Source organism: Corynebacterium sp. Marseille-Q4381 (assembly GCF_036881695.1).
Classification (GTDB): Bacteria; Actinomycetota; Actinomycetes; order Mycobacteriales; family Mycobacteriaceae; genus Corynebacterium.
In genome coordinates, this window is sequence record NZ_JBAJNR010000003.1 from 114,995 (window position 1) to 170,979 (window position 55,985).

Here is a 55,985-nt window from a genome sequence, read left to right on the forward strand (position 1 = left end):
CTCTTTCGCAGGCGCGAGCGTGGTGCCGCACACCGGGCAGGCTTGAGGGAAGACGAACTCGCGCTCGGTGCCGTCGCGCAGATCCGCAACCGGGCCCACGACCTCCGGGATGATCTCGCCGGCTTTGCGCACCACCACCGTGTCGCCGATGAGCACGCCCTTGCGCTTGACCTCGTGCTGGTTGTGCAGCGTGGCCATGGACACCGTCGAGCCCGAGACGAACACCGGCTCAAGCACGGCGAACGGGGTTGCGCGGCCAGTGCGGCCGATGGAGACGGCGATGTCTTTGAGCTTGGTGGTCACCTCCTCCGGCGGGTACTTGTAGGCGATCGCCCAGCGGGGCGCGCGCGAGGTCGCGCCGAGTGCGCGCTGCGCGTCGATGGGGTCGACCTTGACCACAAGGCCGTCCATCTCATGGATGGCGTCGTGGCGGTGATCCGCCCAGTACGCGACGTCTTTCTGCACCTCCGCGGCCGTTACCGCCCGCTTGGTGTACTCGGAGACCGGCAGACCCCACGCCGCCAGCTGCTCGTACGCCTCGTGCTGGGTCTTCGGCGCAAAACCCTCGCGCGCGCCGATGCCGTGGCAGATCATGCGGAGCTTGCGCTTTTTGACGTCCTCCGGGTTCTTCTGGCGCAGCCCGCCCGCGGCGGCGTTGCGGGGGTTAGCGAACGGCTTGCCGCCTTCGGCGATGCGCAGCTCGTTGAGCTCGGGGAAATCCTCGGGTCGGATGAACACCTCGCCGCGGATTTCCACCAGCGCGGGCGCCTCGCCCTCAAGCTCGTGCGGGATGTCCTCGATCACCTTGGCGTTGTCGGTGATGTCCTCGCCCACGCGGCCGTCGCCGCGCGTCGCAGCCCGGGTGAGTTTCCCGTTCTCGTACACCAGGTCGATCGACAGGCCGTCGATCTTCAGCTCGGTCAGGTACGGCCCCGGGGTCTTGTCCAGCCACTCCTGCATCTCGTCGGGCGAGAACACGTTGTCGAGGCTCATCATCCGCTCGAGGTGGGTGACGTCGGCGAAGACGGTGGAAGCAACCGGCGCACCGACCTGCTTCGTCGGCGACTCCGGCACCGCAAACTCCGGGTGCGCTTCCTCGAACGCTTCAAGGCGGCGGTACAACGTGTCGAACTCAGCGTCCGAGATGACGGGCTGCCCGTTGTAGTACAGGTCGCGGTGGTGGCGGACCTCCTCAGCGAGCTCGTCCCACTGGCGGTGGAGGTCCTGCTGCTCGGGCGCGTTGTCAGTCATAGCGCCCCAGTCTAGGCTCCCCTACTTCTCGTAGAGCGCGAAGACGCGGGAGGTAATGCTCGGCGCGCCCTTAATGTTCGCGGGGCCGACCACAACGACGGCGCCGGTGGCGGGCACCTGGTCCAGGTTGGTCATGACTTCGACCTGGTAGATGTCCTGCTCGAGGATGTAAAGCTCGCCGTAGAGGAAACCCTCGCGCGCGGCCGTCACACCGGCGTCGGTGTCGAGCGTCTCGTGGCCGATGGCGGCCACACCGCGCTGCTCCACGAGGAACTTCAGCGCGTCGAGAGACCAGCCTGGAGTGTGCTGAACGCCGTCGTCGTCCAGGTTGCGGAACGCCGCCGGGTCCTCCCAGCGGGCGTGCCAGTTGCTCGAGAACGCCACGAAGCTGCCCGCGGGAATCTCGCCGTGCTCGGCCTCAAACGCTTCGATCGCCTCGACGGTGACCTCATAGTCAGGGTCCGCCGCGACCTCGTCCTCGAGGTGGAGGACGAAAAGCGGCAGGATCAGTTCGTCGGCGCCGATGGCGTCGACAAGCCGCTTGCCCTCGGCGAAGTGGCCCGGCGCGTCGATGTGTGTGCCGTACGGCGTGGCAAGGGTGTACTCCTTCGCCCAGAAGCGGTCCTGCTCGATGGTGTTCACGGTGCGCTCGCGCATCGGCTCGAACGCCGGGAAACGCGGGATGTCCTCGTGCACCTGGTGGGTCAGGTCGACGCGGGTGGCGGCGAGCACTCGGCTTTGGAAATCGTTCACGTTGGAATTGGTCATACCCTTGAATATCGGACATCCCGCGCGCTGACAGCAACCGTTGTATTCACCGCGCCCGGCCGTGTTGGGGCGCTCGTTAGAATGATCCGCATGGCTACCCCAGCAGGCTTCGACGCGTCCCGGATGCTCTCCTTCGACCTGGAAACCACCTCGGCGAACCCGCAGGAGGCGCGCATCGTGACCTCTGCGCTGGTGCGTATCGACGGGCGCGAGGTCACCGCGAACGAAACACTCGCGGACCCCGGCGTGGAAATCCCTGCGGAGGCGGCGAAGGTGCACGGGATCAGCACCGAGAAGGCGCGGGCGGAGGGCCGCCCGCACGACGAGGTGCTGCGCGAGACGGTTGAGACGATCAAGCGGGGCTGGGAGGACGGGCTGACGCTCGTCGTGTTCAACGCCCCCTACGATCTCACGGTGCTGCGAACCCTCACCGGCGATTTCACTGTGACAGGACCGGTGTACGACCCGCTTTTGATCGACCGGACGAAAGACCGCTTCCGCAAAGGCTCGCGCCGCTTGAGCGACATGTGCCAGTTCTACGGAGTGCGCATCGACAACGCGCACGAGGCGACCTCCGACGCCATGGCTGCCGCGCGCATTGCGTGGAAGCAGGTGCGCCAGTGGCCGGAGCTGACGGAGATGGATGCGGGCGCGCTCATGGAGTACCAGGCGGTGCAGCACTACATGCTGCAGGAGGAGCGCCGCGAATACCTGACCAAACAGGGCAAGGACGCGTCGCGCTGCTCGACGAGCTGGCCGATGATCGGTTAGCGCAGCGCGGCAGCCATCTCCCGCGCCGTACGGAAGTTGCGCGCGGTTTCGAGCAGCGTCTCGCCGGCGTCCGCGTAGGTGTCGATGGTGGCGGTGCCGGGGTCGATCTGCAGCTCGTCGAAAAGTTGGAGTACCTCGCGCGGCGGGGTGACCGGGATGGCGAGGCGCGCCCCGCGGTCGAGCAATCCTGCGAGGGCGTCCTTGTTCTCTTTGAGGCTTGTGGTTTGCCACGGTGCGTCGATAAGCAGCGGCGCGTTGAGCAGGAACTCCCCGTAACCCGCGTAGGCCTCCTCTGGCTCTGGCACCGCCGCGATGCGCTCGTACTCCGCCGCGCCCGCCAACGCGCCCTTCACGACGTCGGCGAGCAGCGGCTCGTCGAGTTGGAGGACGGTTGGGGCAATTCGCTTTTCGACGTCCCCCCGATGCTCCCCAACCGCCCCCTCGAGCGCATCCTGCAGATCGCGCACCGCGCCTTGGTCGGTGATCATGCGGTGGCCGTTCGGCATCTCGATCGCGGCGGCGAGCGTCCACGGCCCCACCAGCTGGACCTTCACGCGATCGACCTTGCCCGCCCACAACTCCTCGAGGACGTCCAAGTCGCGCGCCATGTTGTCTTGCAGTCCGCGTTTGCGCGCAGCCACCCGCCACCCGCGCGGGCCCCGGTCAACCGGGATGTCCAGAAGCGCCGCCGTGCGGCCGATGGCGTCGAAGCCGATCCCGCGGGCGGGCAACTGCGGGATGTGCGGCAGCGGCAACTCAGAGAGCACCACGTCGGCGGCCTTCACCAGGTCGGTGCCCGGCATCGGGCCGAGTCCAAAAACGAGGGGGGTATCCACGCCGGTCATGCTACGCGGTGGCGCAGATGGTGCCCGAGCCGAGCACAACGTCGCCGCGGCCGTCCGGATCCGGCAGGTAGAGCACGGCAGCCTGGCCGCGGGCCACGCCCTCCAGCGGTTCGTGGAGGGTGAGCGTCATGCGGTCGCCCTCGATCTCGGCGCGGCATGCCACGACCCCGCCGTGCGCGCGAATCTGCACGTTGGCCTCGAACTCGCCGGTCATCTTCGGGTGGAGCACCTTGAGGCGGTCAGCAGAAATCTCGTGGACCTTCAACGCTTCGCGCGGTCCCACAGTCACGGTGCCGGTCTGGGCGTCGACGTCGGTGACGTAACGCGGCTTGCCGTCGGCGGCGGGTACGCGGATGTTGAGGCCCTTGCGCTGGCCAATCGTGTACTGGAACGCGCCGTCGTGCGCTTTCAGCTCGTTACCCTCGGTGTCTTTGATCATCCCCGGGCGCATGCCGATGGAGCGGCCGAGGAAGGCCTGCGTATTGCCGTCAGGGATGAAGCAGATGTCGTAGGAATCCGGCTTGCTGGCGGTGGAAAACCCGTGCCGCGCAGCTTCCTCCCGGATCTGCGGCTTCTCCGTGTCGCCGACCGGGAAGATGCAGCGGTCTAGCTCGTCGCGGGTGAGCACACCGAGGACGTACGACTGGTCCTTCAGCGGGTCGGCGCTGCGGCGCAGGTTGCCGTCATCGTCGATGATGGCGTAGTGACCGGTTGCGATCGCGTCGAAACCGAGCGTCACCGCGCGGTCCAACAGCGCCGCAAACTTGATCTTTTCGTTGCAGCGCAGGCAGGGGTTGGGGGTCTCGCCGTGCTCGTACGACCACACGAAATCGTCGATGACTTCTTCCTTGAACTTGTCGGAGAAGTCCCACACATAAAACGGGATACCCAGTTTGTCGCAGACTCGGCGCGCGTCCGCCGAATCTTCCAGCGAGCAGCACCCGCGGGCGGACTCGCGGGTCTGCTGCGCGTCCTTGCTCAGCGCGAGGTGGACGCCGACGACGTCGTGTCCGGCCTCAACCAGGCGCGCGGCGGCGACGGAGGAGTCGACTCCCCCGCTCATGGCCGCTAGTACTCGCATGTCGCGGCAGTGTAGTCCCGTGAAGGCGAAAGGTGAAACGTCCGGCTGCACCGCAGCTGCTGACCGCAGCGAATCAACTGGCCTTCAAGGCTCTCCCCCCTAGACGGATACCCTCCTGGGGTATTATCGTAAGAAGCAACCTCGCTCCAATGAGGAGTGTTGATTTTCGGTGCCGCGACCCCGCCGCGGCCAAACCGATCAGAAACAGGAACTGGACCGGAAGAAAGGAACCCACTGTGAGCGACAAGCACACCCACTCCAGCGCCGGAACCGGTGAGCACGCCGGCCACCACGCCCACGCACAACGTCACGAGAGCAGTACCCACGAGGCCCATGCCGGTCACGGCAATGGCGGGCACACCGGCCACGGAGGACACGGAGGCCACGGAGACCACGGCCACACAGGTCATAGTGATCACGTCGGCCAGTTTCGCCGCCTCTTTTGGATCATGCTGCTTCTCGCGGTCCCGGTTGTCGGGTTCAACGCCACATTCGCCCACCTCATCGGTTACCAGCTGCCAGACGCAGAATGGGCCCGGTGGGTCTCACCGCTTCTCGGTACCGTGGTGTACTTCTGGGGAGGCTGGCCGTTCCTCACGGGCGCTGTCTCGGAGATCCGTTCCCGCAAACCTGGCATGATGCTGCTGATCTCACTGGCAATCACGGTCGCGTTCATCGCCTCCTGGGGTGCGTCGCTGCGCTTCCTAGATAGCGAGCTGGATTTCTGGTGGGAATTGGCGCTACTGGTGGTCATCATGCTGTTGGGGCACTGGATTGAAATGCGCTCCCTCGCCCAGACCACCTCGGCTCTGGACTCGCTCGCCGCACTTCTGCCCGACGAGGCCGAAAAGATCGACGGCGACGAAGTTGTAAAGGTCACCCCGGCGGATCTTGAGGTCGGCGATGTCGTAATCGTTCGGCCTGGAGCTTCCGTACCTGCCGACGGCACAATCGTCGACGGCAGCGCCAGCATGGACGAATCGATGGTCACTGGCGAGTCGAAAACGGTGCGCCGCGGTGAAGGCGAGCACGTGGTCGCTGGCACCATCGCGACAGACTCGGGCCTGCGCATCAAGGTCACAGCCACGGGTGGCGACACCGCGTTGGCCGGCATTCAAAAGCTCGTCACCGATGCGCAAGAATCGTCATCGCGGGCGCAGCGCCTCGCAGACAAGGCCGCCGCGTGGTTGTTCTGGTTCACCCTCGGCGCCGCCATTCTGACCGCCGTGGTCTGGACCGTCGTCGGCATGCCAAACGACGCCGTGGTGCGCACCATTACGGTGCTCGTCATCGCCTGCCCTCACGCCCTAGGCCTCGCAATCCCGCTGGTCGTCTCGATTGCGACTGAGCGCGCCGCCCGCGGCGGGGTGCTGATCAAGGATCGGCTCGCACTCGAATCCATGCGCACCGTCGACGCAGTACTGTTCGACAAGACCGGCACTCTCACCAAGGGCGAACCCACCGTCACCGCGATCGACACCGCCGGCGGGCGTGATAAAGAAGACGTGCTTGCCCTTGCGGCGGCCGCCGAGGCAGACAGCGAGCACCCGCTCGCACGCGCCATCACCGGGGCTGCTCAGGCCCGTGGCGTAGCCGTCCCGCAGGCAATCGACTTTTCTTCGTCCCCAGCAGTGGGCGTGAAGGCAACTGTTGACGGTGAGGTAATCGAGGTCGGCGGCCCCTACCTGCTTGAGCAGCATTCCGCCGAAGAGCTCCCCATTGCAGACGAGTGGCGAAAGGAGGGCGCGATCATTCTCCACGTCCTCGCCGACGGCGAAGTGATCGGAGCACTCCGGCTTGCCGACGAGATCCGTCCCGAGTCCCGCGACGCCGTCGACGCACTGCACTCTGCGGGCGCCCAGGTCGTCATGATCACCGGCGATGCGCAGGCCGTCGCGGACACCGTCGCCAAGGACCTGGGCATTGACCGGGTCTTCGCGGGTGTGCGTCCCGAGCACAAGGCCGCGAAAGTCAAGGAACTGCAAGGCGAGGGCCACAAGGTCGCCATGGTCGGCGACGGCGTCAACGACGCCCCCGCGCTGGCCCAGGCCGATGTCGGCATCGCGATCGGTGCCGGCACAGACGTGGCGATCGGCTCGGCGGGCGTCGTCCTGGCAAGCTCCGACCCGCGATCGGTGCTTTCGGTCATCGAGCTCTCCCGTGCGACCTACCGGAAGATGAAGCAGAACCTGTGGTGGGCGGCCGGCTACAACCTGCTGTCCGTTCCGCTGGCTGCCGGTATCCTCGCCCCAATCGGGTTCGTGATGCCGATGAGCGTCGGCGCAATCCTGATGTCGGCCTCGACCGTCGTCGTCGCCCTCAATGCGCAGCTGCTCCGCCGCCTCGACCTCACCCCACAGAGCAGCACCGACCGTATGCTCAACCGATCCAAGTGACCCGACACCGCTCACACCACTCAGGAGGCCCATGATGAACGACCACGGCTACATCAGCGAGAAAGACCGTTACCTCGCTCGGCTCAAACGTATCGAGGGGCAGACCCGCGGTATTCACCGCATGATCGACGAAAACGCCTACTGCATTGACATCCTCACCCAGATCAGTGCGGTTAACGCGGCGCTGAAGGGCGTAGCACTGGGTTTGCTGGATGATCATTTGAGGCACTGCGTTGCCGGTGCGATCAGCGATGGACAAGACGCTGACGCCAAAATCAAAGAGGCGTCCGACGCTATTGCGCGACTAGTGAAATCCTAGGGGCACCTGTCGCAGCAATTCGGATTCCCCCCCTTCTGCGCCCGGAAACACGAGGAGCGACTGGGCGGCCTCTGCGGCCTACCCTGCGCAGTGCCGACGCCCGCCTCGAGTACCCTCACCAGCCATGGTCGCAAAAAGCGAGTTTTACGAGATCGACACCGGCGTCGCCGAGGTGCTGCGCGAGCCCGACGGTTCCATGGTGCTGCTCGTCAACGGCGTGCCCAGCTCACACATCGTGCCCGACGATCCGACGCGGTTGGACTTCGAGTACATGCGGTGGATCGCCGACTTTCTGGATGAAGCCTACCCCGATGAGGCGAAAGCGAAGTCGCGGTTGACGCACCTCGGGGGCGCGGCGTGCACGCTGCCGCGGTATTTCGCCCACCAGTGGCCCGGGTCGAGAAGCACCGTGGTGGAGATCGACTCGGAGCTGGCGATGCTTGCGCGCGAGCTGTTTCACGTGCCGCGCGCACCGGCTGTGAAGATCCGGGTTGGCGACGCCCGCGAGGTCGCCGACGGCTTCAAGCCAGCCACGCGCGACGTGATGATCCGGGACGTGTTCTCGTCGGCGACGACTCCGCGCAGTCTGACGACGGTGGAGTTTTATGGACGGGTGAGGGCGTCGTTAAGCGAGCTCGGCTTGTATGTGGCGAACTGCGGCGCGCACGCGGACCTGAAGGAGGCAAAAGAAGAGCTCGCGGGGATGTGCGAGGTGTGGCCACACGTCGCAGCGATCGCGGACCCGCCGATGCTGAAAGGCCGCCGTTACGGCAACATCGTGCTCATCGGTTCGAACCGGCCCCTTGAGGCGAGCCCGGAGCTGACCCGCAACCTACTCATGGGGGCGGTGCCGGCGCAGTTCAAGGACGAGGCGTGGTGCCGCGCGCTTGCGACCACACCGCGCTACGACGCGTAGCGCGAGGCGTTGTCGAGGAGGATCAACAGGTCGCCTACTTGGTACTTGCCGCCGAGCATCTTCGCAAGATCCTGCAGGGGTAGCTGGTCGTTGTCCGCCAGCTGCTGGACTAAGTTGGCGATGTTGCGCGCGTCGTTGATGTTGAACCCGGCGCGGTCAGCCGCCTTGGTCAGCTCAGCCACGCCGAGCGCACCGCCAGCCAGCGCCAAGATAGCCAGGACAAGCTTGGTGTTGTCCTGCTCAAGCACCTTCAGCTCGCCGGACTCGGGGACTTGGAAGGTTTCGAGCACGCCGCCGCCCGCGCTCAGGTTGCCCGCGGTGAACTGGTTGAACTGGCCCATGGTGCCGTTGTAGAGGTTCATGTCCACTGGGGTGGCGATGCCGGGGATGCGCCCGGATTCGCTGCGCTGCCAGAACGTGAGCTTGTCCCATCCGCCGACGGGGCGTGGCGGCTGGTTCTGGTACGCGGCCAGCCACAGCGGGTAGTCCGTGAACGCGTTGGTGTTGTTCATGTGCTCGTACCAGAAGTAGCGGTAGGTGTAGAGCATCGGGCGCTTGCCGGTGAGGCGCTCAGTCTCGGTGAGAAAGATCTTGGTCCACGCCGCGAGTTGAAGCGGGGTTTTGCCCTCGGCGACCTCGAGGTCCAGCACGGGCGGCAGGGTCAACGCCGGGCCATTGTTGACCACCGACGCGAAGTAGCGGGCTTGGGTCAGCGGGTCCTCGGCGGGGCGAGCGTAGTGGTAGGCGCCGACGCTCATGCCGGCGTTCGCGGCCTCGCGCGCGTCTTCGTCGTAGAAGACGTTCTTCCAGCCCTCGCCCTCACTGGCTTTAATGAAGGCGAACTGCTGCAGACCGGGCCCCGACACCGTCTTCCAGTCGATGGTGCGGCCGCCCGGTCGTTGGTGGCCAGCGACGTCGACGCCGGAGACGAGCCCGGGCAGCGGCAACGCGTCCGCCGGCGCCGCGGGGGCGGCAACGGTCAGTGTGAGCGCGAGCGCTGGTGCCACCAAGGCGGCCAGGACTGAACGGGGCCTGCGGAAGACATGCATGGCGAAAACTCTAACTCACGCGCACCCCACCAACACCGCCTGACACGCCAGCCCCCGCCGCCACATTGATTCACATGCGTCACATGGCGCCGGCGGCGCGGGCTTTCTCCACAACCTCCGGGAGCACGGCGAGGAATGCGCGCACGTCGTCGTCGGTGGTTGTGCGGCCGAGGGTGACGCGCAGCGCCCCCATCGCCTCGTGGTCGGTGTACCCCATCACCTCCAGAACGTGGCTGATGCGCACCACACCGCTGGCGCAGGCCGAGCCGGCTGAGGCCTCGAAGCCCTGCTGGTCGAGCAGCATGACCATCGCGTCGGCGTTCGCGCCGGGGAACATGAAGTGGGCGTGGCCGTCCAGCGCGGGCTGCTGGGTGGTGACGATGACGTCGTCGATGGCGGCGCGCACACCGTGAACGAGGTTGCTTCTCAGCGCGCTCACACGAGCGTTCACCTTCTCCATCTCAGCGACGGCCTCTGCAAGCGCTGCAGCGGTCGCCGCGGCGGCCGCTACGTCCACTGTGCCGGAGCGGATGCCCCGCTCTTGGCCGCCGCCGACGATGAGCGGCTGCGGTGCCGGGGAGCGCTTGGCCAACAGCAGGCCGGCACCGCGGGGGCCGCCGAACTTGTGGGCGCTGGCAGCCAGCGTGGTAGCGCCGAGCGCGTGGAAGTCGACCGGGATCTTGCCCACCACCTGCACGGCGTCGACGTGGAAGGGTGTGCCGGCGGCCGCGGCGCGCTGCGCGGCCTCTTTCACCGGCTGCACCGCACCCGTCTCGTTGTTCGCCCACATCAGCGAGGCAACCGCGGCAGGGGCGTCGAGCGGGGTCAATTCCTGGACGTGCCCGTCACGCCCGACCTCGAGCCAATCGACCTCGGCGCCGTCCTGGTGAACAAGTGCGTTCACCGCCTCGGTCACCGCCGGGTGCTCGACGGTGGAAGTCACAACGCGGGCAGGACGCCCAGCAGCAACGGAGGCGCGGAAGAGCCCGCGCACAGCGATGTTGTCTGCCTCGGTGCCCGATCCAGTGAACACCACCTCGACCGGGTCCGCGCCCAGAAGCGCTGCGATCTGCTCCCGGGCCTCCTGCAGCACGGCGTTGGCGCGGCGGCCGGAGGAGTACTGGCTGCCAGGATTTACTGCGGCCGCATGCTCGGCCCAGGCATCCACAGCGCACTGGCGCATCGGGGTGGTGGCGGCGTGATCAAGGTAGGTCATAGCCCCCTATTCTAACGCTTGGCGGGGGCCGCAAATGTGGGCGACGGCGGCGTCGCCGATGCGCGCGATGACCACCGTCATCGGGAGCGTGCCCTTCAGCTTCAGCTTGGCGCGTAGCTGGTCGGGGTCGACGTTGACGCCGCGCACGAGGATCTCCGCGCTGCCCGCGCCGCGCGCCGTAAGCGCTGCCTTCAACTTCTTCAGCGGCACTGCCTCGTAGAACTCGAACCCGGTGTAGCCCTGTGGGATCGTCGCCCCCGTGCAAAACGCGATGTGCTCGTCGAGCATGGTCAGGCCGTGGCGCGTCGCCCAGTGGTTCACCAGCCCGGCGCGCACCACCGCCCCGTCGGGTTCGACGATGAAGCGCCCGGGCGGGCCCGCCGGCGCGGTGTCGGGCTCGTCGGAGGTAGCGCGTTCTTGAAAACTGTCGCGAAGCACCACCGCCTCGCGGCCGCGCCCGAAGCCCGGGGTGTACAGGCACGCCTCTTTCACCCCGCCGTCGACGGAGACGACGCTGACGAGGCCGTCCCACCCTGAGTAGTCGATGCCCGGCGCGCATTTGACGGCCAGTTCTCGGCCGCGGTGAGCTGCGACAAGGTCTGGCAGCGGTGGCAAAAGCTTTGCGGGGTCGGTGATGCGGCGCCCGCCTGAGCGCCGGGCCGGGTCGGCGACCACTGCGCCGACCGCCGAGGAGGTGACCGGGGTTAAGGCGTCGGCCTGGGTCAGCCACGCGCCGGGGCCCAAGTTGTGGCGCGCCATGGCGAGGCGGGGCATGTCTATGTCGGAGCCCAGCCACTGCAGGCCGAGAGTCGAAAACGCAGGCGCCTCGGACCCGATGGAGCAGGTGACGTCGTGGACGAGGTCGACCCCGGCAGCGGCGATGCGGTGAGCGCGCACATCGGCGACAGCGCGGGGCGTGGCTTGTTGGGCGGCGTCGGCGTCGGTAAGCCAATGCTCGGGGAACTTGCCCGCGCTCGCGCGCCGCGCGACAACGAGCACGCTGACCGCGCGGGCATAGTCGCCAAACTCGCGCTCGAGCACCGCGCGGTCGGCGAACACCGTTTTCTTAGCAAGCGCCAGCGAAGGTGAGACCGCGGCGATGCGCTCGGCGTTCGCCGCGAGAAACTCCACCTCGGCGAGGGTGTAGCTCACTGTGGCCTCCCGATGCGCTCTTTCGGGCGGCGGTGGAAGAACTCTTCTAGCCGCTCGTCGTCGACTGGGTCGCCGTAGATGGGCACGATCGCGCGCCCCTCGGCTGCACGAAGCGCCTCATCCACGGTGTCGAAGCGGGACAGCTCCACCAGGTGCAGCCAGGTTGCGGGGGCGAAGCGCACAAGACCAGCGCGCCACCCGTCGATCAACAGGCCGGGCGGGAACCAGTTCGCGTCGTCGGCCTCGCCCGTGTCGCCGTCGGGCTCCTGCCCAGTTGGCGTGGCAGCTAGGAAGGAAAAGGTGTCGAACCAGTTGCCGCGCTCAGACTGCCCCACCCAGCGCGAGTAGGGCTTGAGCAGATCGGCGCACACCAGCAAGTCGTTGTCTTGGAGTACGTCGGTCAAGGACAACTGGTGGGATTCGAGGGCGAGGCGGTGGGAGTGGAACACGGAGGCGTCGTCAAGCAGCGTGCCCTTTTGATCCACCGCGAGGAAGATGCCCGACTCCTCAAACAACTCCCTGACGGCGGCGAACAGCAAGGCGTGCGCCTTGTACTTGGTCAGCCCGAGCTGGCGGGCGAGCGAGATCGCAGAGCGGCCGGTCCACAAGTCGCCGTCGTCCCAGGAACGGCCCGGGAAGTCGCGCGTGTCCACGCCGCCACCGGGGAACACCGTCACTCCGGGGTAGTTGAGCATGCTCAGCACGCGCTCCTGCATCCACACCTCGAGACCGTTCGTGCCGTCGCGCATGAGCACCACGGTCGCGGCGAGCCTGGCGCCGCTGAAGCCTGTGGTCTCGGAGACGTCGATGGCGTCGCCGGCGTCCGCCGATACGGCGCCTGTCGTGCGCGACTTCACCTCACCCCTCCTCACCTGCTGCTACTTGGCCCGGTGGGCTCCCCCGCGCTTCTTCCGCGCGCGGCGCGCGAAGTAGCGGCCGTCGTCGTAGGTGACCTCGATGGGCTGGTGGTAGGCCTTGGTGACGTTCTCGGAAGTCAACACGTCCTCAATCAGGCCCTGCGCGACCACCTCGCCCTCATCCAGCAGCATGGCGTGGGTGAAGCCGTACGGGATCTCCTCTAAGTGGTGGGTGATCATAACAATCGCCGGCGCGTCCGGGTCGAGCGCCAACTCGCCCAGGTAGGTGATCAGGTCCTCGCGGCCGCCGAGGTCCATGCCGGCAGCTGGCTCATCCAGAATCAGCAGCTCAGGGTTGGTCATCACGGCGCGGGCGACCATGACGCGCTTGCGCTCGCCGTCGGACAATGTCGCCCACGTCCGGTCGATCAGGTGCATCGCGCCGACTTGCTCAAGCACGTCGATGGCCTGCTCGTAGTCCATCTCGTCGTACTCCTCGCGCCAGCGCCCCATGATGGCGTAACCGGCGGAGACCACCAGGTCGCCCACCTTCTCAGATCCCGGCACGCGCTGGGCCAGCGCAGACGAGGTCAGCCCGATTGCGGAGCGCAGGTCGCGCATGTCGGTCTTGCCCACCTGCTCCCCCAGCACAAACGCGGTGCCGGAGGTGGGGAACTCCTGCGCTGCGGCCATGCGGATCAGCGTGGTCTTGCCGGCGCCGTTGGGGCCGACGATCACCCAGCGCTCGTCGAGCTCCACCTGCCAGTTCACAGGGCCCACGAGCGTGTTGCCGCCGCGGACGAAGGAGACGTCGCGGAAATCAATGAGCAGGTCTGGGTCTGTCATCTCGTTCACCTTTCCCATTGTGGACTATTTCGCGCGCCAAGTGGGGCGCGACGTGACCAACGCGCTACGAATTCACCATGTCGCAAGCACGGGCCTTGGCTACGCTGGGCATGAACGTGGGACACCTATCCCCCACACCCGCCACACCTTTTCAAGCGCGAGAGGACGCAGAATCAATGGTTGCACGCTTCGGCATCGACGACGTCAGGCCCCAAGTCTCCGGGCGCACACTGCCCGCGAAGGCCGTGGTGGGTGAGGTCGTGCCCGTCTCCGCCCTGGTGTGGCGGGAGGGCCACGACGCCATCGGCGCAACACTGACCCTTTCCTCCCCTTCCGGCGAGGAGATCCTGGTGCCGATGCAGCAGGAGGTCTACCGCCCCGATTACGTCCACGCCATTTTCGCGCCCGAGGAGCAGGGCCTGTGGCGCTTCCGCGTCGACGCGTGGAGCGACGTCATGGCCACCTGGCGCAACGCCGTGTCGAAAAAGCTCGCCGCAGGCCAGACGGAAGCTGAGATGGCCAACGACATCGCGCACGGCATCCAGCTGTTCACCGAGGCCGCGCAGCAGGTCCCGGCGACCCACAGGCAGCAGGTGGAGCGCGCTGGAGCACTGCTTGCCGACGCCGCGCTGCCCCTGCCCACCCGCATCGACGCCTGCCTTGACCCCGTAGTCACCGACATCCTCACCCACCACCCGCTGCGCGAGCTCATTTCGCACGGACCGATCTGCGACATTCTCGTCGAGCGCCGCGCCGCGCTGGTGAACTCCTGGTACGAACTGTTCCCCCGCTCCACCGGCGGCGTGGACGACAACGGCGAGCCGGTCCACGGCACGTGGGCGACGACCGCGAAGGCGCTCGACCGCGTCGCGGCCATGGGATTCGACACCGTCTACTTCCCCCCGATCCACCCCATCGGCGAGGTGAACCGCAAGGGGCGCAACAACACCCTGACGCCGGAGGCCACCGACGTGGGCTCGCCGTGGGCGATCGGCTCTTCCGCCGGCGGCCACGACGCGTTCCACCCCTCGCTCGGCGGTGAGGACGAGTTCCTCGACATGATGGACCACGCCGACGAGCTCGGCCTTGAGATCGCGCTCGACTTCGCACTCCAGGCCGCCCCCGACCACCCTTGGGCAGCCGCGCACCCGGATTTCTTCACCGTGCTCGCCGACGGCACCATCGCCTACGCCGAGAACCCGCCGAAGAAGTACCAGGACATCTACCCGATCAACTTCGACAACACCCCGGACGCCGTCTACGACGAGATCTACCGCGTGATCATGTACTGGGTGGATCTGGGCATCACCACGTTCCGCGTGGATAACCCGCACACCAAACCGGTCAACTTCTGGCACTGGCTAATTTCCAAGGTCCACGAGACCGACCCGGACGTGATCTTCCTCGCCGAGGCGTTCACCCGCCCGCCGCGCATGTACGGCCTGTCTAAGGCCGGCTTCAGCCAGTCCTACACCCACTTCACCTGGAAGACCACGAAGGAGGAGCTCACCGATTTTGCGCAGCTGCTTGTCGACGTCGCCGATATCTCCCGCCCCAACCTCTTCGTCAACACCCCGGACATCCTGCACGAGTTTCTTCAGAAGGGCGGCCCCGCGGCGTTCGCGCTGCGCGCGGCGCTCGCCGCGACGCTGAGCCCCTTGTGGGGCGTCTACTCCGGCTACGAGCTCTACGAGCACGAGCCGGTGGCAGAGGGCAGCGAGGAGTACCTCGATTCCGAGAAGTACCAGCTGCGCCCGCGCGACTTCGATGCCGCGCTTGCCCGCGGAGAGTCGCTGGAGCCGTATCTGACGCTGCTCAACCGCATCCGCCGCGAAAACCCGGCGCTGCAGCAGCTGCGCAACATCCACTTCCACGACATTGGCAACGACAAGCTCATCGCCTACTCCAAGGTCGACGCTGTGACCGGCAACGCCGTGCTCGTGGTGGTGAACCTGGACCCGTACTACACCCAGGACGGCATGCTGCACCTAAACGTCGCCGAACTGGGGTTGAACCCGGGCGAGTCGTTCGAGGTGCACGATCTTGTCACCGGCGAGCGTTACACCTGGGGCGCGGACAACTACGTCCGCCTCGCCCCGCAGGTCAACGTCGCGCACATTTTTCAGCTTCCGGATGTCTCCCCGGAGCGTCGTCAAGCACTTGCTTTCCGGCGCATCTCCGATCACGACTACCGCCCATAGAACCTAAAGGACCCGACATTTCCATGACTTCGCCAGATCCCTCTTACCTGATCCCGGAGGCCGACCGGGCCCGCTTGACCCAATGCAAGCACCACGCGCCGCACGATTTCTACGGCTGGCACCCGGCCGCCGGCGGCTCCGTGGTCCGCACCCGCCAGCTGGGCGCGGAAAGCGTTGCCCTGCTCGTACACGGCGACGAGGTAGCGATGCAGCCGATCGGCGACGACATCTGGGTCGCAGGCCTCGACGACGACGCAGCCTCTGATTACCGCCTGAAGATCACCTACCCGGGCGCGGAGCCGCACGTGGTCGCCGACCCGTACAACTTCCTGCCCACGCTTGGCGAGTTCGACCTCCACCTGATCTCCGAGGGCCGCCACGAGCGCCTCTGGGAGGTCTTAGGCGCCAACGAGCACAAGTACACCACTGCGCTCGGCGAGGTCGCCGGCACCTCCTTCGCAGTCTGGGCACCAAACGCGCAGGGCGTTGCCGTCGTCGGCGAGTTCTGCGGGTGGAACCCGAACCAGTACCCGATGCGCTCCCTCGGCGCCTCCGGCGTGTGGGAGATCTTCATCCCGGGCCTTGGCGCCGGCACCCAGTACAAGTTTGCCGTCCAAACCGCTTCCGGCGAGCGCGTGGACAAGGCCGACCCGCTGGCCAAACAGACCCTGTGCCCGCCGGAGACCGTCTCCGTGGTCGCCGGCGCCTCGACGTACGAGTGGGGCGACGAGGACTGGATGCGCGAGCGGGTTGGCATCGACGCGGCGAACGCGCCGATGAGCGTCTACGAGTGCCACATCGGCTCGTGGAAGGAGGGCTCCAACTACGCCACGATGCGCGAAGAGCTGGTCCCCTACCTGGTGGAAAACGGGTTCACCCACGTGGAGTTCCTCCCGGTTGCCGAGCACCCCTTCGGCGGGTCCTGGGGCTACCAGATCTCCGGCTACTACGCACCGACCGCGCGCTGGGGCACCCCAGACGATTTCCGGGCGCTGGTCGATGCCCTCCACGCCAGCGGCATCGGCGTGATCGTCGACTGGGTGCCGGCCCACTTCCCCAAAGACGCGTGGGCGCTGGCTCGTTTCGACGGCACCGCGCTCTACGAGCACCCCGATTGGCGCCGCGGCGAGCAGAAGGACTGGGGCACCTACGTCTTCGACTTCGGCCGCAACGAGGTGCGCAACTTCCTCGTCGCCAACGCGCTGTACTGGTTCGAGGAGTTCCACTTGGACGGCCTGCGCGTCGACGCGGTGGCCTCCATGCTCTACCTCGACTACTCCCGCGAGCCCGGTGAGTGGCTGCCCAACCAGTACGGTGGGCGCGAGCACTGGGATGCCGTCCAGTTCCTCCAGGAGATGAACGCCACCGTCCAGCGCACCCACCCCGGTGTGGTCACGATCGCTGAGGAGTCCACCGCGTGGCCGGGCGTGACCGCCCAGACCGAAGCCGACGGCCTCGGGTTCAACCTAAAGTGGAACATGGGCTGGATGAACGACACGCTGGAGTACTTCTCCCTCGACCCGATCCACCGCTCCTACCACCACAACGAGATCACGTTCTCGCTGGTGTACGCGTTCAGCGAAAAGTACGTGCTGCCGTTTAGCCACGACGAGGTCGTGCACGGCAAGGGATCGCTCTGGGAGCGCATGCCCGGCAACGACTGGAACAAGGCGGCAGGCCTTCGCGCCCTCTACGGCTACATGTTCTCCCACCCAGGCAAGCAGCTGATGTTCATGGGGTGCGAGTGGGGCCAGACCACCGAGTGGGACGAGGCGCACTCGATCAACTGGGACAACGTCGGCGAGGGTTGGGGCCACGAGTACCACCACGGCATCCGCCGCCTCGTGCGCGACCTGAATTTCGTCTACCGCGACACCGCGGCGCTGTACTCCCAAGACAACTCGCCGATGGGCTTCCAGTGGCTGAAGGGCGACGACGCGGAGCACAACCTGCTCGCCTACGTCCGCTGGGGCGCGGACGCCACGCCGCTTTTGGCAGTGGTCAACCTCTCCGGCGCCACCTTGCAGGATTATCGCCTCGGTGCGCCCGAGGCCGGCGAATGGGAGCTGGTCATCAACACCGACCAGGCCATCTATGGCGGCGCCGGCAACGAGATCGCGCAGTCGGTTGCCACGGAATCGACAGCGTGGGACAACTTCGAGCAGTCCCTCTCACTGACGGTGCCGGCACTTAGCGTGCAGTGGTACCAGCTGCGCCGCTAAAACAGCGCGCTGGCGAGCTGGGTCCGCGCGGCGATCACGCGCGGATCCGACGGCTCGAAGAGCTCGAAGAGCTCCAGAAGGCGTGCCTTTGCTTCGGGGTGGGCCTTCACGAGCGGGATGAGGCGGGAGAACGCGGCCTCAGGGTCACCTGCGACGACCTCGGCGTCGGCGGCGTCGAGTTGCTTCTCCACGTCGTCTGGATCCGCCTGAGCCTCCGCGATCGGGTCGGTGGTCCGATTATTCGGGTCAAGCCGCTTCAGCACGGTGACGGTGTTCTTGGCTTGGGTGATTTGGGGATCGTTGGGGGCGTCGGAAAGCATGGCGTCAAAGACCGCTACTGCCGCATCGAAGTTGCCTGCCGCAAACTCTTGCTCCGCCTGCTCCCAACGGGGATCTTCCGGCGCGTCAGCCTCCTCGGCAGGGGCCTCATCACCGAGTCCCTCGAGCTGCGGGCCGATGTTGGTCACCAGCGCCTCGAGCCACTGGCTGAGCTGGTCGCGCGGCTGATCGCCCTCGAAATTGGTGACAGGGCGCCCCGCTGCAAGCGCGATCACCGTCGGCAACGCGCGCACGCCAAGTGCCTGCGCCATCTGCGGGTGCGCGTCCGCGTCGAGGTACGCGACCTGAAATCCCCGCTGCCCGGCAGCAAGCTCTGTAAGAGTCTCCTTGAGCCGGGTCGATTCACCTGAACGGGCGGTGCCGATCATGAGCACCACTGGGATCTGCGCGGAGCGCTCGAACGCCTTGGCCTCGATGTCGTGCTCAGAGACCTCAATAAACGGCTCGAACTGACCGCTAGCGAGTTCTCGACGCGCTTCCGCCTGCTGCGCCAACGCGCCCAAGTCGACTGCCCCGCCTGTGAACGATTGGTTGAACTGTGCCATGGTGGCGCTCCTTACTTGTCAAAGTGCTTCTCTAGCGATGCCATTTTCTGGTGCAGCATGTCAGTATGGCCTGGCCGGATGTCCGCCTTAATCACAAGCGAGACCCGAGGAGAAACGGCCTCTACTGCCTCGGTGGCACGCTTGATCACGTCCATCACCTCGTCCCACTCGCCCTCAACGGTAGTAAACATCGACGTTGTCTCGTGCGGAAGACCAGACTCGCGGACCACGCGCACGGCACGCGAGACCGCCTCCGACATCTCCGCGTTGGGGTTGTTGGTGACAACCGGTGCCACCGAAAACGCTGCAATCATGCCGCCCAGCCTACTCACCGGCGCTGCCAGCAGTGCTTGTGCCAATGGCGCCGGTCGTCCACGCCGCGGCCGGAATCCTTCGGCCACGCAACCACGTGCGCGACACCGGGCGGAATGTTCTGGTTACAACCTGGGCAGATGTAGAACTTGGCGGCAGCTCCAGACCCGATCTGGCGGACGCAGAACACCTCGCCGTTGGTCCAGCTGGGCCCCTCCATTTCTTGGGTACCGATGAACGTTGAGCCGTCGCGCGGCAGGATGTAGGCGGGCCGCGGTGTGGTGCGGCGGTTTTTCCGTGGCATGTCCCAAATGTTTCTTTAGAAGAGTCGCAGTTCGTTGGATTCGATGCCGCGCAGCTCACCGTAGTCCAGGGTGACGCAGCGAAAACCCCGGTCCTCTGCCAGCGTGCGCGCCTGCGGCTTAATCTCTTGGGCGGCGAAGACACCCGCGACCGGGTGCAGCAGCTCGTCACGGTTGAGCAGCTCCACGTAGCGGGTGAGTTGCTCGACACCGTCGATGCCGCCGCGGCGCTTCACCTCCACAGCCACCGTCGCACCCGTCGCGTCGCGGGCGAGAATGTCGACGGGACCAATTGCCGTCGGGTACTCGCGGCGAATCAGGGTGTAGCCCGTGCCGAGCGTGGTGATGTGCTCGGCCAGAAGCTCTTGCAGGTGGGCCTCGACGCCGTCTTTGACCAAGCCGGGATCGGTGCCGAGGTCGTGGCTTTCGTCGGCAAGCACCTGCTCCACCGTGATCCGCAACTGCTCGCCCTTCGGGTTCTCCACGATCCAGACCTGCTCGCCTGTGTCCTCCCCCTCGAGGTCGACCACTGATTCCTCGCGCATGGTGCACGGCGGCGTCATCCAGTTGAGCGGTTTATAGGCCCGGTCGTCTGCGTGAATGGAGACCGAGCCGTCGGCTTTGATCAGGATCAGACGCGTCGCTAGCGGCAGGTGGGCGTCCAACCTGCCAACGTAATCAACGGAACAGCGGGCAATAACGAGACGCATGAGTAGCGATTGTACTTACTGGCCCCGCTGAGCCCGCTCGGCGAGCTCGTTCATGTCCGCGCGCTGGGTGCGGGAATCCGGCGCAGACTCCACCCACGAAATCAGCGCCATCTCGGCGCGGCGGTCCCCCGCAAACTCAAAATCACCCTGCGGCCCAGTGAGCAGCAGCACGCCTTCAACGCCGGGCATAAACCCCTGCTCCTCCTCAGTGAGCTCGCGGATGCCGTTGAAGGTGACTTGGCGCCTATCCAGCGAATAGTCGTAGTTGAACGACAAGGAGCGCAGCTTGTAAAACCGCGCCTCCTCCCCCGCGTAGCGCAGCACACCGTGACGCCAGCCGTGAGCACCGTCTGCGGGCAGCATCCGGATGATGCCTTGCACGCCTGAGTTGCGGACATTGGTGAAGCGCCACCCCCCGGCGATGGCAACCAGTGTGGCGACGAGCAGCAGGAGACACAGAACGATTTCCACCCGCACCACTCCTCTCAATGACACCCGCTAGCTCTAGAGCCGTTTCTATTCATCCTAGTCCGCAAACCCGCGGGATAAAAGGCAAAACACCCTCCTGGCGAACAGTCACCAGGAGGGTGTTTTCGAAAGTGAAGAGCGCCGTCTACCTACCGGCGCGGCGAACCGCGGCGAGCTCGGCCTGCGAGCGCGCCTGCGTGGTCGTGTCTTCGTCGGTCAGGCCGGTCTCGGCTGCGGCCGAGTCAACCTCGTCGGCGAAGATTGCGTAATCGGCCAACACCGTGACGCGATCGCCTTGCACGGAGAAGAACCCACCCTGCACAGCTGCGACGAGGCGGTCCCCGTCCACTGGCTTGATGGTCACGACCCCGTTGTCGCGCAACTGCGCCAGCAGCGGCTCGTGACCGGGCAGGATGCCGATCTCACCTTCGGTGGTCTGGGCAGTGACGATGTTTGCCTGGCCCTGCCAGAGCAGTCGGTCAACCGAGACCAGTTGAGCGGTAAGTTCAGCCATCGTTTACCCCTTTACGCTTCCTGCAGCTTCTTGTACGCGGCCTCGACATCGTCGAGACCACCAAGGTTGCTGAAGGCCTGCTCCGGGTAGTGGTCGAACTCGCCGCTAGCCAGCTTGTCGAACGCGTCGATGGTCTCCTCCAGCGGCACGTACGAGCCCTCGTCGCCGGTGAACTTCTTCGCAACGAAGAAGTTCTGGCCGAGGAAACGCTGGATCTTACGCGCGCGCTGCACGGTGATCTTGTCTTCCTCGCTTAGCTCGTCCATACCAAGGATGGCGATGATGTCCTGCAGCTCCTTGTTCTTCTGCAGAATACCGATCACCTTCTGAGCAACCGCGTAGTGGCGCTCGCCGACGATGCCCGGCTCAAGGATGCGCGAGGTCGAGGTCAGCGGGTCCACAGCCGGGTAGATACCCTTCGAGGCGATGGAACGGGACAGCTCGGTGGTCGCGTCGAGGTGGGCGAAGGTGGTCGCCGGAGCCGGGTCGGTGTAGTCGTCCGCCGGCACGTAGACGGCCTGCAGCGAGGTAATCGAACGGCCCTTGGTCGAGGTAATGCGCTCCTGGAGCACACCCATCTCGTCCGCCAGCGTCGGCTGGTAACCCACGGCGGAAGGCATGCGACCCAGAAGGGTCGACACCTCGGAACCGGCCTGGGTGAAACGGAAGATGTTGTCGATGAACAGCAGCACGTCCTGGTTCTGCACATCGCGGAAGTACTCCGCCATGGTCAGGCCGGACAGGGCCACGCGCATACGAACCCCTGGCGGCTCATCCATCTGGCCGAAGACAAGCGCGGTATCAGGCAGCACGCCCATGTCCTCCATCTCGAGGAACAGGTCGGTGCCCTCACGGGTGCGCTCGCCCACGCCGGCGAAGACGGAGGTACCGGAGAACTCACGCGCGATACGGGTGATCATCTCCTGGATGAGGACGGTCTTGCCCACACCAGCACCACCGAACAGGCCGATCTTGCCGCCCTTCACGTACGGGGTGAGCAGGTCGATGACCTTAATGCCGGTCTCGAGGATCTCGGTCTTACCCTCGAGGTCCTTGAACGCCGGTGGCTCGCGGTGGATCGACCACCGCTCACCATCCTGGCCGACCGATGGGTCGTCCAAGCACTGGCCGAGCGCGTTGAACACGTGGCCCTTGACCTGGTCGCCGACCGGCACCGAGATTGGGTTACCGGAGTCCTTCACCTGCGCGCCGCGGACGAGGCCGTCGGTCGGCGCCATGGCGATGGTGCGCACGAGGTTGTCGCCCAGGAACTGGGCAACCTCGAGGATGATGTCGCGGGACATGCTCTCGAGGTCGATGTGGACCTCGAGAGCGTTGTAGAGCGCGGGCAGCTCGCCGCGTGGGAACTCCACGTCGACGACGGCGCCGATGACGCGCACGACTCGGCCGTTCTCAGAACCGCGCGGGTTCTGAGTGTTCTCGACACGACCTTCGGTGCGAGCCTCAGCCGCGGGCTCAGCCTGCAACGCGGCCTCGCCCGGCGTCTCGTCGCGCTCATCAAAGTTGAGAGCAGTAGTCATGATTTAGTCACTTTCCTCACTACCGGACAGCGCGCCGGCGCCGCCGATAATCTCGGTGATTTCCTGGGTGATTTTTGCCTGGCGGGCCTGGTTCGCCTCACGAGAGAGGTTGTTGGCCAGCTCGGTGGCGTTATCGGTCGCGTTCTTCATGGCGGTACGACGAGACGCAGATTCGGCGGCCGACGCCTCCAAGAAGATGGAGTACAGCGAGCGCGACACGTACACGGGCAGCAGCTCATCCATGAGCGTATCCGGGTCCGGCTCGAACTCCATGTCCGGAGCCACGCCGTCGGCGGGCGCCAGCATGCTCTCGTTCTCGTACTTGAACTCTTCAAGCACGGGCTCGATCGGCAGAAGCTGGTGGACGCGTGCCTCCTGCGTCAGCATCGAGACAAACTCCGTGTACACGACGTGCACCTGGTCGAAGCCGCGGACGGCCTCGCCCTCGGTTGCGTTGACGCCCTCGCGCCACGCGGTGGTGCCTTCGGAGCCAGCCAAGAAGCCGTCGACGACGAAACGGCGGACGTCGTGGGTTCCGTCCCAAGACGGCTTCTGGGACCAACCGGTCCAAGCGCCAGCGACATCCATACCGCGGAACTTGTAGTGCGACACACCCTTGTTGCCTGTGACGAGGCGAACAACCTCGTAGCCTGCGTCGGTGAGCATGCGCTCAAGCTCTGCGGCTTTCTTCAGCACGTTGTGGTTGTAGCCGCCGGCCATACCGCGGTCAGAAGTGACCACGAGGATTGCTGCGACCCGACCGTTCTCACGCTCGTGGAGCATGGGGTGGTCGAGGGAACTCGCAGCCGCGAGGCGTTCCATGACGTTCTTCAGCTCGTCGGCGTACGGTTTCGCCGCCTCGACGCGCTGCTGGGCCTTGGTGATCTGCGAGGTCGCGATCAGTTCCTGGGCCTTGGTGATCTTCTTCGTGGAGTTGACGGACCTAATTCGGTCGCGCCATTCGCGAAGCGTTGCCATGGTATTTCCTCCCTTCCTTTATGTAGTAGTCCTCGAGCACGTGCGTGCTACTTGGAGCGGCTGACGTTGAGCTTGTTCTTCGAAACCTGCGAGGGGTCCAGCGGCTGGGCCTCCGGCTCGCGCACAATGCGCTCGCCGGCAGAGGTCTGGAAGGTGCGGGCGAACTGCTCGTTAACGCGCAGGATAGCCTCCTGGGAAGCCTCGTCGAGGGCGTTGCCCCCGGCGATCTGCTCGTAGACCTCCGGCGCGGTTGCGCGGATCTGGTCCTGCAGCTCGAACTCGTAGCGGCGGACGTCTTCAACCGGAACGACATCGAAGACACCCTGGTTCGCGGCCCAGATCGAAACGATCTGGAACTCAACAGGCTGCGGTGAGTTCTCGGACTGCTTCAGCAGCTCAACGAGACGCTGGCCACGCTCGAGCTGCTTCTTCGAAGCTGCGTCGAGGTCGGAAGCGAACGCCGCGAAGGACTCGAGGTCGCGGTAGGCGGCGAGGTCGAGACGCAGGTTACCTGCGACCTTCTTCATGCCCTTGGTCTGTGCGGCACCACCCACGCGGGACACGGAAATACCCACGTCGATAGCCGGGCGCACGCCCTGGTTGAAGAGGTCGGATTGCAGGAAGACCTGGCCGTCCGTAATGGAAATGACGTTGGTCGGAATGAACGCGCCCACGTCGTTCGCCTTGGTCTCGATGATCGGCAGAGCCGTCAGGGAGCCAGCGCCAAGGTCGTCGTTGAGCTTGGCCGCGCGCTCCAGCAGGCGGGAGTGCAGGTAGAAAACGTCGCCCGGGTATGCCTCGCGGCCCGGCGGACGGCGGAGCAGCAGCGAAATCGCGCGGTACGCCTCAGCCTGCTTGGTCAGATCATCGTAAATAACCAGGACGTGCTTGCCCTGGTACATCCAGTGCTGGCCGAGCGCCGCACCGGTGAACGGCGCGAGCCACTTGAAGCCTGCGGAGTCGGAGGCCGGAGCTGCCACGATGGTGGTGTACTCCAGAGCACCTGCGTCTTCCAGGGTCTGGCGCACACCGGCGATGGTGGAGCCCTTCTGGCCGACTGCAACGTAGATGCAGCGGACCTGCTTGGACGGGTCGCCGGTCTCCCAGAACGCCTTCTGGTTCAGGATTGTGTCGATGCAGACCGCGGTCTTACCGGTCTTGCGGTCACCAATGATCAGCTGGCGCTGGCCGCGGCCGATCGGGGTCATGGCGTCAATCGCCTTCAGACCGGTCTGCATGGGCTCCTCGACCGGCTGGCGGTCAAGCACACCTGCGGCCTGAAGCTCGAGGGCGCGCTCTTCGTTCGCCTCGATCGGGCCGAGGCCGTCGATCGGCTGGCCCAGGGGGTTAATTACGCGGCCGAGGAAGTTCTCGCCGACCGGTACGGACAGGACCTCGCCGGTCCTCTTGACATTGTCGCCTTCTTGAAGGGTCTCGAAGTTACCCAGAACCACGACACCAATCTTGTCGGTCTCAAGGTTCTGCGCGACGCCGATGACGCCATTTGGGAACTCGAGCAGCTCGTTCGTCATGCAACCTGGCAGCCCGGAAACCTGGGCAATACCATCTGCAGCCGAAGTCACCACGCCGACCTCCTCACGGGAGGCCTCCGCGGAGTAGCTCGAGGTGTAGTTCGCTATCGCGCTACGGATCTCATCGGAGGAGATCGTCAGCTCCGCCATGTTCTTCCTGCTCTCGGTAGTTTCTTCCAGCATGTGTACTTAGTAAAGGGTCATGTTCGCTGCGAGGTCGGTGCGCAGCCGCGTCAGCTTGCCGCGGGCGGAACCGTCAATTTCCTCGTCGCCGACTCGGACGATCATCCCACCGAGGAGGCTGGGGTCAACCTCGGAGTGGATGGCCATCTCGCGACCGTAAATGTTCTCAAGCTTTTGTGCGAGGGCTTCGCGCTGAGAGGAGGTGAGCTCCTCCGCTGCGACGACGCGCGCAACGGCCTTGCCACGCAGGCCAGCCACGTCCTCGGCGAGTGCCGCCAAGTCGTCCACCGGGTTCTGCACAGGACGCCCGATCACCTGAAGCGCGAGCGCCTCGGTAAACATGGACACCTTGCCGTAAATCACGCTGGCCAGAAGACCACGCTTTTGTGCTGCAGTAGCGTTGTGGTCGGAGAGCAGCTGTACGAGCTCCTTCTCCTTCTCCAGCAGGACGGACAGCTCGTAAAGCTCGTCCTCAACCTGCTCGAGCTGGCCCTGTTCGTCTGCGCCGCGCATGAGGGCGCGCCGGCCAAGTGCAACCAAGCCTGCACGGAACTCACGCGGGGTCGACCACTCCTGGGCCGCAGCGTCAACGAGGATCTGCTTCGTCGGCTCGGCCACCTTCGGGCCGAAGACGTCGCTGATGATGCCCTCGCGCTGCGCCGCCTCGAGAGACGGGTCCGCAACTGCGACGCGCAGAGAACGGCTGGCGTCGAGCTGGTCCACGATGAGGAACAGCTCGGTGCCGACCTGCGCTGCTACGGCTACGGCGTTGTCGGAGTTGCGGATCAGCTCATCGAGCTGACCTTCCACGTGCGCCTGTGCTTCGCGACTAGCTGCCTTCATATCGCCTACTTCCTCATCGACACGTGGTCGAGCTCAGAGAGGAAGTCATCGATCGTGTTGGAGCGGCGGGTAGATTCCGAAAGCTCCATGCCAAGCAGACGCTCGGCGAGGTTGATCGAGTTCTGGCCCATCTCATTGCGCAGCTCAGAGACAACCTGCTCACGGGATGCGAGCAGCTGCTGCTCTCCAGCCTCGAGAATGCGGCGGGACTCTTCCTCGGCGCGGGCACGAGCCTCAGCCTCAATCTCCTTGCCGCGTGCGCGCGCGGCCTCGCGGATCTCAGCTGCCTCGGCACGGGCCTCAGCAAGTTCAGCGTTGTTCTTCTCCAGGGCAGCCTTAGCTTCCTTTTGGGCGATTTCAGCACGCTCGATGCCGCCCTTGATCCGGTCCTCGCGCTCCGTCAGCACTTCCTGGAACTTCGGAATGACGTACTTCCAGAAGAGCAGGAACACAATGAGGAATACAACGAGCGACCAGACCACGTCGTACGGTGCCGGCAGGAGGAGCGACGGGGTCGATTCCAGCGGCATCGTCTCGGAGCCCGCCGCAGCGTCAGCGGCCACGATGAATGCGTTGACGTTAGTCATAGGGTGCTCCTGATCTAAAAGGGGTTACGGGGTTTGAAAAAACGCGCGTGTGCTTTTAGAACAGGAAGCCGGCAACGAAGCCGATCAGGGCGAGGGCCTCAACGAAGGCGATACCCAGGATCATGGTGGTACGGAGCTGACCAGCCATCTCCGGCTGGCGAGCCATGCCCTCGACGGTCTTGCCAACGAGCATGCCGATGCCGATGCTGGCGCCGATCGTGCCCAGAGCGTAGCCAATGGTGCCGAAACCGTTGTAGGTGTTGATGGTGGTCACGGTGTCGGTTGCCTGAGCAAGGATGATCTCGTTCATGTGAAAGTCGTTTCCTTTCTAGGTGCGCTACGGCTGGGGTGTTGGTTTATGCCGCAGCGCAAATGACAATGTTTGGGGTATTCAGTTTGGCCGGTAGGTAAGCGCTTTGTTAGTGCGCATCTGCGTGCAGCGACAGCTCGATATACACCGCCGTTAGAAGGGCGAAGATGTACGCCTGCAGGAAGATGATGAGCAACTCGTACAGGGTGAACAGAATCGCTGCGATCAGGGTCAGGCCGCTCACAGCCGTCCATGCATTCAGCTGCCAGAACAAGAAGTTCGTGGCGGAGTAAAGCAGGACGAGAATGATGTGGCCCGCCAGGAAGTTCGCCATAAGACGAAGTGCCAGGGTGATTGGGCGCAGAATAAAGGTCGAGAAAATCTCGATGGGCACCACCAGGAAGTGGAGTGCCGGGGGCAGCCCCGGAATCACAACCGAGTGCTTGAAGTATGCGGCGCCGTAGCGTTGCACACCCGCGTAGATCATCGTGATGTAGGCCCCAACCGCCAGCACTAACGGCATACCGATGCGCGAATTAGGCGAAATATTGAGCCCCGGGATGATCGTGGCGGCGTTCATGAACAAGACTGTGAAAAAGATGGTAGCGATCACCGGAAGGAACCGCTTTCCGTCCTTCTTGCCCAAAACGTCCTCGGCGATATGCACGCGGACAAAGTCCACGCCCATTTCGGCGAAGTTTTGCAGCCCCTTGGGAACCAGTTGCGGCTTCCTAAAGGCGATAACAAAGAGAAGCACCAAGATCGCCGCCACAAACAGGCGGACGAGCATGATGCGATCCAGCGCGAACCAACCACCAGCGAAGTCCTCGCCGATGAACTGGCCGAACGTGTGCCCCGGGAAAAATTCTGGACCAAGTTCAGGGGCGTGGAACGTCCCCTTCATGGCTAACGTTGTAACGCTCAGCGTTCTCTCCCGTTCTCGGGCCGCATCCGTGTGGAATGCGGTGCGATGGACGTCTTCAAGAAGACTGCCTCCGCGGCGGACTCCGTCGCACATCTGCTACCGCGGGACAGGGGGTGGACCATAGAGCAAGGGCAGACCCTTCCTCGAAGTAAACCCAGCGGATAGCCTAACAGGTTGATCACGGTTTTCCCGTGTCAGGGGCCCCTAGCAACACCCCACCTCGCCCCCCTTGCACTATCCGGGGCCGATAGAGCTGCGTACAGCTAGTTTCCACCGCCTTGTTAACTCGATCACAGGCGCGGTTACGGCGTGGTCAGAGGCGCGATCCAAATTGCGGCCACAGGGGTAGGGAAACCAGAGCGTCGTCAAGCAAAAAGCTCTATTTCGGCGTGATGTACACCGTGCGAGCGGTGACGATTGCCCAGGTCTCTGCTGCGACGGCGACCACAACTGCTGCGACAGTGGTGACCGCGAGCGCCGTTGGGTCGTAGAAGCTGTAGCTGCGCAGCCAATGAAGGATGAGTCCTAGCACCACCATTTTCACCACCCAGCCGCCGAGAACCACCGCGATCATCACGGACGGGGAAGAATTCGAGGTGGCCAGCGCCGACAGAGCAGTGGCCAGCACGGCCCCACCGCCGATGGCTACCCCCATGATTACGCCCCAAATCCCCGGAAGGTCACGCGCGACCCCCCACGCCACGAGCGACGCCGCCGCGAGCGCAACCAGCGCCAAACCGCCGAACTTCAGCGCGCGGGTGAGCGGGCTGCGAGGATCCTCGAACTCAGCCGAGTCACGGACGGTGAAGTCTGGGGATGCCATGGGCCACGATCCTACACGGAGCGCTACCGCTGCCCAGGAGCGGAGATCTTGCCTTTCGCCAGTGGCACCAAGGTGGCCACAAACGCCAGCGCCAGGGCGATGACGGTAAAGGCCGCCGCGTACCGGGTGGGCACGATACTAAAGCTCACCGCGCCGAAGGCGACGGCCGAGACCCACATGTAGAGCACCAGCACGGTGCGCCGGTGCGTGTGACCCATGCGGAGCAGACGGTGGTGAAGGTGACCCGCGTCCGCCTCCCAGGGCCGCTGGCCGCGGGCGAGGCGGCGCACCACAGCCCACACCAAATCAACAACGGGCAGCGCAATCGCCGCGATCACGACGATGATCGGGCTGATCAGCGCGACGATATCGGCGGCGCCGTAAAGCGACATGTTGATCTTGCCGGACGCGGAAACGCTCGCGGCCGAAAGTAGCAGCCCAATCAACATCGCACCAGAGTCCCCCATGAAAATCCGCGCGGGCTCGAAGTTGTGCGGCAAAAACCCCGCGCACACGCCCACAAGCGCGGCGCAGATGATCGCGGGCGGGTACGCGGAAACCGCCCCGCCTTGGTCGTGCAGGACGGTGAGAGCAAACAGCAAAATCGCCGACCCGGCGATCATGCCGAGGCCTGCGGCGAGGCCGTCGATACCGTCGACGAAGTTCACCGCGTTGATGAGCATCACGGTAAACAACGCGCTTAAGACAACCCCCTGGACTTGATCCAGGATCAACGTCGTGCCCCCACCCACGGGAACGTAGAAAACCGTGAAGACAATGCCGAGCAGTGCCATCAGCACGGCGGCGACCACCTGGCCCGCCAGTTTCGCCAGTGCGCCGAGCTCGTAGAGGTCATCGATCACGCCCACCAGCACGATGGCAAACGCGCCGGCGACCACCGCGGTCATCTCCGGCGTCACCGGGGCGAACCCCCGGGTGAGCGCCGGCAGCTGCTGCGCGAGGAACACCGCGGCGACGAACCCGGTGAACATGGCCACCCCGCCCGCGGACGGGGTCGGCTGCGTGTGAACGTCGCGCTGGCGAATCTCCGCCACGCGGCCGGTGCGCACCAACAGCGAGCGGACCAGGCCCGTGGCCAAGAACGTGATCGCGGCGGCGACCAAGAGCACGAGACCGAGCTCCCGCAGCGGCACGCCGGCTCCGTTCATTTACTTCCTCCGCATCGAGGCCGGGTCGACGTCGAGGACGTTACCGATTTGCTCGGCGCTGATCGCCCCCTCGCGCAGGATGACGGGGCGGCCGGAGGAAATGTCCACGATGGTGGACGGCTCGCCGATCGCGGCGTCTCCCCCATCCAGGTAGACGGGCACCTTGGAGCCGAACTGCTGCCGCGCGTCGCCGATGTTCAACGCCGGCGGGTGGCCGGAGATGTTCGCCGAGGACACCGCCATGGGCCCAACCTGCTGCAGGAGCTCGATCGCGAGCGGCTGGTTCGGCATGCGCAGAAGCACCGTGCCGCGCGTGTCGCCCAAGTTCCACGGCAAGCTGGGCGCCTCCGGCACGACGATGGACAGCCCGCCCGGCCAAAACGCCTCGACCAGCGTCTTCGCCGTGTCGGAGAACTCGCGCACCAATCCTTGGATGGTGCTCCAGGACCCGACGAGGACCGGCACCGGCATGTCTGGGCCGCGCATTTTCGTGGCCAGCAGTTTTTCAACTGCTGCATTGTTGAACGCGTCGGCGCCGATGCCGTAAACGGTGTCGGTCGGCATGACGACCAAGTCGCCTGCGCGAAGCGCGTCTACCGCGGCGGCGAGCCCGTCTGCGCGGGACTCCTGTGTCAAACAGTCGTAGGTGGTTGCGGGCATATGGGTAGCTTACTCGCTACCACGAAGCGGCTCCGACCCGTCAGGTCTTGCATCGCCTGAACGTCGGTGAAACCCCCGTCTGCCTTCAGGCACTCCTGCACGAGTTCGGACGTGGAGTCGTCGTGCTCAATGCCGATGCGGCCCCCGGGTTTGAGCAGCCGCTTGGCGACGGGCACGAGCCCGCGAATCGCCTCCATCCCGTCAGCACCCGAAAACACCGCCTCGTGCGGGTCGAAGTACACCTCCGGGTCGAGGTCGGGCGTCTCGGGCACGTACGGCGGGTTCGCGACAATCACGTCCACAGTGCCGCTGAGCTCGGTCAAAAGCTCCGGGTCGGTCATGTCCCCCTTGTGGAACTCGACCCCTTCGCCGTTGCGGCGGGCGTAGGCAAGAGCTTGTTCTTGCTTGTCGACGCCCACCACACGCGCCGCAGGAACCCGGCTTTTGAGGTACACGGCCAAGGCGCCGGACCCGGTGCCTAAGTCGATGGCGGTTGGGGGGTTTGAGGTGGCGTCGGCAAGCAACTGTGCCCCCCATTCGGCCAGCACCTCGGTTTCCGGGCGGGGCACGAACACCCCTGGGCCCACCGAAAGCTCGTGCGGACCGAACTGCGCCGTGCCGGTGATGTGCTGCAGCGGCTCGCGGGTAGCGCGGCGGGCGATTGCCGCAGCGTAGTCGCTCTCGAAACCGTCGTAGGGTTCAGTGAAACGCACCATGAGCGGCGCAACGCCGAGCAGCGACGCGGCAATCTCGCGCGCGTCCACCTCGGGAGAGGCAACGCCGGCGCCAGCGAGCTCGCGTACGGCGTCGGCGATGAGGCTACTCAGCTTCAAGTCGCTCCTGGCGCTCGTGGTCCTGCAGCGCAGTGATCAAATCATCCATGTTGCCGTCGAGGACGGAATCCAGGTTGTTGGACTTGTAGTTGATGCGGTGGTCCGAGATGCGGTTCTCAGGCCAGTTGTAGGTGCGGATGCGCTCCGAGCGGTCCATGGTACGGACCTGGGAGGCGCGGCCCTCTGCCTCTGCAGCCTCAGCCTTCTCGCGCTCCAGCTGGTCCAGGCGGGCCTGGAGCACCTGCATCGCGCGAGCGCGGTTCTGAATCTGGGAGCGTTCGTTCTGGCAGGTCACCACAATCCCGGTGGGCAGGTGCGTGATGCGCACGGCCGAGTCAGTCGTGTTCACGCCCTGACCGCCCTTGCCGGAGGAGCGGTAGACATCCACGCGGAGATCCTTCTCGTCGATGTTGACGCTTTCAATCTCGTCCGCTTCCGGGAAGACGTAGACGCCAGCCGCAGACGTCTGGATGCGGCCCTGCGACTCGGTCACGGGGATGCGCTGCACGCGGTGCACCCCGCCCTCGAATTTCAGCTTCGACCACGCCCCGTCGCGCGACGGGTTTTTGGACTTCACCGCAACCGTCATGTCTTTGACGCCGCCGAGGTCGGACTCGGCAACGTCGAGCACCTCCCAGGTCAAGGCGTGCTTTTCGCAGTACTTCTGGTACATGCGAGCCAGATCGCCTGCGAACAGCGCGGCCTCCTCGCCGCCGGCGCCGGCTTTGAGCTCCATGATCACGTCGTCGCCGTCGTGCTCGTCGCGCGGCGCCAGAAGGTCCGCCAGCTCCTCCTCCAGGCGAACGATCTCGCCCTCGAGGCGCTGCGCCTCGTCGGCGAACTCCTTGTCCTCGCTCGCCATCTCGAGCGCCGCCTCGCGGTCCTCTCGGGCCTGGTTCAGCTGGTCGTTGACCTTGATAATGGGCTGCAGCTCGGCGTAGCGCTTGGACAGCTTGCGGAACTGGTCTTGGTCCGCGGCGACATCCGGGTCGCCCATCTGCGCCTGGATGCCCTCGTACTCGGACACGTAGTCATCAACAAGCGATACGTTTTGTGCCATTAGACGTAATCCTCCTCAGTCTGGTCCGCGGCCATCGGCGCGGACTTGGCAACGCCCATGAGGAACTCGCCGTTGGTCTTGGTCTTCTTCAGCTGCTTGATCAGCATGTCAATCGACTGCTGCGGATCCAGCGCGGAGAGGATGCGGCGCAGCTTGTGCATCACGCGCGCCTCCTCCGGGCTCATGAGCAGCTCGTCCTTGCGGGTGCCGGACGGGTTGACGTCCACGGCCGGGAAGACGCGGCGCTCCGCAATCTTGCGGTCCAGCTTGAGCTCGGCGTTGCCGGTTCCCTTGAACTCCTCGAAGATCACCGTGTCGCCGGCGGAGCCGGTCTCCACCATCGCGGTGGCAATGATGGTCAAGGAGCCGCCTTCTTCGATGTTGCGGGCGGCGCCCAGGAACCGCTTCGGCGGGTACAGGGCGTTAGAGTCCACGCCGCCGGAGAGGATGCGTCCGGATGCCGGCGAGGAGTTGTTGTACGCGCGGCCCAGGCGGGTAATCGAGTCGAGCAGCACAACGACGTCCTGACCCATCTCGACTAAGCGCTTGGCGCGCTCGATGGCGAGCTCGGCCACCGCGGTGTGTTCTGACGGCGGGCGGTCGAAGGTGGAGGCGATGACCTCGCCGCGCACGCTGCGCTGCATGTCGGTGACTTCCTCCGGGCGCTCGTCCACCAGCACGACCATGAGGTAGCACTCCGGGTTGTTGGTGGCGATCGCGTTGGCGATGTTTTGCAGGATCGTCGTCTTACCGGCCTTCGGCGGGGAGACGATCAGCGCGCGCTGGCCCTTACCAATCGGCATCACCAAGTCGATAACGCGGGTGGTGAGGATGTTCGGCTCTGTCTCCAGACGCAGGCGCTTGTTGGGGTAAAGCGGGGTGAGCTTGTGGAACTCCTTGCGCGCCTTCGCTTCCTCCGGGGTCAGACCGTTGACGGAATCAACGCGCACCAATTGGTTGTAGCGCTGGCGGTTGCGGCCGTTGCCGTGCGAGTGGCCCTGGCCGTTCGCACGCACCTGGCCGATGACCGCGTCGCCGGAGCGCAGGCCGTTTTGACGCACCAGTTTGTTGTTCACGAACACGTCCGCTTGGTTCTGGCGGTAGCCGGTGGTGCGGATAAACGCGGTGTTGTTGTCCACAATGTCGACGATGCCGGCGACTTCCTGCAGCTCTTCCGGCTCGAAGCTCTGGTTGTTGTTGTCGTTGTGGTTGTTGTCGCGGTTCTGTCCGCCGTCCCGGCTATCCCGGTTGTTGCGGTTGCGGTTGCGGCGGCCGCGCCGGCCCCGGCGGCCGTTGCCGTCGTTGTTGTCGTCGCGGTTGTGGTTGTTGTCGCGGTGGTTGTTGCCGCGCTCGCCGCGATCGCTGCGCTCGCCGCGGTCTTCACGCTCGTCGTCGCGCTGCGCTGCGTCGTGTTTCGGGGCGTCCTGCTTCGGCTCGTTGTTCTGGTTGTTGTTGTCCGCTTCCGCCTCTTCATTCTGGCGGGCGCGGTTGCGGCGCGCTCGGCGCGCGGCGGAGCGGGACTCGCCGCGCTGCTCGTCGCCGCCCTCCTGCGCCTCGGTCGCGGCCGGTGCCTGAGCAGCTTCGGTGGTCTCAGCGGCGCCGGTGGTCTCAGCCGCCTCAGCGGCGCGCTTCGCCTTTGCCGGCACCTGGCCGGTGGTGATCGCCTCGATCAGCTCCCCCTTGCGGAGGGCAGAAACGCCTTTCAGCCCACGCTCTGACGCGATTTTGCGGAGCTCGGGCAGCTTCATCGAAGCCAGATCTTGGTTTGCAGCCGTATTACCTTCTGCGGTCACGGATGTCCTTTCGTCGCTAAGCCAGATGCCCTTGTGCGGGAGGTGGAATGTCCCGCGGCCGTGCCGGCAGCTTTCGTCTATTGATATGTCGCGCGTGCCCCTCGACCGCTCGCGCGGGCGACACCGGCGGCGCGAAACCACCTTGGCACTTGTTGTGAGGGGCGGATCCGGCCTCGCCAATGTGTCCAACTTCGCTAGGCGGAGGTTGACGCCTGGGCCGCGGAGCGCGGGCCGCAGGCGAAATGCAGAGATCCGGAAGCTGAGTATAGCGCACGGGCCTTATATCCATATTCGAGCGGTGTTGGCGCGTCACGCTAGAGTTGGCCACATGCTTTCTTCTATGCAGGAGGTGCCGTTTTCCGTCTCCCGGATCTTGGAGTTCGGCGCCACCGCGCACGGGCAAACGAAGTGCACGACCTGGCGCGGGAGTGCCGCGGAGGAGACGACGTTTTCCGCTATCGCTGCCCGGGCCGCGGCGTTCGCGAACGCCCTGCATGAGGATCTGGGGATCGACAGCGACCAGCGCGTGGCCACGATGCTCTACAACTGCTCGGAGCATATCGAGGTGATGTTCGCCGTCGCGTCGAAAGGCGCGGTGTTCACCCCGCTGAACGTGCAGCTGATGGAGGACCAGATCGCCTACATCATCAACCACTCCGAGGCGCAAGTCATCGTCGCAGACCCGCGCCTGGCAGAGAAGCTGGGACGCGTGCTTGAAACCTGCCCGCTGGTGGAAACGGTGGCCTTCATCGGCCTCGAACCGGTGGACGAGCTGGCGAAGGCGCTGCCCGAGGCCACAGATGTCCGCAGCTACGAAAAGCTGCTGGACGGCAGGTCCACCGTCTACCCCTGGCCCGAGCTGCCGGAAACCACCGCCGCCGCGCTGGTCTACTCCACCGCCACCACCGGCGCTCCGAAGGGCGTGGCGTACTCGCACCGCTCGCTGTGGCTCGAGGCGATGAGCCTGCGCGCCACTGATTCGCTGGCCGTCACGCACGGCGAGTCGTTTCTGTGCTGCATCCCCGTCTACCACGTCCTGAGCTGGGGCGTGCCGCTCGCGGCGTTTATTTCGGGCGCGCCGTTGGTCCTGCCGGATTCGGATGTGTCGGCGCCGACGCTGGCCAAACTGATCGCCGCGACCCACCCGCGCGTGGCGCACGGCGTGCCGACGTTGTGGATTCAGCTCATGGTGCACTACCTGCACAACCCACCGGAGCGCATGAGTCTCCAGGAGATTTATGTCGGCGGCTCTCCCGCCCCGCCCGGGCTGATCAAGGTGTGGGAGGAGCGCTACGGCGTGGACGTGGTGCACGTGTGGGGCATGACCGAGACCTCCACCGTAGGCACGGTCGCGCGGCCGCCGTCGGGCGCGGCCGGCGAGGCCCGCTGGGCCTACCGCATCTCCCAGGGCCGCTTCGCGCCGTGGCTTGAGTACCGCGTGGTCAACGACGGGCGAGTGATGGCATCCAACGACCTCACCCAGGGCGAGATCCAGGTCCGCGGCAACCTGGTGGCGAAAAGTTATTACCACTCCCCGACCCAGGAAGAGGGGCGCATCGCCTCCGAGTTCCGCGGCGAGACGATCACGGACGAGCAGGAGCACTTCACCGGCGACGGCTGGCTGCGCACCGGCGATGTCGGCACCGTGACCCACGACGGGTTCATGACGCTCTACGACCGCGCCCGCGACGTCATCCGGTCCGGCGGGGAGTGGATCTACTCCGCGCAGGTGGAGAACCTGATCATGGAGTCGGACATGGTGGTCGAGTGCGCTGTCATCGGCATCCCGGACAAGAAGTGGGGCGAGCGCCCGCTGGCCGTAACCAAGCTGCTGGAGGGCACGGAACCCACCGCCGAAACCGCGGCTGCGCTCCGCGATAGCCTCGCAGACGTGCTGCCGCGCTGGATGGCGCCGGAGTACTGGGCGTTCGTGCGCTCGATTGACAAGACGTCGGTCGGCAAATTCGACAAGAAGGATCTGCGCAAGCACCTGCGGCGCGGCGAGTACGACATTATTGCCCTGCCCGGCCCCGGCAGCCGGGACGCGAAGTAGAAGCCCTAACATGGCAGGCACCATGGCGCGTTCTTTACCTTTGACCCTCGACGACCAGTACGGCCGGACCGCCCGGGATCTGCGGGTGAGCCTGACGGACCGCTGCAACCTGCGCTGCACCTACTGCATGCCGGCCGCGGGTTTGGCGTGGCTGCCCACCGAGCAAACCCTCACTGACGCCGAAACCGTCCGGCTGATCCGGCTCGCGGTGGAGTCGCTCGGCATCCGCCAAGTGCGCTTTACCGGCGGTGAGCCGCTGTTGCGCAAGTCGCTCGAAGAGATCGTTGCAGCGACGAAGCAGTTGCTTACCGACGAAAACGTGGCCCCCACCACCGCGCTGACCACCAACGCGCTCGGTCTTGCGCGCCGCGCCCACGCCCTGAAGGACGCGGGGCTGGACCGCATCAACGTCTCGCTGGACACCACCAGCCCGGATCTCTACGCGAAACTGACCCGGCGCGCCCGCATCGACGACGTCTTCGCCGGCATCCAGGCCGCCCAGGACGCGGGCTTGGCGCCGATCAAAGTCAACGCGGTGGTCATGCCCGGCGTCAACGAGGACGGCATCGAGGACTTGGTGGACTTCGCACTCGACAATTCACTGCAGCTGCGCTTTATCGAGCAGATGCCGCTTGGGCCCCGCGAGCACTGGAAACGCGGCGATATGGTGACAGCGCAGCAGATCCTCGACCGGCTTTCGACGCGCTTCACGCTCACCCCCGCCGAAGAGCCGCGCGGCGCCGCGCCCGCCGCGTTGTGGGACATCACCGACGGTGCGCGCCAAGGCAAGCTCGGCATCATCGCCTCGGTCACCCACCCTTTCTGCGGGGCGTGCGACCGCACCCGCTTAACCACCGACGGTTCGGTGCGCTCCTGCTTGTTCTCCACCCAGGCTGACGAGGTCTCGCTGCGCGACGCGATGCGCGCAGGTGCGACCGACGCGCAGCTCGCCGACCTCTGGGCGCAGGCCATGTGGGCGAAAAAGCCGGGCCACGGTATCGACGAGCCGGGCTTTTTAAAGCCCGAGCGCCTCATGAGCGAAATTGGGGGCTAGATGCGCACCATCGCAGGTCACACTGAGGTAGTCCTCGCGCTAGCTTCGCCGAGGCGAGAGAGCAGATTGCTTGTCGACGCTACCGGCCACATCCTCGCCGCCCCCGCAACCAGCCGGCTGAGCATTCCCCCGTTCGACAACTCCGCGATGGACGGCTTCATCGCCCACGACGCCGATTTGGGCGGCGAAGGCCCGTGGACGCTGCCGGTTGCCGGCGACATCCCCGCAGGCGCGCAGCCGGTAGACTGCCCGCCGGGTGCGGCGGTGCGCGTGATGACCGGCGCCGCGGTGCCGCGCGGCGGCGATCTGGTGGTCATCCCCGTGGAGCAAACCGATGTGGCAGCCGGGCCCGTGCCGCTGCCGGAGACGGTGACGATCCACGCCCGCACCCCCGGCAGAAGCCACATCCGCCGCGCCGGCGGTGATATCGCCCCCGGCGACGTGGTGGCCGAGGCCGGCACCGTGTGCGACGCGGCTACTGTGGCCGCCCTTGTTTCGGCCGGGGTGCGCGAGGTGGAGGTGTTCGCTCGCCCAACGGTTGCGGTCATCACCACCGGCGACGAGCTGGTCAGCTGGCCGGACACGCCCGAAGGCGCGACAATCCCGAACTCGAACTTGCCCATGCTCGCACGCATCGCGAAGGACGCCGGCGCCGCCAGCGTCGTGGAGCTACACGCCGGCGACCGCGCGGGCGGCGAGCACGATTTCCGCCGCGTTCTCGAGCGCGCCGCGAGCCAGTACGACGTGGTCGTCACCTCCGGCGGCGTCTCGGCAGGCGCGTACGACGTTGTCAAAGAGGTCACCGCTGGTGCCACCATGTGGTTCGGACACGTGGCGCAGCGCCCCGGCGGGCCGCAGGGCGTTGGTTCCTGGGGCAGCACACCGCTTGTGTGCTTGCCGGGCAACCCGGTGGCCGCGTTCGTCTCGGCGCATCTATACCTGTGGCCGCTCGTCCGCGCGGCGGCCGGTCACACGACAGGGCTTCGTCTCAACGAGCGGGCGCATATAAGGGCGCGCATCGGAGACGGCTTCCCCCAGCCCCACCCCGAGCTCGAGCGCGTGGTGCCGGTGACGGTGACCTTCGGTCCAGAGGGCGCGCGAGCGGCTGCGTTTTCTGCCCGCGCGGGCTCGCACATGGTCGGCTCCCTGGCCGGGGTGAACGGCTTTGCGGTTCTGCCAGCGGGGGCGCGCGGCGCCGAGCCCGCGCCAGAAGCGGACGTGTGGCTCACCCGCCTCTAGCTGCCGTAGGGTCAAACCCATGGAATTTACGCACTTGAACTCCGACGGCGCCGCCTACATGGTGGACGTGACCGCAAAGCAGCCCACTGTGCGCCAAGCCACCGCGCAAGGCGAAGTGGCGTGCTCGCCAGAGGTGATGGAGGCGCTTCGCAGCGGCACCGTGCCGAAAGGCGACGTGCTCGCTGTGGCCCGCGTCGCGGGTATCGCGGCAGCCAAGCGCGTGCCTGAGCTGCTCCCGCTTGCCCACACCATCGGCGTGCACGGCTGCGAAGTGAACATCAGCTTGGAAGACGACCACGTGTTTATTGAAGCGACCGTGCGCACCGCCGACCGCACCGGTGTGGAGATGGAAGCGCTGACCAGCGCGAGCGTCGCGGCCCTTTCGATCATCGACATGGTCAAGGGCGTGGACCGCTCCGCCTACATCCGACGGATGGGGATCACGGCGAAATCGGGTGGGCGCTCCGGCGACTGGTCGCGCGAGCTGCCGGGGGCGTAAGCGCGTGGTGGAGTGCGGTGTCATCGTGCTGGCCGGGGGGCGTTCCAGCCGGATGGGCGCGGACAAGGCGCAGGTGCACGTCAACGGGGTGCGGCTGGTGGATGCGCTTCTCGCCTCCCTGCCGGCGGAGATGCCGCGCGTCGTGGTCTCCCCCTTCGATCTCGGTTTTGAAACGGTGAGCGAGGACCCGCCGTTTGGCGGCCCCGTCGCCGGCATCGCCGCCGGGGCGAAGGCGCTTGCGACCCCGCTAGTTGCGGTGCTGGCGGTCGATGCCCCTGATTCGGTGCGGCTTGTGCCCCAGCTCATCGAGGCTGTGACAACGCCCGACGATTCGGGGGCGCTGCCGGATGTTGCGGTGGTGATGGACGACGAGGGGCACCTGCAGCCGCTGTGTGGGGTGTGGCGGGCGGCGTCGTTAAGCACTGCCCTTGAAGCGGTGAACCCGCGCGACGCGCCGGCGAAGGCGCTGCTGCGGGCTGCGGGAAGCGTGGTGACGGTGCGCGGCGACGGTTCCGAACGCGACTACGACACCCCGGATCAACTGGCTGAGCTGGGAGAGATCGAGCTGCGGTAGGCGCGCGTGCTAGGTTGAACCGGTGATGAAACCCGCCCGAATCGCCGCCGCGCTCATCTGCACAAGCGTTGCGGGCGCCTGCGGCGCTCCCGCCGGCGGCGACGGGCTGGTGGTGCTCGGCGCCGCGTCGACGCGCGTGATCAACGGGGAGCTTGAGGCGCTTGCCGACACCCCGCTCACCTTCATCAACGCCGGCTCCGCCGCGCTGGTGCAGCAGCTCGCCGACGGCGCGCCGGGCGGCGTCCTCATCACCGCAGACAAGAAGAACATGGACGACGCGGAGAACGCGGGTCTTGTGAACGACCCTCGCGAGGTTGCCCACAACACTATGGTGATCGCTGTCCCAGCCGGCAACCCGGCGGGGATCGAAAGCGCCGCGGACGTGGCGCGCGAGGGCGTCAACCTCGTGCTGTGCGACGAAAACGTGCCGTGCGGCGCCGTCGCCCGCACGCTGCTCGACGCAAACGGGATCACCGTGAAACCCGCGTCACGCGAGCACAACGTGACCGACACGCTGGGCAAGGTCACCTCCGGCGAGGCCGACGCGGCGGTTGTCTACCGCACCGACGCCATCGCCGCTGGCGAGGCCGTGGAGACCGTCGAGATCCCTTTCGCCGAGGACCACCCCAATTCCCTCTATGCGGCGGTCGTTTCCGCGAGCACCCGCCCGGACGAGGCGGCTGCCCTCGTGGCGCTACTTACCAGCGCGCCGATGGCAGCCGTGTGGCAGGACCACGGCTTCACCCCCGCCGCGGACGCGGCGAAGTAGTTTGCCAATGGGCACGCGGCGCGGGCAGAGCCCAGCGGTGATACTGCTGGGCTTCATCGCCTTGACCGTGATTGTGCTGCCGGTCGCCGCCCTCGGCACCCGCGTGCCGTGGGGAGAGCTCGGACAGATTGCCGCCGCAACGGAGACCCGCGAGCTTTTGGGGGTGACACTTACTTCTGCTGTCCTTGCCACCGCGATCAGTGTTCTTTTGGGCACGCCGCTGGCACTGTTGCTGCAGCGCATGCGGCGCGGCGCGCACCTCGCCCGCGCACTAGTGTTGTTGCCGCTGGCCATGCCGCCGGTGGTGGCGGGTCTGGCGCTGTCGGCGTTTATCGGGCGGCGCGGCATCGCGGCACCGCTGCTCGACGCCGTCGGCGCGCACTTCGCGTTCGCGTTTCCGGGCGTGGTCGCCGCCCACGTCTACGTCGCGCTGCCGTTCGTGGTGATCACCTTAGATTCGGCGCTTCGACAGCTCGACCCGGAAATCACCAACTCAGCGGCCGCGGTCGGCATCGGCGAGCGAACCATCATCAGCCGCATCGTGCTGCCGGCGATCGCGCCATCTTTGGCCACGGCGGCAGGTCTGGCCTTCGCCCGCTCGCTCGGTGAGTTCGGCACCACCCTCACTTTCGCCGGCTCCATGCCCGGGGTTACCCGCACGATGCCGCTCGGGATCTACCTCGCCCGCGAAATCGACCAGGACGTCGCTTACGGGCTCGCGGCTATCCTGATCACGCTCGCCGTTGCCGCGCTCGCCCTCGCTGCCCTACCGAGGCTGTTCCGCCGGCCGGCACCGACGCCCCGCGTGCGAGCGACCGGGGTAATCGATGTCGCGAGGCTTCGGGAACTGACGCGACCGCGCGCCACCGGCGCAGTTGCGGGTTTTCCCACCGGCGCCACCACCGCGCTCATCGGGCCGAACGGCGCCGGCAAAACCACGCTCCTGCGCTCGCTTGCGGGGCCGGGCGTTGTCTTGCTCACGCAAAACCCCGGCCTGCCGCCCACGTCGACGCCGCTGAAGGCCATCGCGATGGTCACCCAAGACTCCGCGGCAGCGCGCGAGCTGCTTGCCGCGGCTGGCTTGCGCGAGCTCGCCCACGTCCCCGTGCCGTCCCTCTCCGGCGGCCAAGCCGCGCAGGTGGCGCTCGTGCGCGCGCTCGCTGCGAAGCCGAGCTCACTGCTTTTAGACGAGCCGCTTGCCGCCATCGACGCCGCCGCAGCGGGAAGCTGGCGCGAGCTCTTACGAGCCGCCTCCGGCGACCGGACCACCGTGTTCGTGACCCACAGCGGCGCGGAACTTTTCCAGCTCGCCGACCACGTCGCGGTCATGGAGCGCGGCGAGGTGGTCAGCCTTGCCCCCGCGGACGCGGAGCGCGACCTGCCGGCGACGGCGTTCTCCGCCCAGCTGCAGGGCCTCGCCCGCGTCGAGGGCACCGCGCAGGCTGCTACCGCGGCTGGCGGCGAGGCCATCATCGAAAGCGAGGCTGGACAACTGCGCGGGCACGCGGCGGCAGCGTTGGCGCCGGGGCAAGCCGCGGTCGCAGTCTACGACCTGGCCGATCCGGAGAACGTCCGCATCCACCCGGCGCGCTAACGGTGTTCGCGCCTATCCGCCGGCGAACGGCGGGAGCACGTCGACGCGCTCGGCCCCTTCAAGTGGGGTGTCGGGGGCGGCGCGGTGGCCGTCGACAAGAAAGCTGCAGCGCGCAAGGATCGGACCTAGCTCGGGGTGGCGCTCGGCAGCGTCAGCAAGCACCTGCTCGAGCGTTGCCTGCGTGTCCGCCTCTTCTTCCGCGACACCAGCGGCGGCGCGAGCGGCCGCGAAGTAGTGAATACGCATACGACTACAGTAGCCCCCATGCCTGTGAGCCCAGAAGCGCACCTCAACGCGGTGCAAGAGCTAGTCACAGCCCACGCGCCGAACCCGCGCACGCAGCGGGTCCTTGCCGCCGACGCGCTCGGCCGGGTACTCGCCCGCGACCTCGTGGCAAATGGCGACATGCCGCCGTTCGACAACTCCCAAATGGACGGCTACGCCCTCCCCCGCGCCGGGGCCGCGGTATGGGAGGTCGGCCCCACCGTTGCAGCCGGCGCGGACCCTGACGCGATCTATCCGGACGGGCTGGGGGCTAAGGCGGCGCCGGTAATGACGGGGGCGAAACTGCCCCGCGGCACCGCAGCCGTAGTGCCGGTCGAGGCGTGCGAGCCGGCCGAGTTCGTCGGCACTGGCGATACCGTGACGGTCCCCGACTGCGCGCCGGGCCAGTTCATGCGCCGCGCGGGCTCCGACGTCGCCGCGGGCGACGTGATCGCGCCGGCCGGCACGCTGGTGACCCCGGTTGTGGCTGGGGTGCTGGCGTCGCAGTGCGTCGAGGAGGTGGAGGTGCGCGCCCGCCGCCGCATCATCATCGTCACCGGCGGCAAGGAGGTCGGCGGCGCGGGCGCGGCGCAGATCCCGGATACGAACACGCCGATGCTGGAGGCGCTGGCCGCGCGCCACGGCATCGAGGTCGCCGCAACCATTCGCACCGATGACGATCCGGAGGCGCTGGCTGGGGAGGTTGAACGGGGCGTCGACAAGCATGCTCCCGATGCCATCGTGACCTCCGGCGGCATTAGCCACGGCAAGTTCGAGGTGGTCCGGCAGGTCTTTGCTGACGGGTGGTACGGCCACGTCGCGCAGCAGCCCGGCGGCCCGCAGGGACGAAGCGTCTTTCGCGGCGTGCCCGTGGTGAGCCTGCCCGGCAACCCGGTGTCCACGCTGGTCAGCTTCCGGCTTTTTGTCGCCCCGGTGCTCGGGCAGGCAGACGAGCCAGTGTGGGCACCCGTCTCGGAAGCCATCACGGGCTTGGAAGGCCGCGAGCAGTTCCTGCGCGGCCGGATCACCCACGGCCGCGCGACCCCTATGGGCGGCGCGGGCTCGCACCTGCTCAACCAAGCCGCCGAGGCGACGTGCTTGATCCGCGTCCCTGCCGGCACCGAGCTTGCCGAAGGCGACCTCGCCCTCATCTACCCGTTGTAAGGTGATACGTAATGAATACTGCACGAGTCATTGTCGCTTCCACCCGCGCCGCCGCGGGCACCTACGAGGACAAATCAGGCCCGGTTGCCGTCGAGTTTTTGCGCCGCATGGGCCTCGACACCCCAGAGGCGACGGTGGTGCCGGACGCCGAGATCGGCCGCGCTGTGCGCGAGGCGCTGGCGACCCAGCCGGCGGTGCTCATCACCTCCGGCGGCACGGGGCTGACCCCCGACGACCTCACGGTGAAGACTATCGCGCCGCTTTTGGATAAGGAGCTGCCCGGCATCACGCAGGAGTTCTTCCGCCGCGGCCTGGCCAGCACCCCGACCGCGATCCTCTCCGGCGCGGTGGCGGGTCTGGCCGGGCGCACGTTCGTGATGGCGCTTCCCGGCTCCCCCGGCGGGGTGAAGGACGGCTGCGCGGTGCTCGAGCCGGTGCTGCCCCACATCCTCGAGCTCACCGGCGGCGACCACGCGTCCCACCCGCCCGCGGACCCGGACTACGTGGCTGAGCAGACGGGCGTGGTCGTTGACACGGTGCTCCAGGACAGCCCGCTGGAGGACCTCGCCGCGCGCGCCACCGAGACGACGCTGACCAAGGCGATGGGCGCGCTGGTGCGCTTCGACGGCATCGTGCGCGACCACGACGGCGGCGAGCGCGTCGCAGCCCTGTCGTACGAGTCGCACCCGAGCGCCGCTGACGAGCTGCGCCGCGTGTGCGAGGAGGTGGCAGCAGAGCACCCCGTGCGCATCTTCGCCGCCCACCGCACCGGCGAAGTCCCGATCGGCGAGCTCGCGTTCCTCGTCCTCGCCGCCTCCGCGCACCGCGGCGACGCGTTCGCCGCCTGCCAGAGCGTCGCGGACCGGGTCAAGGCCGAGGTGCCGATCTGGAAGGAGCAGACGCTTGTCGACGGCACGTCCCACTGGGTCGGCATCAATGGATAGGTACGCGCGCCAGGTCGCACTCATCGGCGACGACGCCCAAGCCGCCATCCGAGGCGCCCGCGCCGGCATCATCGGCGCAGGAGGGCTCGGCTCACCCGCGGCGCTCTACCTCGCGGCGGCAGGTATGAGCATGGTGCTTATCGACGACGACGTCACCTCCACCACCAACCTCCACCGGCAAATCCTCCATTCCACCCCCGCCGTGGGCACTCCGAAGGTGGAGTCGGCGGCGCGTCGCCTCCACGATCTGAACCCGGACGCCCAGGTCGAGACCGTGAAGACCCGGCTGACGTGGGACAACGCGCTTGACATCCTGTCTGGCTGCGACGTGATCCTGGACGGGTCCGACAACTTCGCCACCCGCCACATTGCCTCCCACGCCGCTGCGCGCCTCGGCATCCCCCACGTGTGGGGTTCGATCCTGGGCTACGAAGCGCAGATCAGCGTGTTCCACGCTTCCCGCGGCCCCGTCTACGAAGACCTCTTCCCTGCCCCGCCGCCGCCCGGGTCGGTGCCATCGTGCTCCCAAGCCGGAGTGCTCGGCCCCTTGGTCGGCGTCGCCGGTTCCGCAATGGCGATGGAGGCAATTAAGCTCGTCACAGGCCTCGGCACGCCGCTGATCGGCCGCGTGGCCTACTACGACTCGCTCGCCGCGTCGTGGGAGCACATCCCGCTCGCGGCCGACCCAGCAGTAACGGAAAAGGTGCTGACCAGTGCTCCGCCGACGGGTCCAGCCGAGGTGGCGCTGAATGACATCACCCCGGCGACCACGGTGATCGATGTGCGCGAACCGCACGAGTTCGCCGCCGGCCACCTGCCCGGCTCCATCAATGTCCCGCTTGGCGAGATCCTCGCCGGCGCCACCCCCGACGAGCTCGAAAACGGCGGCGTGATCGTGTGCGCGGCGGGCGTGCGCTCGGCGCAGGCCGTCGCCGCGCTGGAGGCGCGGGGGCTGACCGGGCTGGCCAGCCTCCGCGGCGGTCTACACGGGTAGCGCCGCGCAGAACACTAAACCCGGGTCAGCTCAGCGGTGGCGGGGCCTGCAATCTCCAGGTTCAGCACGCGCAGGCCGGACTCGCGGGCCTCATCGAGCAGCGCGGGCGCGATCTCGCCGGTGGTGAGCACCATAGCGGTCGGCCCCGCGCCGGAGAGGAACGCGGCGTGGCCGCGGTTGCGCAGGCGGTTGACCCACTCCGCCGTCACCGGCAACACGTCGGCGCGGTACGGCTGGTGGAGACGGTCGCGGGTACCTTCCCACAGAAGCTCCGGGTGGGACTGCAGGGCCGCGGTCATCACCGCAGTGCGCGAGACGTTGAAGCGCGCATCGCTGTGGGTGACGTGGCTCGGCAGCACGGCGCGCACTGCCGTGGTCGAGGCGTGAAAGTCCGGCACGAGCGCAACCGCGCGGATTGAGGAGTCCACCGGGATGCGCACGGCGCGGTACTGCGGCTTGGACTGGCCGTCGACCGGGATGTCGGTCCAGCTCACCACTGCCCCGCCCAGCACGGACGCGCCGGCGTTGTCGGGGTGGCCCTCAAACTCCGACGACAGTTGCACCACTGTCTTCTGGTCCAGCGGGGAGCCGGCAAGCGTGTTCGCGGCGACCACGCCGGCGACCGCCGCAGCTGCCGAAGATCCCAGCCCGCGCGACTGCGGGATCGAGTTGTGGCACACCACGCGAAGACCCGGGGCAGCAACGTCCGAGGCCTTCAAGCCGGAGCGGATCGCCTTGACCACGAGGTGGGAGTTGTCGCGTGGCAGCTCGTCGGCGCCCTCGCCGAAGATTTCCACTTGCAAGCCGGATTGGGTGACTTCCACCTCAACGGTGTCGTAGACGCCGACCGCGAGGCCGAGCGTGTCGAAGCCGGGGCCCAAGTTCGCGGTGGACGCAGGCACCGTGACGGTGGCTTTTAGCCCAACTTCAAGATCGATTGCCATGGTGTCTCCTCGTTGCGGCTCTAGTCGTGCAGGCGCAGCACGGAGTTCACCGCGCAAACGTCGTCGTGGGTCTTCAGCTTCTCCACAATCCCGCGCAGGTTGCGCTCGCTGGCCCTGTGCGTGACCACGATCAGGTGCGCCCCGTCGGCAGATTCCTCCTGGCGCACAGCGGCGAGCGAGACCTCTGCGTCGGCGAAGTGGCGCGCCAAGTCCGCGAGCACACCCACGCGGTCGTTGACCGTCATGTTGATGTGGTAGCGGGTCTCCACGTCGTCGAAACCGACGACCGGGTAGTTCGCGTAGGGGTTCTCCGCAGGCGCGCGACCGCCGTGGATCTTGTTGCGGGCGGCACCGACCAAGTCGCCCAGCACGGCGGAGGCGGTCGGCGCGCCGCCGGCGCCGTTGCCGTAGAACATCAGGCGGCCAGCCGCTTCCGCCTCGACGAAAATAGCGTTGTAGCTCTTGTCCACCGTGGCAAGCGGGTGCTCGTTCGGCACCAGGGTCGGGTGCACGCGGGCGTTGACGGCGCGGGTGGTGCCGTCTTCGTTCACCACCCGCTCGCAGATGGCGAGGAGCTTGATCGTCTGGTTCGCCTTCTTTGCGGCGGCGATGTCTTCGGCGGTAATGGAGCTGATGCCCTCGCAGTAGACGTCGTCGAAGGTCACGCGGGTGTGGAAGCCCATGGACGCGAGGATCGCGGCCTTGGAGGCGGCGTCGTGGCCCTCCACGTCGGCGGTCGGATCAGCCTCGGCGTAGCCCAAGCGCGTCGCCTCGGCGAGCGCGTCCTCGTAGGAGGCGCCGGTGGACGCCATCGCGTCCAGGATGAAGTTGGTGGTGCCGTTGACAATGCCGGCGATGCGCTGCACCTGGTCACCGGCAAGCGAGCGGCGCAGCATGCCCACGACTGGGATCGCGGCGGCGACGGCGGCCTCGTAGTAGAGGTCCACGCCTGCCTCGTTCGCGGCGTCGGCGAGCTCGGAGCCGTGGGCGGCGACCAGCGCTTTGTTCGCGGTGACGACGGACTTGCCGGCGCGAAGCGCCTTGAGCACCAGCTCGCGCGGGTAGTCGATGCCGCCGATCAGCTCGACGACAACGTCGACGTCGTCGCGGTCGATGAGGGATAGCGCGTCGTCGGTAAGCACGAGCCCCTGAACCTCGGGGGCGTCCTTGTGCTTCTCCACGTTGGAGACAGCCACGCCGCGGACCTCGATCGGCCCGCCGATGCGGTTTTCCAGGTTGGAGGAAAACTCGCCGATGAGGCGCAGTACCTCGGTACCCACGGTGCCCTTGCCCAAAATGGCGACGCCGACTGGTTCGCCGACGCCCTTGCCGGGGTAGTTGCCGTTGCTCTCAGCAGCTGTCATGGGGTCTCCTCCTGATTTTTGTGACGCGTCGCGGCGTGCGACAACGCCATAGTGTACCGCTTAGTCTATTTCGTGGCTGGTTAGTATTCGCGGGCCATAATGTCGTCCACCGTCTCCCGGCGCACCATCGGGGTGACGCGTCCGCCGCGGACGGACACGACTGCGGGGCGGCCGAAGGAGTTGTAGTTGGACGCCATCGAGTAGCAGTAGGCGCCGGTAGCCGCGAGCGCGATGAGGTCGCCCGGGGCAATATCGTCGGGCCACTTCGCGTCCTGGACAAGGATGTCACCGGACTCGCAGTGGGAGCCGACGAGGCGGGTGGCGGTGGGCTCCCCTTCGGTGAAGCGGTTGACCACTCGCGTGTCGTACAGCGCCCCGTAAAGCGACGGGCGGATGTTGTCGCTCATGCCACCGTCGATGGCGATGTAACGCCTCGTGGTGGTGTAGGACGTGTCCACATCCTTGATCACGCCTGCAGTGTAGACGGTGACTGCAGCAGGTCCCGCGATCGCGCGGCCCGGCTCCACCACCACGGTGGGAGCGGCGATACCCAGCTCGTCGGCAGCTTCCTGCACCGCGGCCAGCAGGTCGCGGGCCACTGCCTCCACGTCCAGGGGCTCCTCCCCCGGCATGTAGGCGATGCCGTAGCCGCCGCCTAAGTCGAGGTAGCCGAGCGCGACTCCGCACTCGCGGAAGATGCGGGCGTAGAGCGCCAGCACGCGCTCGGCGGCGAGCTTGAAGCCTTCCGCGTCGAACACCTGTGAGCCGACGTGGCAGTGCAGGCCGGTCAGCTCCAGCCACTCGGAGTTGATGGCGGTGACGGCCGCGTCGTAGGCCGCGCCAGAGGCCATAGAGATACCGAACTTCTGGTCCTCGTGGCTGGTGGCGATGAACTCGTGGGTGTGGGCGTCCACGCCGGGCTTGACGCGGACGAACACGTCCTGCTTGACCCCGGCTTCGCGCGCTACGGCCTCCAGCTGGCGCAGCTCTTGGTGGGAGTCAATCACCACGTGGCCGACGTGTGCGTCGACGCACAGGCGCAGAAAGGCGTCGGACTTGTTGTTGCCGTGGACGGTGATGCGCTCCGGCGGAAAGTCGGCGGCGAGCGCGATGCGCAGCTCGTTCTCGCTGGCTACGTCGAGGGCGAGGCCTTCTTCGTCCACCCAGCGCGCAATGCGGCGCGTCAGCATCGCCTTGGACGCGTAGTGCACGTTGGCAGGCGCGCGAAACGCCCGCGCCATGTCGCGGCAGCGGGAGCGGAAGTCGTCCTCGTCGATCACCATGACGGGCGTGCCGTACTCCTCGGCGATCTCTGTCAGCGGGACCCCAGCGATGGTGACCACGCCGTCTTCCTCGCGCTTGGCGCCGCGCGGCCACACGTGCGCGGGCAGGTCGTTGAACCCAGCGGTGTCGTCGCCGAACGGGGTGGAGATGAAAACAGTCATCTACATCCGCTCCGGTGCGCTGACACCCAGAAGGTGCAGGGCGTTGGCGAGCACCTGGCGGGTAGCCTGTGCGAGCGCGAGGCGCGCCGAGTGAATCGGCTGCGGCGCTTCGCCAGCCTTCGGCAGAATCTGGCACGCGTCGTAGAACTTGTGGAATGCGCTAGCCAAATCTTCCGCGTAGCGGGCCACGCGGTGCGGCTCGCGCAGCTCGGCGGCGGCCTTCACCACGGCCGGGAACTCCCCGAGCGTGCGAATCAGGTCGCCCTCCTTCTCGTGCTCGAGCAGGCCGAAGTCGACATCCAACCCGCCCGCGGAACGCGCGACGCTGACGCCCGCGTCGGCTGCGCGGCGGTCGATCGAGCACAGGCGCGCGTGGCCGTACTGCACGTAATAAACGGGGTTGTCAGAGGACTGCGTGGTCCACAGGTCCAAGTCGATGTCCAGGGAAGAGTCGACCGAGGAGCGCACCAGCGCGTAGCGGGCGCCGTCAACACCGATCGCGTCCACAAGGTCGTCGAGCGTGATCACGGTGCCGGCGCGCTTGGACATCTTCACCGCCTGCCCGTCGCGCACCAGGTTCACCAGCTGGCCGATGAGCACCTCGACGGCGGCCGGGTCGTAGCCCAGCGCCTGGGCGGCGGCGCGCAGGCGGGCAATGTAGCCGTGGTGGTCCGCGCCCAGCATGTAGATCGCCAGCGTGTGGCCGCGGTCAAACTTGTCGGCCACGTAGGCGATATCGCCGGCGATGTAAGCCGCGTTGCCGTCGGACTTGATCACCACGCGGTCCTTGTCGTCGCCGAAGTCGGTGGAGCGCAGCCACCACGCACCCTCGGCCTCGTACAGGTTACCGTTGTCTTTCAGCGTCTGGATCGCGCGGTCCACCGCACCGGACTCGAACAGGGAGTTCTCGTGGAAATATACGTCGAAATCGACGCCGAACTCGTGCAGCGACTCCTTGATCTGCGCAAACATCATCTCCACGCCCTCGGCGCGGAAGCGCTCCTGCACCTCTTCTTCTGTCCCGGAAAGAGCTTCAGGATACTTCTCGACGACCGCGCCCGCGATCTCAGCGATATACGCCCCTCCGTACCCGTCTTCGGGAGTCGGCTCCCCCTTCGCCGCCGCTACCAGCGAGCGGGCGAAGCGGTCGATCTGCCCGCCGTGGTCGTTGAAGTAGTACTCGCGGGTCACGTCCGCCCCGGAAGCCTCGAGCACGCGGCCGAGCGAGTCGCCCACCGCGGCCCAGCGGGTGCCACCCAAATGAATCGGACCCGTCGGGTTGGCGGAGACGAACTCGAGGTTGATCTTCTCCCCGTTCAAAAGCTCGGAGCGGCCATAGGCCTCGCCCGCCTCGAGGATCTGCGCAACCAGCTGGCCCTGCGCGTCAGCTGCGAGACGGAGGTTGATGAACCCCGGGCCCGCGATGTCTGCGGAGGCGATGGCTGGGTTGTTCAACAGTGCGTCGACAAGCAGCTGCCCCAACTCGCGCGGGTTCATGCCCGCCTTCTTCGCCACCTGCAGCGCGATGTTCGTGGCGTAATCCCCGTGCTCGGGGTTGCGGGGGCGCTCGACGGTGACCTCCTCCGGGAGCACGGAGGTGTCAAGGTCGCGCGCGCTGAGCACGTCGAATGTGAGCTGCCGGATGGTGGCGGCGAGGTCTGCTGGCGTCATGGGGGCCAAGTCTACGTCACCCCATCGCTACCCCCGTGCGCCAGTCCTTCCAAATTTTCGCTTTCAAGTGACATAATTCGCCGTGTCATTTTTTTGTGATCTCCCGCAACTTTTTGAGGAGCCTCTATGAACCAATTCCAGGTTGTAACCGACGCGATCGGCGGCAGCGTCGGCCTGTCGGCTCTGGTCTCAACCCTGCCACTGCTGACCTTCTTCATCATGCTGCTGGGCTTCAAGGCCCGCGCGCACACCTCCGGCGCCGTCGCGCTGGTCGTGGCCATCCTGGTCGCGATCCTGGGCTTCAACATGCCCACCACCATGGCCCTGTCGTCCGCGCTGCGCGGCGGCCTATTCGGCCTCTTCCCCATCGTCTGGGTGATCCTCACGGCGATCTGGTTCTACCAAATCACCGTGGCCTCCGGCCGCTTCGAGGACCTGCGCCTGGTCTTTGACAAGATGGGCAACGGCGACGTGCGCATCCAGGCAATGCTCATCGCGTTCTGCTTCGGCGGCCTGCTTGAGGCACTCGCCGGCTTCGGTGCGCCGGTGGCCATTACCGCCACCATGATCCTGGCGCTGGGCATCCCGCCGCTCAAGGCGGCCACCATCGTGCTGATCGCCAACACCGCGCCTGTGGCCTTCGGCGCCGTGGCCATCCCGATTACCACCGCTGGTGAGGTCGGCGGCCGCACCGTCGAGCAGACCGAGAACATCGCCGCCATCGTCGGCCACCAGACCCCGCTGCTCGCGTTCTTCGTGCCGTTCATCATCGCGTGGCTTATTGACGGCTGGCGCGGTGTGAAAGAGACCGCACCTGCGGCGTTCACCATCGGCCTGACCTTCGGTATCGCACAGTGGTGGACCTCCAACCACTTCGCCTACCAGCTCACCGACGTCGTGGCCTGCATCGTGGCGCTTGGCGCCGCGTTCATCCTGCTGCGTTTCTGGTCCCCGCGCGGCGTCACCGAACTGCGCCAGCGCCTCAACCTGCCGGCCCAGCCGGAGGAGGAAGTCCACCTGCCGGGCAACCGCGTCTTCATGGCGCTTTTGCCCTACGCCGTAGTCGTCATCGTCTTCGGCCTAGCCAACCTCGGCAGCACCCTGCCGAAGTGGCTCAGCAGCTTCAAGATCAGCTTCCCGTGGCCCGGTATTGAGACCGGCACGCTGCTGAACGCAGCTGGCGACGAGGTCACGACCGACTACTCGTTCGCGTACCTGAACAACCCGGGCACCCTGCTGGTGATCTCCGGTCTGATCGTGGCGGTCATCTACATGATCTTCAACGAGAACGGCCGCTACCGCCTCACCTGGGGCCAGGTGGGCAAGGAGTTCACCGACACCGCCTACCGCATGCGCTGGTCCGCGCTGACCATCGTGTTGGTGCTCTCGCTCGCGTACGTGATGAACTACTCGGGCCAGACCGTGACCATCGGCGAGTTCTTCGCCAACCTCGGAGGCGCGTTCGCGTTCTTCGCCCCGGTGCTGGGCTGGGTCGGCGTGGCCGTGACCGGCTCCGACACCTCCGCCAACGCCCTGTTCGCCAACCTCCAGGTCACCGCCGCGAACCAGCTGGGTCTGAACCCGGACCTGATGCTGGCCGCCAACACCACCGGTGGCGTGGTGGGCAAGATGATCTCCCCGCAGTCGCTTGCCATTGCCGCTACCGCGGTAAACATGGAGGGCAAGGAGTCCGAGATCTTCAAGAAGGTCGTCGGCTGGTCCTTCGGCTTCCTCGTCGCGGTGTGCGTGATCGTCTACCTGCAGACCGGTATTTTGAGCGGTCTTGCGCCGATTGTTGAATAAGCGAGTAAGATCACACCTGTTCCAAGGTGCCCCGCTCACCCTCTGGGCGAGTGGGGCTTTTTGCGTTCACCCTTGTTTTCAATCTGTTTAAGGAGCCAACATGCGAGTAGCACTGTTTTCTACTTGTATCGGCGACGCCCTGTTCCCCGACGCGCACAAGGCCACCGCGCTGGTGCTGTCCCGTCTCGGCTACGAAGTGGTGTTCCCGGAATCTCAGACCTGCTGCGGCCAGATGCACGTCAACACCGGCTACCAGGAGCAGGCAATGCCGATCGTTGAGACCTACGTCGACACCTTCTCCGACCCGTCCATCGATTACGTTGTCGTCCCCTCCGGCTCCTGCACCGGCGCCGTGCGCGAGCAGCACGTGCAGCTCGCTGAGCGATTCGGGAGCAAGGCGCTTGTTGACGGGGCGAAGCAAACCTCCAAGAAAACCCTCGACCTGTCCGAGTTCATCGTTGACGTGGCCGGCACCTACGACGTGGGCGCGTTCTTCCCGCACCGCGTGACCTACCACTCCTCATGCCACTCGCTTCGCTTCATCAAGGTCGGCGAGCGCCCGAAGGAGCTCCTGCGCCACGTCGAGGGCCTCGAGCTGGTAGACCTGCCGAACTCCGAGGAGTGCTGCGGCTTCGGCGGCACCTTCTCCGTGAAGATGCCGGAGGTTTCCTCCGCGATGGTCTCCGACAAGACCCGCCACATCAAGGAGACCAACGCGGAGTACGTCACCGCCGGCGACTCCTCCTGCCTGATGAACATCGCTGGCGCGATGAGCCGCCAACACTCCGGCATCCGCGCCGTCCACATGGCCGAGATCCTCGCCTCCACCAAGGAGCACCCGTGGACGCCTGAGTCCGCCGCGTACTCGAAGGAGAAAATGCTGTGAAAGTTGCACTTGGCAAACCGCAAATGCCGCCGCACGCCGTCGGCCCGAACCACCTGCGCGGCACCGAGAAGTTTCAGAAGGCCGCGCACACCGAGCTGGACAACGTAACCAAGCGCCGCAACCTGAACTACGCCACCACCACCATCCGCGTGAAGCGCCAGAAGGCGGTTGAGGAGCTGGATGACTGGCAGGATCTGCGCAACACCGGCTCCGCCGTTAAGCAGGACGTCATTGCGCGCCTGCCGGAGCTGCTCGAGGAGTTCGAGCGCAACGTGACCGCCCGCGGCGGCCACGTCCACTGGGCGCGCGACTCCCGCGAGGCCAACGACATCATCGCTCGCCTGGTTGAGGAGACCGGCGAGAAAGAAGTGGTCAAGATCAAGTCGATGGCCACCCAGGAGATCGCGCTGAACGAGGAGCTGGAAAAGCGCGGCATCCACGCCCAGGAGACCGACCTGGCTGAGCTCATCGTGCAGCTGGGCGAAGACTTCCCGTCCCACATCCTGGTGCCGGCGATCCACCGCAACCGCGCCGAGATCCGCGACATCTTCGTGGACAAGATGCCGAACACGGACGACTCGCTGACGGCCGACCCCGAGGAACTGGCTGACGCTTCTCGCGCTTTCCTGCGCGAGCAGTTCATGAAGGCGAAAGTTGCCATCTCTGGTGTGAACTTCGGCATCGCCGAGACCGGCACCGTCTCCATCGTGGAGTCCGAGGGCAACGGCCGCATGTGCCTGACCATGCCGGAGACGTTGATCTCCGTCATGGGTATTGAGAAGCTGCTCCCGAAGTTCGATGACCTGGGCGTGTTCATGCAGCTGCTCCCGCGCTCCTCCACCGCGGAGCGCATGAACCCGTACACCTCCCTGTGGACGGGCGTTACTGAGGGCGACGGCCCGCAGAACTTCCACATCGTGCTGCTGGACAACGGCCGCACCGCCGCCATGTCCAACGAGATCGGCCGCGAGGCGATGAAGTGCATCCGCTGCTCCGCCTGCCTGAACGTCTGCCCGGTGTACGAGCGCGCCGGCGGCCACTCCTACGGCTCCGCTTACCCGGGCCCGATCGGCGCCATCCTCACCCCGCAGCTGACCGGCATCGACTCCGCAGACGACCCGAACAGCTCCCTGCCGTTCGCGTCCTCCCTGTGCGGTCGCTGCAACGAGGTCTGCCCGGTGAAGATCCCGATCACCGACATCCTTTTGGAGCTGCGCTACCAGAAGGCGAAGAACGAGCCGACCCGCTGGGAGCAGGCTGGGTTCGCCGGCATCGGCTTCCTGTGGGGCCACCCGAAGGTGTGGAACCGCGCCGTGCGCATGGTCGCGCTCGGCCGCGTCCTCGGCGGCTTTAACGGCGAAATCGAGACCATGCCGCCGCCGATCTCCGGCTGGACGGAGTACCGCGACGTGGCTGTGCCGCCGAAGAAGTCCTTCCGCCAGTGGTGGGACACCGAGGAGGCCCAGGAGCTGCTCGCCAACGCACGCAAGGAAGGCATCCCCAGCCGCGAGGGCCACGCCGATATCGAAGAGTTCATGGATACGCCGGAGGAGTTCAAGTAATCATGACGACGAAAATTTCTTCCAACGCGTCCCACGGTACCTTCGGTGACGACGAGCGCCGCAACGCCGATGCTAAGAAAGAAATGCTGCGCCGCATCAAGGACGCGCAGCAGCTGGCCAACACTCCGAAGCACGTCGATGTCCCACGCGAGTACAACACCAGCTCTGACAAGAGCCCGGAGGAGCTGCGCGAGATCCTGATCGACCGTCTGGTGGACTACAAGGCCTCCGTGGTGGAGACCACCGAGGAGAACCTGGCTAAGGACATCGCCAAGGCGATCGAGGACCGCGGCTGGGACGAGGTTGTCTACGCCCCCGGCCTGGACGAGAAGCTCTTCGAGCACGTCAAGGGCAGCGTCCGCGCCGACGACCCGTCCAAGGATCCGCGCGACCTCGGCGACGTGGTTGCCGTGACCGACTCGCACGTTTCCTGCGCGGTCAGCGGCACCATCGTGCTGCAGGCCGATGATGTCTGCGGCCGCCGCGCCCTGTCCCTCGTCCCGGACCACCACGTGTGCATCGTCCGCCCGGAGACCGTGGTCTACGGCGTGCCGGAGATGTTCGACCGCATGGACCCGTACAAGCCGAACACGCTGATCTCCGGCGGTTCCGCAACTTCCGACATCGAGCTCGTGCGTGTCGAGGGCGTCCACGGCCCGCGCGACCTGGTCGTGATGGTGCTGAGCTAGACAGACAAAACGGCCAGCCACGTCCCTTTGCGGATCGTGACTGGCCGTTTTGCTGTCATTGTTTCCCGTGCCACGCTTTCGCGCGCAGAAGTAAGTATGGCGGATCAACCGTCGAGCACAATGGGCCTGCCCTGTGTGTTTCTCACGTATTGGGTG

At 66.3% G+C, this 55,985-nt stretch carries 53 protein-coding genes (1 of these 53 cut by a window edge); 20 read left to right on the forward strand and 33 right to left on the reverse strand.

Annotated elements, in window-relative coordinates; translation table 11 throughout:
• Both ligA and V6D40_RS03665 read right to left on the reverse strand, forming a co-directional pair.
• Positions 1-1,251 carry the 5' portion of an NAD-dependent DNA ligase LigA gene (gene ligA, locus V6D40_RS03660; RefSeq protein ID WP_334289007.1) on the reverse strand. 795 nt of this gene lie to the left of the window's left edge, so 1,251 of the gene's 2,046 nt are visible here — the first part of the coding sequence; the start codon lies at positions 1,249-1,251; the stop codon falls past the left edge of the window.
• 21 nt (positions 1,252-1,272) lie between these two features.
• Positions 1,273-2,019, reverse strand: a complete 747-nt coding sequence (locus V6D40_RS03665) for a cyclase family protein (protein WP_334289008.1) — start codon at positions 2,017-2,019, stop codon at positions 1,273-1,275.
• 90 nt (positions 2,020-2,109) lie between these two features.
• Between V6D40_RS03665 and V6D40_RS03670 the strand changes: the two genes are divergently transcribed.
• Positions 2,110-2,790, forward strand: a complete 681-nt coding sequence (locus V6D40_RS03670) for a 3'-5' exonuclease (protein ID WP_334289009.1) — start codon at positions 2,110-2,112, stop codon at positions 2,788-2,790.
• Here V6D40_RS03670 and V6D40_RS03675 read toward each other — a convergent pair.
• Positions 2,787-3,626 carry a methionine synthase gene (locus V6D40_RS03675; RefSeq protein WP_334289010.1) on the reverse strand — a complete coding sequence of 280 codons (840 nt, stop codon included), beginning with the start codon at positions 3,624-3,626 and terminating at the stop codon, positions 2,787-2,789. The two genes, V6D40_RS03670 and V6D40_RS03675, sit on opposite strands and share 4 nt — an antisense overlap.
• Positions 3,627-3,636: 10 nt before the next feature.
• Positions 3,637-4,716 carry a tRNA 2-thiouridine(34) synthase MnmA gene (gene mnmA / locus V6D40_RS03680; protein WP_334289011.1) on the reverse strand — a complete coding sequence of 360 codons (1,080 nt, stop codon included), beginning with the start codon at positions 4,714-4,716 and terminating at the stop codon, positions 3,637-3,639.
• 449 nt (positions 4,717-5,165) lie between these two features.
• Between mnmA and V6D40_RS03685 the strand changes: the two genes are divergently transcribed.
• From V6D40_RS03685 to V6D40_RS03695, 3 genes are all read left to right on the forward strand, one after another.
• Positions 5,166-7,112, forward strand: coding sequence for a heavy metal translocating P-type ATPase (locus V6D40_RS03685; protein WP_334289101.1), 1,947 nt, complete (start codon positions 5,166-5,168; stop codon positions 7,110-7,112).
• Positions 7,113-7,143: 31 nt separating this feature from the next.
• The gene (locus V6D40_RS03690; protein WP_334289012.1) at positions 7,144-7,431 is read left to right on the forward strand and encodes a metal-sensitive transcriptional regulator; all 288 of its coding nucleotides are present in this window, start codon (positions 7,144-7,146) and stop codon (positions 7,429-7,431) included.
• A 124-nt stretch (positions 7,432-7,555) separates the two neighbouring features.
• The gene (locus tag V6D40_RS03695; RefSeq protein WP_334289013.1) at positions 7,556-8,347 is read left to right on the forward strand and encodes a spermidine synthase; all 792 of its coding nucleotides are present in this window, start codon (positions 7,556-7,558) and stop codon (positions 8,345-8,347) included.
• On the opposite strand, the gene V6D40_RS03700 is transcribed toward V6D40_RS03695, so the two are convergent.
• The 5 genes from V6D40_RS03700 to V6D40_RS03720 all read right to left on the reverse strand — a co-directional run bounded on the left by V6D40_RS03700 (position 8,335) and on the right by V6D40_RS03720 (position 13,485).
• Positions 8,335-9,396: a glycoside hydrolase family 25 protein gene (locus V6D40_RS03700; protein WP_334289014.1), complete on the reverse strand. Its 1,062-nt coding sequence runs from the start codon at positions 9,394-9,396 to the stop codon at positions 8,335-8,337. The two genes, V6D40_RS03695 and V6D40_RS03700, sit on opposite strands and share 13 nt — an antisense overlap.
• Positions 9,397-9,475: 79 nt before the next feature.
• Positions 9,476-10,612 (reverse strand): cysteine desulfurase family protein, encoded by a 1,137-nt coding sequence (locus V6D40_RS03705; RefSeq protein WP_334289015.1) that lies wholly within the window; start codon positions 10,610-10,612, stop codon positions 9,476-9,478.
• A gap of 6 nt (positions 10,613-10,618) precedes the next feature.
• On the reverse strand, positions 10,619-11,764 hold the full coding sequence (locus V6D40_RS03710) for a THUMP-like domain-containing protein (RefSeq protein WP_334289016.1): 1,146 nt from the start codon (positions 11,762-11,764) through the stop codon (positions 10,619-10,621).
• On the reverse strand, positions 11,761-12,621 hold the full coding sequence (locus V6D40_RS03715; protein WP_334289017.1) for an NUDIX hydrolase: 861 nt from the start codon (positions 12,619-12,621) through the stop codon (positions 11,761-11,763). Before V6D40_RS03715 ends, V6D40_RS03710 begins: the two co-directional genes overlap by 4 nt.
• Before the next feature lie 21 nt (positions 12,622-12,642).
• A complete protein-coding gene (locus V6D40_RS03720; RefSeq protein WP_334289018.1) occupies positions 12,643-13,485 on the reverse strand; it encodes an ABC transporter ATP-binding protein in 843 nt (280 codons plus the stop codon).
• 158 nt (positions 13,486-13,643) lie between these two features.
• On the opposite strand from V6D40_RS03720, the gene V6D40_RS03725 reads away from it, so the two are divergent.
• On the forward strand, positions 13,644-15,668 hold the full coding sequence (locus tag V6D40_RS03725; RefSeq protein WP_334289019.1) for a maltotransferase domain-containing protein: 2,025 nt from the start codon (positions 13,644-13,646) through the stop codon (positions 15,666-15,668).
• A gap of 23 nt (positions 15,669-15,691) precedes the next feature.
• Positions 15,692-17,890, forward strand: a complete 2,199-nt coding sequence (gene glgB, locus V6D40_RS03730) for a 1,4-alpha-glucan branching protein GlgB (protein WP_334289020.1) — start codon at positions 15,692-15,694, stop codon at positions 17,888-17,890.
• On the opposite strand, the gene V6D40_RS03735 is transcribed toward glgB, so the two are convergent.
• The 19 genes from V6D40_RS03735 to rho all read right to left on the reverse strand — a co-directional run bounded on the left by V6D40_RS03735 (position 17,887) and on the right by rho (position 34,272).
• A complete protein-coding gene (locus tag V6D40_RS03735) occupies positions 17,887-18,774 on the reverse strand; it encodes a co-chaperone YbbN (RefSeq protein WP_334289021.1) in 888 nt (295 codons plus the stop codon). The two genes, glgB and V6D40_RS03735, sit on opposite strands and share 4 nt — an antisense overlap.
• Positions 18,775-18,785: 11 nt before the next feature.
• On the reverse strand, positions 18,786-19,088 hold the full coding sequence (locus tag V6D40_RS03740) for a thiamine-binding protein (protein WP_334289022.1): 303 nt from the start codon (positions 19,086-19,088) through the stop codon (positions 18,786-18,788).
• Positions 19,089-19,102: 14 nt separating this feature from the next.
• Positions 19,103-19,390, reverse strand: a complete 288-nt coding sequence (locus tag V6D40_RS03745; RefSeq protein WP_334289023.1) for a hypothetical protein — start codon at positions 19,388-19,390, stop codon at positions 19,103-19,105.
• A gap of 15 nt (positions 19,391-19,405) precedes the next feature.
• Positions 19,406-20,098, reverse strand: a complete 693-nt coding sequence (nucS, locus tag V6D40_RS03750; RefSeq protein ID WP_334289024.1) for an endonuclease NucS — start codon at positions 20,096-20,098, stop codon at positions 19,406-19,408.
• 15 nt (positions 20,099-20,113) lie between these two features.
• A complete protein-coding gene (locus tag V6D40_RS03755) occupies positions 20,114-20,569 on the reverse strand; it encodes a DUF2550 domain-containing protein (protein ID WP_334289025.1) in 456 nt (151 codons plus the stop codon).
• A 142-nt stretch (positions 20,570-20,711) separates the two neighbouring features.
• Positions 20,712-21,080 (reverse strand): F0F1 ATP synthase subunit epsilon, encoded by a 369-nt coding sequence (locus tag V6D40_RS03760; RefSeq protein ID WP_334289026.1) that lies wholly within the window; start codon positions 21,078-21,080, stop codon positions 20,712-20,714.
• A gap of 11 nt (positions 21,081-21,091) precedes the next feature.
• Complete coding sequence (gene atpD / locus V6D40_RS03765) at positions 21,092-22,621, reverse strand: F0F1 ATP synthase subunit beta (protein WP_334289027.1); 1,530 nt, start codon at positions 22,619-22,621, stop codon at positions 21,092-21,094.
• Between the two features lie 3 nt (positions 22,622-22,624).
• Entirely contained in the window at positions 22,625-23,599 is a 975-nt protein-coding gene (locus V6D40_RS03770) for a F0F1 ATP synthase subunit gamma (protein WP_334289028.1), read from the reverse strand.
• A gap of 47 nt (positions 23,600-23,646) precedes the next feature.
• On the reverse strand, positions 23,647-25,314 hold the full coding sequence (gene atpA, locus V6D40_RS03775) for a F0F1 ATP synthase subunit alpha (RefSeq protein WP_334289029.1): 1,668 nt from the start codon (positions 25,312-25,314) through the stop codon (positions 23,647-23,649).
• A 6-nt stretch (positions 25,315-25,320) separates the two neighbouring features.
• The gene (locus tag V6D40_RS03780) at positions 25,321-26,157 is read right to left on the reverse strand and encodes a F0F1 ATP synthase subunit delta (RefSeq protein WP_334289030.1); all 837 of its coding nucleotides are present in this window, start codon (positions 26,155-26,157) and stop codon (positions 25,321-25,323) included.
• Between the two features lie 5 nt (positions 26,158-26,162).
• On the reverse strand, positions 26,163-26,744 hold the full coding sequence (locus V6D40_RS03785; protein WP_334289031.1) for a F0F1 ATP synthase subunit B: 582 nt from the start codon (positions 26,742-26,744) through the stop codon (positions 26,163-26,165).
• Between the two features lie 55 nt (positions 26,745-26,799).
• A complete protein-coding gene (locus V6D40_RS03790; protein ID WP_334289032.1) occupies positions 26,800-27,054 on the reverse strand; it encodes an ATP synthase F0 subunit C in 255 nt (84 codons plus the stop codon).
• Positions 27,055-27,163: 109 nt separating this feature from the next.
• Complete coding sequence (atpB, locus tag V6D40_RS03795; protein WP_334289033.1) at positions 27,164-27,958, reverse strand: F0F1 ATP synthase subunit A; 795 nt, start codon at positions 27,956-27,958, stop codon at positions 27,164-27,166.
• Positions 27,959-28,358: 400 nt separating this feature from the next.
• Positions 28,359-28,802 (reverse strand): hypothetical protein, encoded by a 444-nt coding sequence (locus tag V6D40_RS03800; RefSeq protein WP_334289034.1) that lies wholly within the window; start codon positions 28,800-28,802, stop codon positions 28,359-28,361.
• Between the two features lie 23 nt (positions 28,803-28,825).
• On the reverse strand, positions 28,826-29,971 hold the full coding sequence (locus V6D40_RS03805) for a glycosyltransferase family 4 protein (protein ID WP_334289035.1): 1,146 nt from the start codon (positions 29,969-29,971) through the stop codon (positions 28,826-28,828).
• Entirely contained in the window at positions 29,972-30,631 is a 660-nt protein-coding gene (locus V6D40_RS03810) for an L-threonylcarbamoyladenylate synthase (protein WP_334289036.1), read from the reverse strand.
• Positions 30,604-31,464, reverse strand: coding sequence for a peptide chain release factor N(5)-glutamine methyltransferase (gene prmC / locus V6D40_RS03815; protein WP_442891881.1), 861 nt, complete (start codon positions 31,462-31,464; stop codon positions 30,604-30,606). Before prmC ends, V6D40_RS03810 begins: the two co-directional genes overlap by 28 nt.
• Positions 31,451-32,524: a peptide chain release factor 1 gene (prfA, locus tag V6D40_RS03820; RefSeq protein ID WP_334289037.1), complete on the reverse strand. Its 1,074-nt coding sequence runs from the start codon at positions 32,522-32,524 to the stop codon at positions 31,451-31,453. Before prfA ends, prmC begins: the two co-directional genes overlap by 14 nt.
• Entirely contained in the window at positions 32,524-34,272 is a 1,749-nt protein-coding gene (gene rho / locus V6D40_RS03825; RefSeq protein ID WP_442891884.1) for a transcription termination factor Rho, read from the reverse strand. The genes prfA and rho overlap by 1 nt, the downstream gene beginning before the upstream one ends.
• Positions 34,273-34,645: 373 nt before the next feature.
• Here rho and V6D40_RS03830 point away from each other — a divergent pair, with 373 nt between their 5' ends.
• Genes V6D40_RS03830 through V6D40_RS03860 form a run of 7 tightly spaced genes read left to right on the forward strand, consistent with a single transcriptional unit; the run spans position 34,646 to position 42,099 of the window.
• Complete coding sequence (locus V6D40_RS03830) at positions 34,646-36,370, forward strand: long-chain fatty-acid--CoA ligase (protein WP_334289039.1); 1,725 nt, start codon at positions 34,646-34,648, stop codon at positions 36,368-36,370.
• 10 nt (positions 36,371-36,380) lie between these two features.
• The gene (gene moaA / locus V6D40_RS03835; RefSeq protein ID WP_334289040.1) at positions 36,381-37,424 is read left to right on the forward strand and encodes a GTP 3',8-cyclase MoaA; all 1,044 of its coding nucleotides are present in this window, start codon (positions 36,381-36,383) and stop codon (positions 37,422-37,424) included.
• A complete protein-coding gene (locus tag V6D40_RS03840; RefSeq protein WP_334289041.1) occupies positions 37,425-38,663 on the forward strand; it encodes a molybdopterin molybdotransferase MoeA in 1,239 nt (412 codons plus the stop codon).
• A 19-nt stretch (positions 38,664-38,682) separates the two neighbouring features.
• Positions 38,683-39,162, forward strand: a complete 480-nt coding sequence (moaC, locus tag V6D40_RS03845; protein WP_334289042.1) for a cyclic pyranopterin monophosphate synthase MoaC — start codon at positions 38,683-38,685, stop codon at positions 39,160-39,162.
• A 4-nt stretch (positions 39,163-39,166) separates the two neighbouring features.
• On the forward strand, positions 39,167-39,736 hold the full coding sequence (gene mobA, locus V6D40_RS03850; RefSeq protein WP_334289043.1) for a molybdenum cofactor guanylyltransferase: 570 nt from the start codon (positions 39,167-39,169) through the stop codon (positions 39,734-39,736).
• 25 nt (positions 39,737-39,761) lie between these two features.
• On the forward strand, positions 39,762-40,505 hold the full coding sequence (gene modA / locus V6D40_RS03855) for a molybdate ABC transporter substrate-binding protein (protein WP_334289044.1): 744 nt from the start codon (positions 39,762-39,764) through the stop codon (positions 40,503-40,505).
• A 7-nt stretch (positions 40,506-40,512) separates the two neighbouring features.
• Positions 40,513-42,099: an ATP-binding cassette domain-containing protein gene (locus V6D40_RS03860; protein ID WP_334289045.1), complete on the forward strand. Its 1,587-nt coding sequence runs from the start codon at positions 40,513-40,515 to the stop codon at positions 42,097-42,099.
• A 12-nt stretch (positions 42,100-42,111) separates the two neighbouring features.
• Here V6D40_RS03860 and V6D40_RS03865 read toward each other — a convergent pair whose 3' ends face one another.
• Positions 42,112-42,345 carry a MoaD/ThiS family protein gene (locus V6D40_RS03865; protein WP_334289046.1) on the reverse strand — a complete coding sequence of 78 codons (234 nt, stop codon included), beginning with the start codon at positions 42,343-42,345 and terminating at the stop codon, positions 42,112-42,114.
• A gap of 18 nt (positions 42,346-42,363) precedes the next feature.
• On the opposite strand from V6D40_RS03865, the gene V6D40_RS03870 reads away from it, so the two are divergent.
• The 3 genes from V6D40_RS03870 to V6D40_RS03880 are packed head-to-tail and all read left to right on the forward strand — an operon-like array spanning position 42,364 to position 45,465.
• Complete coding sequence (locus V6D40_RS03870) at positions 42,364-43,527, forward strand: molybdopterin molybdotransferase MoeA (protein ID WP_334289047.1); 1,164 nt, start codon at positions 42,364-42,366, stop codon at positions 43,525-43,527.
• Positions 43,528-43,538: 11 nt separating this feature from the next.
• Positions 43,539-44,471, forward strand: a complete 933-nt coding sequence (locus V6D40_RS03875; protein WP_334289048.1) for a molybdenum cofactor biosynthesis protein MoaE — start codon at positions 43,539-43,541, stop codon at positions 44,469-44,471.
• Positions 44,464-45,465, forward strand: a complete 1,002-nt coding sequence (locus V6D40_RS03880) for a ThiF family adenylyltransferase (protein ID WP_334289049.1) — start codon at positions 44,464-44,466, stop codon at positions 45,463-45,465. Before V6D40_RS03875 ends, V6D40_RS03880 begins: the two co-directional genes overlap by 8 nt.
• Positions 45,466-45,479: 14 nt before the next feature.
• Here the strand turns inward: V6D40_RS03880 and thrB are convergent, their stop codons facing one another.
• The 4 genes from thrB to argS all read right to left on the reverse strand — a co-directional run bounded on the left by thrB (position 45,480) and on the right by argS (position 50,889).
• Complete coding sequence (gene thrB / locus V6D40_RS03885) at positions 45,480-46,409, reverse strand: homoserine kinase (protein WP_334289050.1); 930 nt, start codon at positions 46,407-46,409, stop codon at positions 45,480-45,482.
• A gap of 20 nt (positions 46,410-46,429) precedes the next feature.
• Positions 46,430-47,773 carry a homoserine dehydrogenase gene (locus tag V6D40_RS03890; protein WP_334289051.1) on the reverse strand — a complete coding sequence of 448 codons (1,344 nt, stop codon included), beginning with the start codon at positions 47,771-47,773 and terminating at the stop codon, positions 46,430-46,432.
• 80 nt (positions 47,774-47,853) lie between these two features.
• Complete coding sequence (gene lysA / locus V6D40_RS03895) at positions 47,854-49,218, reverse strand: diaminopimelate decarboxylase (RefSeq protein WP_334289052.1); 1,365 nt, start codon at positions 49,216-49,218, stop codon at positions 47,854-47,856.
• Complete coding sequence (argS, locus tag V6D40_RS03900; RefSeq protein ID WP_334289053.1) at positions 49,219-50,889, reverse strand: arginine--tRNA ligase; 1,671 nt, start codon at positions 50,887-50,889, stop codon at positions 49,219-49,221.
• A gap of 126 nt (positions 50,890-51,015) precedes the next feature.
• Here argS and V6D40_RS03905 point away from each other — a divergent pair, with 126 nt between their 5' ends.
• The 4 genes from V6D40_RS03905 to V6D40_RS03920 all read left to right on the forward strand — a co-directional run bounded on the left by V6D40_RS03905 (position 51,016) and on the right by V6D40_RS03920 (position 55,829).
• Positions 51,016-52,692 carry an L-lactate permease gene (locus tag V6D40_RS03905; protein WP_334289054.1) on the forward strand — a complete coding sequence of 559 codons (1,677 nt, stop codon included), beginning with the start codon at positions 51,016-51,018 and terminating at the stop codon, positions 52,690-52,692.
• 100 nt (positions 52,693-52,792) lie between these two features.
• On the forward strand, positions 52,793-53,578 hold the full coding sequence (locus V6D40_RS03910) for a (Fe-S)-binding protein (RefSeq protein ID WP_334289055.1): 786 nt from the start codon (positions 52,793-52,795) through the stop codon (positions 53,576-53,578).
• A gap of 23 nt (positions 53,579-53,601) precedes the next feature.
• Positions 53,602-55,140 (forward strand): lactate utilization protein B, encoded by a 1,539-nt coding sequence (locus V6D40_RS03915; RefSeq protein ID WP_334289103.1) that lies wholly within the window; start codon positions 53,602-53,604, stop codon positions 55,138-55,140.
• 83 nt (positions 55,141-55,223) lie between these two features.
• Positions 55,224-55,829: a LutC/YkgG family protein gene (locus tag V6D40_RS03920; protein ID WP_334289104.1), complete on the forward strand. Its 606-nt coding sequence runs from the start codon at positions 55,224-55,226 to the stop codon at positions 55,827-55,829.
• The last annotated feature ends 156 nt before the right edge of the window (positions 55,830-55,985 follow it).

Excerpts from the sequence above, each read along its gene's own strand:
- V6D40_RS03665 (WP_334289008.1), bottom strand. The coding sequence starts at position 2,019 with ATGACCAATTCCAACGTGAACGATTTCCAAAGCCGAGTGCTCGCCGCC.
- V6D40_RS03670 (WP_334289009.1), top strand. The coding sequence starts at position 2,110 with ATGGCTACCCCAGCAGGCTTCGACGCGTCCCGGATGCTCTCCTTCGAC.
- mnmA (WP_334289011.1), bottom strand. The coding sequence starts at position 4,716 with ATGCGAGTACTAGCGGCCATGAGCGGGGGAGTCGACTCCTCCGTCGCC.
- V6D40_RS03685 (WP_334289101.1), top strand. The coding sequence starts at position 5,166 with ATGCTGCTTCTCGCGGTCCCGGTTGTCGGGTTCAACGCCACATTCGCC.
- V6D40_RS03690 (WP_334289012.1), top strand. The coding sequence starts at position 7,144 with ATGATGAACGACCACGGCTACATCAGCGAGAAAGACCGTTACCTCGCT.
- V6D40_RS03695 (WP_334289013.1), top strand. The coding sequence starts at position 7,556 with ATGGTCGCAAAAAGCGAGTTTTACGAGATCGACACCGGCGTCGCCGAG.
- V6D40_RS03700 (WP_334289014.1), bottom strand. The coding sequence starts at position 9,396 with ATGCATGTCTTCCGCAGGCCCCGTTCAGTCCTGGCCGCCTTGGTGGCA.
- V6D40_RS03705 (WP_334289015.1), bottom strand. The coding sequence starts at position 10,612 with ATGACCTACCTTGATCACGCCGCCACCACCCCGATGCGCCAGTGCGCT.
- V6D40_RS03720 (WP_334289018.1), bottom strand. The coding sequence starts at position 13,485 with ATGGGAAAGGTGAACGAGATGACAGACCCAGACCTGCTCATTGATTTC.
- V6D40_RS03725 (WP_334289019.1), top strand. The coding sequence starts at position 13,644 with ATGGTTGCACGCTTCGGCATCGACGACGTCAGGCCCCAAGTCTCCGGG.
- glgB (WP_334289020.1), top strand. The coding sequence starts at position 15,692 with ATGACTTCGCCAGATCCCTCTTACCTGATCCCGGAGGCCGACCGGGCC.
- V6D40_RS03735 (WP_334289021.1), bottom strand. The coding sequence starts at position 18,774 with ATGGCACAGTTCAACCAATCGTTCACAGGCGGGGCAGTCGACTTGGGC.
- V6D40_RS03740 (WP_334289022.1), bottom strand. The coding sequence starts at position 19,088 with ATGATTGCAGCGTTTTCGGTGGCACCGGTTGTCACCAACAACCCCAAC.
- V6D40_RS03745 (WP_334289023.1), bottom strand. The coding sequence starts at position 19,390 with ATGCCACGGAAAAACCGCCGCACCACACCGCGGCCCGCCTACATCCTG.
- nucS (WP_334289024.1), bottom strand. The coding sequence starts at position 20,098 with ATGCGTCTCGTTATTGCCCGCTGTTCCGTTGATTACGTTGGCAGGTTG.
- V6D40_RS03760 (WP_334289026.1), bottom strand. The coding sequence starts at position 21,080 with ATGGCTGAACTTACCGCTCAACTGGTCTCGGTTGACCGACTGCTCTGG.
- atpD (WP_334289027.1), bottom strand. The coding sequence starts at position 22,621 with ATGACTACTGCTCTCAACTTTGATGAGCGCGACGAGACGCCGGGCGAG.
- V6D40_RS03770 (WP_334289028.1), bottom strand. The coding sequence starts at position 23,599 with ATGGCAACGCTTCGCGAATGGCGCGACCGAATTAGGTCCGTCAACTCC.
- atpA (WP_334289029.1), bottom strand. The coding sequence starts at position 25,314 with ATGCTGGAAGAAACTACCGAGAGCAGGAAGAACATGGCGGAGCTGACG.
- V6D40_RS03780 (WP_334289030.1), bottom strand. The coding sequence starts at position 26,157 with ATGAAGGCAGCTAGTCGCGAAGCACAGGCGCACGTGGAAGGTCAGCTC.
- V6D40_RS03785 (WP_334289031.1), bottom strand. The coding sequence starts at position 26,744 with ATGACTAACGTCAACGCATTCATCGTGGCCGCTGACGCTGCGGCGGGC.
- V6D40_RS03790 (WP_334289032.1), bottom strand. The coding sequence starts at position 27,054 with ATGAACGAGATCATCCTTGCTCAGGCAACCGACACCGTGACCACCATC.
- atpB (WP_334289033.1), bottom strand. The coding sequence starts at position 27,958 with ATGAAGGGGACGTTCCACGCCCCTGAACTTGGTCCAGAATTTTTCCCG.
- V6D40_RS03800 (WP_334289034.1), bottom strand. The coding sequence starts at position 28,802 with ATGGCATCCCCAGACTTCACCGTCCGTGACTCGGCTGAGTTCGAGGAT.
- V6D40_RS03805 (WP_334289035.1), bottom strand. The coding sequence starts at position 29,971 with ATGAACGGAGCCGGCGTGCCGCTGCGGGAGCTCGGTCTCGTGCTCTTG.
- V6D40_RS03810 (WP_334289036.1), bottom strand. The coding sequence starts at position 30,631 with ATGCCCGCAACCACCTACGACTGTTTGACACAGGAGTCCCGCGCAGAC.
- prfA (WP_334289037.1), bottom strand. The coding sequence starts at position 32,524 with ATGGCACAAAACGTATCGCTTGTTGATGACTACGTGTCCGAGTACGAG.
- rho (WP_442891884.1), bottom strand. The coding sequence starts at position 34,272 with ATGAAGCTGCCCGAGCTCCGCAAAATCGCGTCAGAGCGTGGGCTGAAA.
- V6D40_RS03830 (WP_334289039.1), top strand. The coding sequence starts at position 34,646 with ATGCTTTCTTCTATGCAGGAGGTGCCGTTTTCCGTCTCCCGGATCTTG.
- moaA (WP_334289040.1), top strand. The coding sequence starts at position 36,381 with ATGGCAGGCACCATGGCGCGTTCTTTACCTTTGACCCTCGACGACCAG.
- V6D40_RS03840 (WP_334289041.1), top strand. The coding sequence starts at position 37,425 with ATGCGCACCATCGCAGGTCACACTGAGGTAGTCCTCGCGCTAGCTTCG.
- moaC (WP_334289042.1), top strand. The coding sequence starts at position 38,683 with ATGGAATTTACGCACTTGAACTCCGACGGCGCCGCCTACATGGTGGAC.
- modA (WP_334289044.1), top strand. The coding sequence starts at position 39,762 with ATGAAACCCGCCCGAATCGCCGCCGCGCTCATCTGCACAAGCGTTGCG.
- V6D40_RS03860 (WP_334289045.1), top strand. The coding sequence starts at position 40,513 with ATGGGCACGCGGCGCGGGCAGAGCCCAGCGGTGATACTGCTGGGCTTC.
- V6D40_RS03865 (WP_334289046.1), bottom strand. The coding sequence starts at position 42,345 with ATGCGTATTCACTACTTCGCGGCCGCTCGCGCCGCCGCTGGTGTCGCG.
- V6D40_RS03870 (WP_334289047.1), top strand. The coding sequence starts at position 42,364 with ATGCCTGTGAGCCCAGAAGCGCACCTCAACGCGGTGCAAGAGCTAGTC.
- V6D40_RS03875 (WP_334289048.1), top strand. The coding sequence starts at position 43,539 with ATGAATACTGCACGAGTCATTGTCGCTTCCACCCGCGCCGCCGCGGGC.
- V6D40_RS03880 (WP_334289049.1), top strand. The coding sequence starts at position 44,464 with ATGGATAGGTACGCGCGCCAGGTCGCACTCATCGGCGACGACGCCCAA.
- thrB (WP_334289050.1), bottom strand. The coding sequence starts at position 46,409 with ATGGCAATCGATCTTGAAGTTGGGCTAAAAGCCACCGTCACGGTGCCT.
- V6D40_RS03890 (WP_334289051.1), bottom strand. The coding sequence starts at position 47,773 with ATGACAGCTGCTGAGAGCAACGGCAACTACCCCGGCAAGGGCGTCGGC.
- lysA (WP_334289052.1), bottom strand. The coding sequence starts at position 49,218 with ATGACTGTTTTCATCTCCACCCCGTTCGGCGACGACACCGCTGGGTTC.
- argS (WP_334289053.1), bottom strand. The coding sequence starts at position 50,889 with ATGACGCCAGCAGACCTCGCCGCCACCATCCGGCAGCTCACATTCGAC.
- V6D40_RS03905 (WP_334289054.1), top strand. The coding sequence starts at position 51,016 with ATGAACCAATTCCAGGTTGTAACCGACGCGATCGGCGGCAGCGTCGGC.
- V6D40_RS03910 (WP_334289055.1), top strand. The coding sequence starts at position 52,793 with ATGCGAGTAGCACTGTTTTCTACTTGTATCGGCGACGCCCTGTTCCCC.
- V6D40_RS03915 (WP_334289103.1), top strand. The coding sequence starts at position 53,602 with ATGCCGCCGCACGCCGTCGGCCCGAACCACCTGCGCGGCACCGAGAAG.
- V6D40_RS03920 (WP_334289104.1), top strand. The coding sequence starts at position 55,224 with ATGCTGCGCCGCATCAAGGACGCGCAGCAGCTGGCCAACACTCCGAAG.